Origin of the sequence: uncultured Campylobacter sp. (assembly GCF_938045345.1) — a bacterium.
Taxonomy (GTDB): Bacteria; Campylobacterota; Campylobacteria; order Campylobacterales; family Campylobacteraceae; genus Campylobacter_B.
Genome location: NZ_CALIMS010000005.1, coordinates 56,593 through 114,263 on the forward strand (window position 1 = coordinate 56,593; position 57,671 = coordinate 114,263).

Here is a 57,671-nt window from a genome sequence, read left to right on the forward strand (position 1 = left end):
CGCTGCTACTAGCGCGGTGCACGAGGATAGAATAAATGGATTTGAGCTAAAGCCTTTTTATCCGCTTGCTAAAGGCGCAGCGGTAGCAAGCTTTGCCGATCATCGGATATTTTTTATGAACGACGAACAAGTAAGCGAGTCATGGCATATGGGGCTCGATCTAGCAAGCGTTGCAAACGCCGATATCAAAGAGAGCAACTATGGCAAGGTGGTTTTCGCGCAGGAAAACGGAATTTTCGGATTAAATTTAGGAATTTACTACGGCTTTGGATTGTACGGCATCTACGGACACTGCTCGGCGACGCAGCTAAGTGTGGGCAGCGACGTAAAGCCGGGCGACATTCTAGCACAGACGGGCTCAAGCGGCTTTGCTTTCGGAGATCATCTTCATTTTGGTATCGTAGTTCAGGGCGTGGACGTAAGGCCCGAGGAGTGGATGGATCCTAAGTGGATGAAAGATAACATTACCGATGTCTTAGAATTGTCCAAAAAAGTAATAGAAAAAGGTAAGTAAATTTTAAAATTTTCGCTATAATGCGCGGATTAATGAAAACGAGGATAGAAATGAGACAGACAACGATAGCTAAGAAAGTCCATAACGTCGGCATCGGGCTACACAAAGGTGAGCCTATCAGACTTACGTTAGAGCCTTTAGAGGCGGGCAGTGGAATCGTATTTTATAGAAGTGATCTCGGTATTAGTTTTAAAGCCGAGCCGAAAAACGTCATAAATACGCAAATGGCGACCGTCGTAGGAAATGAGAAGGGCTATATATCAACAATAGAGCATCTAATGAGCGCCATTAATGCCTATGGTATCGATAATATCCGTATCATCGTCGATGCTAATGAAATTCCTGTAATGGACGGAAGTTCGGCGAGCTTTTGTATGCTTTTGGACGAAGCGGGGGTAAGAGAGCTTGACGCGAATAAAAAAGCTCTCATCATCAAGCGAGCTGTGGAGATTCGCGAGGGAGATAAGCTCGTGCGCTTAAGCCCTAGCAAGAGTCCGAAATTTGATTATACGATTAAATTTAGCCATCCGCTCATCGGCACTCAGCACCATGTTTTTGAATTTAGCAAAAAAGCCTATCTTAAAGAAATTTCGCGGGCGCGCACGTTTGGATTTTTAAAAGACGTGCAAGCGCTTCGCTCCATGGGGTTAGCTCTAGGCGGCAGCTTAGAAAATGCCGTCGTAATCGATGAGAACAAAATTTTAAATCCCGAGGGTTTGCGTTTTGAAAACGAGTTCGTTCGCCATAAAATTTTAGACGCGATCGGCGATCTTGCGCTCGTAGGTGCTCCGATTTTGGGCGATTATATGGCGTTTGCGGGAAGCCACGATCTAAATCATAAGCTCACTTTGGCAGTCCTTGCCGATGCGAAAAATTTCGAGCTAGTAGATCTTACCGCCGAGGTTGTGCGCGTATATCAAAAAGTCTTTGCTTAAGGCTGCAAAATCAAAGAGGTTGAAATTCTAATTGTTGCTCTTAGCGCTCCGTGCCTGCTCGGTGTGTATGAAAACGGCGCTAAGATAGCGGAATTTACGAGCGCTGAAGGTGAAAAAGCCGATAACTTCCTGATCGCTAAATTTAGCGAAATTTTAAAAGATTACAAAATCAAAGATCTCATCTACGCAAATACCCCGGGCAGCTTCATGGGTATGAAGGTGAGCTACGTGATCTTGCGCACGCTTAGTATCGCTCTCGATGTGCCGCTATACGCGATCAGAGGCTTTGAGCTAAGCGGCTTTGGGCCGATCAGAGCGAACAAAAACTTCAGCTACGTTTACGAACGCGGCGAAATCAGGATGAAAAAATGCGCCCCCGCCACGTTATCTTTGCCGCAGGATTTATCGGTTTTAAATAAAAGCGATGATATACTTCCAAATTACATCATAGAAGCGGTTTAGGAGAGAGCTTGATTATAAGAATTCCTGCGACGAGCGCAAATTTAGGTCCCGGTTTCGACGCACTCGGCCTTAGCCTAGGGCTATTTAACGAAGTAGAGATTACCGAGCAGAAGTTTTTTTGCGTATCGCTTAGCGGCGAGGGCAGCGACAGAGCGTGGCTAAAAAAGGGCAACGCTTTTTTGAATATTTTCAATGAAATTTACAGAAAACTAGGCGGCGGGCAAGAGTTAAATTTTAAATTCGCCTTTCACAACAACATCCCGTTTTCGCGCGGGCTGGGCAGTAGCTCGGCCGTGATCGTAGGCGCTATCGCAAGCGCTTATAAAATTTGCGGCTTTGAGATCGATCGCGCTAAAATTTTAAACGCGGCGCTGGAATATGAAAATCACCCCGATAATATTGCGCCCGCAACGCTCGGCGGCTTTGTCAGCAGCGTCGTGGACGGCAAGACGGTTCGCACGCAAAAATGCGAAATTTCGCAAGATCTGCAAGCCGTCGTCGTTATCCCCGATACGCCGATGCCTACGAATGAATCGCGGGGCAAGCTGCCTAAGAGTTTTTCGATCAAAGATTGCGTTAGCAACCTCTCGCACGCGGCGTTTCTAACCGCTTGCTTTATGCGACGCGACTACGACAGCTTGCGCTACGCCTGTATCGATAAGATGCACGAGCAGATGCGCATGGGCGCGCTTCCGCAGCTTTTTGGGGTGCGCGAGATCGCCTATGATAACGGCGCGCTTATGAGCTCGCTCTCCGGTAGCGGCTCAAGCTTTTTAAATTTAGCTTACAGATCCGACGCTGCGAAGCTTAAAGCCTGCCTTAGCGAAAATTTTAAAAACTTCCGCGTCGAAATTTTAGAGATTGACAACGGCGGCTTTAATATTGACTAAGAAAAATAAAGATATAATCGCATGAGCGAACCGATTAGGATGTGCGTTATTTGCAAGGGGCGCTTCGCCAAACGCGAGCTCCACGCCTTTTTGCAAAATTTTAAAAATATAAGCTCAAACAGACAATTTTATATTTGCGACGGTTGCATAAATCAAAAAGAGAAAATTTCAAAATATCTATCTAAATTTGCGTCTAGTGCAGATTTGGGACATATCAAGGAGAGGGTTTTAAATGGGTGTTCTGATTAAAGATATCGCGGACGAGCTTGGATACGCAAGCAAAGAGATAATCGAAAAAGCGCAGGAGATGGGCTTTAAAAAGGTAAAAACCGCGTCGAATAAAGTAAGCGAGGAAGAAGCTGCCGCTATTTACGATTATATCCAGACGGGAATTTTGCCGGGGAAAAAGTCAAAGCCCGCAAAGAAAAGCTCCGAAAAAGCGCAAGAAGACGAGAATAAGCCCGCTAAAAAACAGAGTGAAACTAAAAAAACCGCTAAAAAAGAGAGCCCTAAAAAGGCGGAAAGCTTAAAAGCTTCCGAATCCAAAGAGTCTGCGCAGAGTGCCAAAGAGCCTAGCAAAGAAAAAGCGCGGACGCAAGAGCTCGAGGTAAAAACCGAAAAAGCCCAAAATCAAAAAGAAGAAATTTCCTCCGCCCCGCAAGATAAAGAGGATAAGCAAAACACCGCTTCAAAGCCTGCTCCGGTGCAGATAAACAGCGGCGATAGCATCGCTAGCGAGAGCTTGCAAAAGCGCCGCGGTCTAGTCATAGTCAAAAAGAAAAAGGAAGTTCAAGCTCCGGCGGCACAAGATAGAACCGAGCCTAGGCGCGAAAAGATGAGCGCGAGCTTGGAGGCGATCTTCTCAAACGCTGAACTAAATTTGAAAAAGAAAAAGATCGAAAAGAAAAAAGCTCCCGCTGCCAAAAAAGAGGACGCCCTTAAAATTGACATCATTCCTGATCACGAGATGGCGGATATCGTAATCGAGGACGAAGACGTCGTGGTAATGCCCGATTTCACCGTCAAACCGATCCAAACCGAAAACCGCACCAAAAGTAAAAACCAACCTAATATTTATCGCGCCTCGCAAAATCAAATTTTTAGCAGCGAAGGCGGTATAAGTCGCGGCGGTCGCAAAAAGCATAAAAAAGCCCCTCGCGAGCAGGGTAGCGAAATCGTAAGCTCTGTAAATATCCCAAAAGAGATCCGCGTCTATGAGTTTGCCGATAAGATCAAAAAGCAGCCTAGCGAGATCATCGGCAAACTATTTGCGCTAGGGATGATGACGACGAAAAACGACTTTTTGGACGAGGACGCGATAGAAATTTTAGCAAGCGAATTCGGTATCGAAGTAAATATCATCGATGAGGCGCAGGAGTTTGACTATATCAAGGCTTACGAGGACAGCGAAGGCGAAGAAAATTTAATCGCTAGAGCGCCCGTCATCACCATTATGGGACACGTCGATCACGGCAAAACGAGCCTGCTTGATTACATCCGAAACTCTCGCGTAGCAAGCGGCGAAGCGGGCGGCATCACGCAGCACGTAGGCGCGTATATGGTCGAGAAAAACGGCAGAAAGATTACCTTTATAGACACTCCGGGTCACGAGGCCTTTACTTCGATGCGCGCGCGCGGAGCCGAGGTTACCGATATCGTAATCATCGTAGTGGCCGCAGACGACGGCGTCAAGCCTCAGACTAAGGAGGCCATAGCTCACGCCAAGGCGGCAAACGTGCCGATCATCATCGCGATAAATAAAATGGACAAGCCTAATGCTAATCCAGATCTCGTAAAAACTGGGCTTGCAGAGCTTGACATCATGCCTACCGAGTGGGGCGGCAGCTACGAGTTCGTGCCGATCTCCGCAAAGACGGGCGACGGGATCGAAAATTTATTAGAGATCGTGCTTTTGCAAGCCGATCTTTTGGAGCTCAAAGCAGATCCTAGCAAGCAGGCTAAAGCAACCATCATCGAAAGCTCCCTGCAGAAGGGTCGCGGCGCCGTTGCCACCGTCATCGTGCAAAACGGCACCCTGCACGTAGGAGACACCGTCGTAGCGGGTATCGCATACGGTAAGGTGCGCGCGCTTAACGACGATAAGGGCAGGGCGCTAAAGCAAATTTTACCGGGCGAATGCGGCGTCATCATAGGTCTTAGCGAGGTTCCGGGCGCGGGCGAGACGCTGATCGGCGTTTCAAGCGATAAGGAAGCGCGCGAGTACGCGAGTAAAATTTACGAGCATCAGCGCCAAAAAGAGCTTAGCAAATCGACCAAGGTCACCATCGACGAGTTAAGCGCTAAGATCGCCGAAGGCTCGCTAAAGAGCCTCCCTGTTATTGTCAAGGCCGACGTCGCTGGCTCACTGGAAGCTATCAAAGCAAGCCTTGAGAAGCTTCGCAACGACGAGGTCAAGGTCGATATCATCCACAGCGGCATCGGCGGTATCACGCAAAACGACATCGCCTTAGCAAGCGCTAGCGAAAACTGCGTGATCTTGGGCTTCAACGTCCGTCCTACGGGCGAGATCAAAGAGCTTGCCAAAGAGCGCGGCGCGCAGATTAAGACCTACAACGTCATCTATAATCTCATCGACGATATCAAGGCGCTTTTGGGCGGCCTTATGAGCCCGATCATCAGCGAGGAAGCCTTGGGCCAGGCCGAGATCCGCCAGGTCATCAACGTGCCTAAGATCGGGCAGATCGCGGGCTGCATGGTTACCGACGGGCTCATCGCTCGCGGCGCGAATATCCGCGTCATCAGAGAGGGCGTCATCGTTTTCGAGGGCAATGTCAGCTCGCTCAAGCGCTTCAAAGACGACGCCAAGGAGGTCGCCAAAGGCTTCGAGTGCGGCGTAGGCATCGAGGGCTACGACGATATGCGCGTGGGCGATTTTATCGAAAGCTACAAGCAAAAAGAGGAGCAGGCTACGATAGACTAATGCTCGCGAAATTCCGCGTGGGCATTGGCTTCGTTTGCACGGCTTGCGGTTAAATTTTAAGCCTCGATCGCGCCTTGAAATTTTATGCTCGTAGAATTTGGGCACGAAATTTCGTCTTTTAAATTTAATGGTATAACGCGCGAGCAAAGCTTTAAATTTTATCTGTTTCTACGCGAGGCTTTGCCGCGCAGCGCCAGTTTTGAAATTTTAATGTTTTAAATTTTTCTTGCGGCGCGGCTTTGCGATCAAATTTTATTTGACGCCGCTTGCTGATCGCGGTTTTTCCGCGCGACTTAAATTTTAAATTTAACTGCGAAGCGCCGACTGAAATTTTAAAAGCAAAATTTCAAAGACTAGCTCGCGCCTTTAAAATTTTAAAGCGGCAAAATTTAGATCTCGCGCGGTATCGAAGCGTTTTTAAAATTTAAGATAAATTTCGAATTGGTGCAGTGCGGGTAAAACAGCAGCGCGGCGGTGATATAGCGTGCCGTGGCGAGCAGAATACGGCGTAGAATAGCACCGCGTCTTGGCGCGGAAATATTTCTGCGGTAGTGGTACGGTTATGCGACGAGCTTCCGTACGCGAGCCATGAAATTCTCGCGCGATCTGCGTTTGAAATTTAAGCGCAAAGTGTCGAGTTAAAATTTCAAAGCCGAGATTGCGTATTTTGAAATTTAAAAGCGAAATTTTAAAAAGTGCGGCGTCGCTTGCAATACCGGCGCGCAGCAAACCGCTTAGAATTTAAATAGACGTTCCGACGCATCGCAAGCTGCGTCAAATTTAAACAGACCGCGTCGCTGCAGGACGGATATTTCGCAACGCCGAAGCGAAATAGAATTCCGCATCGTCATGCCCAAGCGAAATAAAATTTCTCGTCGCTGAAAGACGCGAGATAAAATTCTGCGTTGTCGTCGCGAGACGGATGCCCCGCTGCGACAAAGCAATAAAATTCCGTCATCGCAAGACGCAAAATAAAATTCCATCGCCGCGCAGTCTGCGGCGATTTAAGATAGCGAGGTAAAGATGAATCCGACCGAACTCAGAAGACTGCGCACGCAAAGCGTGCTAAAGCAGCTCATCCCCGAAGCGCTCGCGAGCCTTGAGGACGAGCTTTTGCGCGGGCTGTGCGTCACCGACGTGGAGTGTAAGCGCGGGCGCTACGACGCGTTTGTCTATCTGGATAAAAACGCCTTCGACGAGCGCGAGCAGGAATTTGTGCTCGAAAAACTAGACCGCGTGGCGAGATATTTGCAAAACTTCTGCGCCGAGGCGGAGGGCTGGTACCGCTGCCCCGCGTTTCACTTCAAATTCGACGACTGCTTGGAGTATCAAAACAAAATGGACGATCTTTTTGACAAAATAGAGGAGGAGCTGCGCAAAAATGGTTGATTTAGAGGCTTTGGCGCGCGAGTGTGGCGTGCAGCTTTACGACGTGGAGATGGTGAGCGAAAACGGCAGAACGATCTACCGCATCAGCATCACAAAAGCGGGCGGCGTGGGCCTAGACGACTGCGGGCGGCTATCGCGGCTGCTTTCGCCGATTTTCGACGTGGAGCCGCCGCTTGAGGGCGAGTGGACGCTGGAGGTCGGCTCGCCCGGGCTTGAGCGCAAGCTAAGCAAGCCGCAGCATTTCGCAAACTCCGTGGGCGAGCTGGTGCGCCTAAGCCGCACGGACGGGCAGAAGCTAAGCGGCGAGGTGCTAGACTGCGAAGGCGGCGTGCTTAGGCTGCGCACGGACGACGGCGAGGTGAGCGTGCGACTTGACGAGATCAAAAAGGCGCGAACCTACGTGCAGTGGTAGCGGCGCGGATTTTAAAGCTCTGCGCGCAGATTTAAAATTTTGCGAATGAGGCTTTAAAATTTACTGCGCGGGATTTATGAGTTTGAAATTTCAGCTTTAAATTTTGAGGTTTAAATTTTAAAATCGCTTTTGAAATTTACAGCTCCCGGTTGCTTTTGGCAGTTTCTTGTTGCTCTTGATCTCTCGCGGCGCTCGGCGCAGAATTTTAAAATTCCGGTGCCGCTTGCCTGTTTTGAAATTTTATCTTACGCCGATAAAAGGTAATTTTTCACGCTACCGGGCGGCGCTTTGAAATTTCACACTGCGCCGCTAAAAGATAATTTTTGCGTGACCTTCGCGCGTTGCTTAGGAATTTTACGTCGCGCTAAAAGTCGGCTAAATTTAAAATTTACGCGCTGTTTTGACGCGGTAAAATTTCAAACCTTTTGCTGCAAAGCAGAATTTTAAATTTTACGCTTTGTCGTAAATTTGGATTTTACCGCCCGCGACAAATACTGCGCCCGCGAGTTTTACAGCGCCTGTGCTACGAATCGCACCACGATGTTTGTTTACTAGCACGGCTCATCGTAATTTTACTAAGCAATCACGGCGGAGTGGGACAATTTAAATTTTTTTGGATCTTTTATGAACGACGAATTTTACATGGATTTGGCGCTGCGGGCTGCGTGGCGCTATCAGGTCTTGACGCTACCCAACCCCGCTGTGGGCTGCGCGCTGCTGGATAAGAGCGGCAGAGTTCTTGGCATAGGCGCGCACAAAAAGGCGGGCTTTTTGCATGCCGAGGCAAATGCCGTTTTCGCCGCGCTGTGCGATCTGGACGCAAATTTCGCGCAGGATTTCGCTAGCGAATACGCTCGTAAATTCGGCGTTAAATTTCAAAACACAAAAGCCCTAAAAAGCGCGCTTTTGCAGCCAAGCTTTACTTATGATTTCATCTTAAACCGCCACGGCGGGCTTTTGCGCGGCGCGTGCGCCTACGTCACGCTTGAGCCCTGCGCGCACCGCGGCAAGACCCCATCTTGCGCCGAGCTTTTGGCGGAGCTTGGGCTGTCGCGCGTGGTAATCGGCGCGCGCGATACGAACGCGCAGGCTGCGGGCGGCGCGGAAATTTTACGCCGCGGGGGCATAGAGGTGGAATTTGACGTTTGCCATGCCGCGGCGACGGAGCTTGCGGAGCCGTTTTATTTGGCGCGCGAGAGCGGCTTTTGCTTCATCAAAATCAACGCCACACTAAACGGCGCGGTGCATGGGCGGATCGGCAGCGAGAAGCAGCGCGCGTTCGTGCACGAGCTGCGCGGCGTGTGCGATTACGTAGGCGTGGGTGGGCAGACCGTGCGCGCCGACAGGCCGACGCTGGACGTGCGTGCGGCTAAATTTGACGAAATTAGCGCTTTGACAAGTAGCGCCGATATGCTGGCGCTAGACGTGCGCGTTGCGCCGCAAAACCTAAAGCCGCGCGCGCCCGATGTTTGGATATACTCGCGCCGAGAGCTTTCGGATTTTGATGCGAGCATTCCGCTTTTCGGCGTCGCGGATCGCAAGGTGGAGGTGTCGCGCTCGCTGCCTGCGGGCGCGAAAATCACGATGATAGAAGCGGGTGCGAGTTCGTTTGACGAGTTCGCGCAGTTTGCGAGCCACGCGCTTATTTTTTACAGCGCGCAGATGAGGGACGCGGGAAATTTTAGAGCAAATACCGCGCTATGGCCGCTTTTCATTTCTCGCGCGGGCGATCCGCACCTGGAAGCGAACGAATTCTACGGCTGGTTTAAAATTTTAAAATAAAAATCACAAAAGCTTCGCTATTATCGGTATAAGAATCAGCAGCGCTATTATTATTATAATGACCAATAGCGCCTTGTCTATGTTGTATTTTCTTGCCGTAGATTTTGTCGTTGGGCTGCAATTTTGCAAGAAAGCCCCGAGCCTGTATCTGCTGATATGAAATAACCAAGCGGTCCAAATCGGCCCGAGAGATAGACACATCGTTGCAAATGCAATTTCCGATTTATTTAATATCATTATGCCGATGATCATAAATAAAGATAGCAGACTAACGATAATTACGCCTATCGTCGCAAAGGCGATGAAAAATATAAAATTTAGCTTGCAATCGATGCCTAAAATGCGAAAGTCGATAATTTTATCAGCGATATAAAATGCTGAAATTATCGTTAGGATAGCTTTTACGATCTCGGCGCCCAAGGAAGCGTAAGGCAATAGCGATGCGCCAAAAACCGCATTCGATATGATGCTTACGTGAGATAAAGTAAAGCCGAGCGAGAACGAGAATATGCCCGTCAGTAAGATGCCTAAAAGCAATTTGTAGAAATATATTTTCATACGCAATCCTTAAAATTCTGCGAAATTATACGCAATAGCGGCTTAAAATTTTAATCGCAAATTTAGCGTAAGCTTTGAAATTTTTCACGTATGCCGCAAGCAACAACGCAGAGCGAGTATAAAAAACAGATATATGCCGCAAGCGGGACAAAAGCGACAAACCCCGAAGCATAAACTAGAGAGGTTAGCACATATGTCGCATTTGCCAGCGCAGGTATGCTATAAGTCCAAAGTTCGGGCTTTTCAAAAGGGGTGTAGATATTATTTAAATACAAAGCTAAATTTACGACAAGCAGCAGAAAAAATATATAGTTCTTTTTCATAAAAGGAAAAGTGGCGCAAACCAAGACTACTATCAAATTTAATGCGATAAGAAAACCTATGTAATTAATATCTATAAAGACGCAAAGTAAGCCTAAAATCGCGATTAATATATCTCTTTTCATAACCGATTGCCGTCCTTTTTAATTCTTGCAATTATAGTGCATAGGTTTAAATTTTGATAAAAAATATTTCGTGCTTAAAATTCCGTCGCGCCGTGCGTGTAATTCACGCCTATTAATTTAGCGCAGACGGACGAAATTTAAACGGGGCGCTTGGCTTTATCTGGATGCAAAAAAGATAAGACCCAACCAAGTTGCAGATATAATAAGCAGCAAGATAGGGAATAGCTTTTTATCGATCTCCCCGCTTCTTTTTCGGCTGATGATTTGTAAAAATTTACCGAGCTCGTAATCGCTTTTGCGAAATAAATATACCGTTGAGCAGATGCCCATGAATAATGCCGCGGCGGATAAAATTGCCATTAGTTTTTTATCTAAATCCATACCATATATCATAAAACCAAATATCGCGATAAGAATAATGGCGGTAAGAGCTAAAATTCCTATCGTCGCAAAGGCGATGAAAAATATAACATTAAGTTTGCGATCGATGCCTTTGACATAAAAATCGCTCAAACTGCTACTGATATAGAAGGAAAATAACTCAAGAATTACCGTCGTAAAAGGCAGACGAATATCGCCCGGGAATAAAAAATATCCCTTCAAAAGGTCTATTATATTAACATCTAAAAGTTTTGAGAGGTGCAATGAAGCAACGTAAAATGAAATCAAAAAAACTGCCAAAAAGACATTGCCTAAAAGAAACTTGTAAATTAGGTATTTTATGTTTTTGCGCACCTTGGCTCCCTGAAATTTCGCGAGATTATACGTCAAATTTGCTTTTAATCGGCTCAAATCGGCAGGAAAATTTAATGAGTTGAATTTAGCCAAAATTTTGAGCGTAGTTTAAATTTGCAGCTCGATTTACAGCTCAATTCGCGGCACGGAATTTTAAAATTTAGAAGCGCGGTATGCTGGCTAAATTTAAAAATGTAGCGCGCGCTGTGTCATCTCCGCGCTATTAAAATAGAAGATGTTTAGCTAAATTTAAACCATTCCAAGTTTCTGCCAAATTTCGCCGTAATTGCTAGACTGCCGTTCTCGTCAAATTTAAAATTCCGCAAATGTTCATAGTGTGCTTTGAATGGGCTACGCCGCGGCTGTGTAAATTTTAAACTTTCTGCGGTTTTGCAAGCACGGCGCCTGATTTTGAAATGGCGTCCGCGGGGCGAAATTTTAAAATTTCACCACGCGTAGGGATTTAAAATTTCATAACGAGCGCAAAATTTTAAAATTTGAAACCTCAAAATTCTAAAATTCCGAAATCTCGCGGCGCGGACAAATTTAAAATTTAAAACTCAAGCCAAATTTTAAATTTCAAACCGAGCGGAATTTCAAATCCCAAGTTAATGACTATGTCCCAAATGCCCGCCCGCGTCGTTTGATCTTACTTCGCAGATTAGCTCGTCAGCGCATTCGTTCTCGCTGCTTTCAAGCTGCAGCGTCGTGTGCGTGATGCCTAGATGCTCCATTTCGTGCGATATTTCGGCCATGATCCGCTCCGCTTCGCGCACGCGCAGCTCGCCGCTGACCACGATATGAGCCGTGAGAGCGTTTGCGCCGCTTGTTATGCTCCAGACGTGCAGGTCGTGCACCGAAAGCACGCCGTCCACGCCTCTGATCTGCGCGACGAGCGCATCCAGGCTCACGCCTTTTGGTGAGCCCTCCATTAGGATGTTTAGGCTGTCTTTTAGCACGCTCCAGCCGCTTTTTACAATGAGCACGGCCACGAGTAGGCTAGCTGCCGCGTCCGCCCAGCCCCAGCCAAAGCACATCATTGCCAAAGCCGCCGCAATCGCGCCCACTGAGCCCGCAGCGTCGCCCAGCACGTGTAGGTAGGCGCCGCGCATATTGACGTTTTCTCTCACGTCGCCGCCGCGTAGCATGTATAGCGCCACGACGATGTTTACAGCAAGTCCCAGCGTGCTGATGGCGAGCATGCCCGTGGTGGCTACTTCTGGCGGGTTTTGCAGGCGCCGCGCCGCCTCGATGACGATAAAAACGGCGATGACGATGAGCGTGACGGCATTTATCGTCGCGGCTAAAATTTCGATCCGCCTGTAGCCGAAGGTCTTTTGCAGATTGCCCTTGCGTTCGCCAAATTTAAACGCAAATAGCGAAAGTCCGAGCGCCGCGGCGTCTGATAGCATATGTCCGGCGTCGGAGAGTAGGGCGAGCGAGTTCGTCGCGAAGCCGCCCGCGACCTCGACCAGCATATAAGCGAATATTATAAGGAAAGAATTTCTCAAAACGGTTTTATTTGACGTGTGTAAATGCGCGCAGTGGGCGTGATTTTCGTGCATTTTGACCTCGTTTTTCGGCAAATTTTAGTTAAATTATACCCAAAAAAGCGCCTAAATTTTATCTATATCGCCTTCTAGTCCGGCATCTACGCGCTTGCCGATGTCTTTTTAGTTTGCTAACTCCTCTATCAGCCTCGGCGCGTCATCAAGACTGATCGCAAACGTCCAAAGATAGGTGAGCACCGAGTAGATGTGGCCCGCGTTTGCCTGCTTGCTTGATAGCAAAAATATCGCCAAGCTAAAAATCGCCGCCGCACTCGTACCGATGATAAAAAAGCTCATCGCCTCTCTGTTTGAGATGCGGATGCGAAGCTTTGAAAGCACGTCGTAGTGGCGCTTTAGCGTGCGCTCATCGCCTGTGCTTATGCGTCCTGCCTCGCGCTCTAGCTGGTTGTTTAGCTTGAGATACAAGCGGTCGTTTTTGGCGATGTATTTGGGTAGCAAAACTCCAAAAACCGCGAGCAGGGCAAAAACTGCCAAACCCACGTAGAACTCGATAAATAAAAAGCATGATCGCCGAGCCAAAAATCGAGACGACCGAGGTAAAAAACACGGGAAAATGCTGCTCAAAAAAGTCCACGAATTCGCGAGATAAATTTGCTCTTGCGATTACGGCGCTTTCGTCTTTTGCGGCTCTTTTTTCGTTCATTATCACGCTTACGACAAGTCCTGCATATATCCTAGTAAACACCTGCGTATCCACGCGCCGCCTAATCGAGCCAAGCCCCCAGCCCACGAATACCATGCACGAGTAGCTAAGTGCCAAAAGCGTGTCGCCCGCTACGATGGCGTTTATGGCGATGCCGGCTAGTACGGGATAGATGAGAAATAGCCCGTTTTCCGCCAAAACCAGGCTAAACGTCAAGAACAGCTTTTTAAAATTTTTCTTTGCGATGAGCGTTAGCGTCTTAAATGCGCTATTTTGCATAAAATTCCTTTGTTTAAAATCGCGCGGATTTTAGCTGATTTTAAATTTTGCGTCAAATTTTGGAATTTTTGCTGTAACTCTTGACATTACAACAAAATTTTATTATACTTCGCTCATCAGTTGTAATTTATAGCATTACAACAAAAAATTTAAGGAGATAAAGATGTCAAACTACAAGATCGTTTCAACGAAAAATGCGCCGAGAGTGGAGCTGAAAGAAGCTCTAGGCTTAAGCGGCTGCGAGCTCTCTATCAACGAATTTCCTGCAAACGCGAGCGTGCCGTTCGTGCATTCGCACAAGCAAAACGAGGAGCTTTACTTGGTGTTAAAAGGCGACGGCACGCTATTCATCGACGGCGAGGAGACGGCGGTGGGCGAGGGCGACGCTATCCGCATCGATCCCGCGGGCAAGAGATGCTTCAAGGCGGGTGCGCAGGGGATGAAATTTATCTGTATCCAAACTAAACGCGGTAGCTTGGAGCAGTACACTAACGGCGACGGCGTGATAAACGACGATGTAAAGCCAAGCTGGCTGTAAATTTCGCGAGACAAGCGCGCAGCAAAGCGCAGGTGTAAAATTTAAACTGCGTAGCGCGGCAAAACGACGCCCTGCGTGGCGGGCACACCGGCTGCGACGGCGATAGACAGTCGCATGAGAAAATGCATTAGTCGCTATGGCAAGTGAATTGGCTTGCAGCGGCGATAAGCGGCTGCGCAAGCAAACAAAATCTAAATTTAAAAGGATATAAAATGAAAAAAGTAGCAATCATCGGAGCAAACGGAAAATCAGGTAGCGCGCTAGTCGCGGAGGCGCTAAGGCAGGGCTATGACGTAACGGGCTTCGCGCGAAACAAAGAGTATAAAAACGGCGCCATCAAGCTCGTGCACAAGGACGTTTTTGAGCTTAGCAAAGCCGATTTGGCGGGCTTTGACGTCGTCATCAGCGCGATCGCTGCATGGACGCCGCAGACCTTCCCGCTTCACGCGAAAATGACGTAGCACATCGCGGAGCTGCTAAGCGGCACGCAGACTAGACTGCTCGTCATCGGCGGCGCGGGCGTGTTATACACAGACGCTTCGCGCAAGACGCGCCTGATGGATACTCCAAGCTTTCCGACTGAGTATATGGGCGTAGCCGAGGCGACTGCGGCGAGCTACGAGGTGCTAAAAGCGAGTAAAAATTTGATCTGGACCTACGTGATCCCTGCCGCGGAATACGACGCAAACGCCGCTCGCACAGGCTCATACATCCTCGGAGGCGATGAGCTGATCCTAAACGGTAAAGGCAAAAGCTACATCGGTTACACAGACCTCGCGCTCGCCGTAATAGACGAGATCAAGGCGTAAAAATTTATCGGCAAGCCGTTTACGGCGGTCGGCGAATAATGTGGCGTTGCCGCGTGTAAATTTTAAACTGCGCGACGGACAAAACGTGGACGCAAATTTTAACTACGTGGTGGGCAAAACGCGGACAAAAATTTTAACTACGTGGTGGGCAAAACGCGGACAAAAATTTTAACTACGTGGCCCGGTAAAATTCTAACGTAAATTTAAAATTTAGCGAAAAAGTAAGTTAGAGCTTTGAATTAAAATTTAGAGCTAGGACAGAGCCTATATTTGAATTAAAATTTAGAGCTAGAGCGAGCTACGGCTTGAAATTAAATTTAGTGGCGGAGCCACTCAAGCTAAAATTTAAAATTTAACGGTGACGGTAGCGGCGACCGCACGGTTATTAATGATGGCTGCGATTGCGTTGCAGAACATCGGTAGCCATTGTATTCGAATAATAGCGGCGATGGCGATAGTAGCGGATTGTATTCACGACAATAGCAGTAGTGATAATGAACGCGGTAGCGGCTGCAATGATAGTAGGCGACAGCGGCACGGGCGGCGGCATTAGCGGTAGCCGTAATACAGCGGGCGGCAGTGAGAATATAAGCGGCGACTGCAATAACAGCCGTAAAGATAATGAGCGATGGTAGCGTAGCGGCAAGCAGCAATAGCGATCTGCTGTAAATATAATGAATGGTAGTAGCGACGGCGACAATGTCGGTAAAGATAATGTAATGGTGGGCGACTACGGACAGCGGTAGCGGCTGCAACGGTGGCAGTGACGAGGTTGGGATGGTCGCGCTATCGGTATCGGCGGCGCGCGGCTCGCTATGTCGCGGATAAAATTTAGGTGCGATTAAAATTAATATATAAATTTTAAAAAATCGACTAGCGGATAAAATTTCGGAACGATTAAAATTTAATATCCGAATTTTAGGAAATCATTTAGCGAGTAAAATTTAGACACGATTAAATTTAAGATCAGAATTTTAAGAAAATCGCCTAGCGGATTAAATTTTAGCGCGATCTGAAATTTAGCGGTCGAGTTTAAGGAAAATTTCGCTTAAATTCTAAAACTCAGATCCAAATCAAGGAGCGAAATGCAAGTAGGTATAAAATTTTCACTCGCGGTTCACATCATGCTTTGCGTCGCGTATTTTCGCGAGGAGAAGGTCACGGGCGATTTCGTCGCCGCAAGCTCGGGGATAAACCCCGCCATCGCGCGCAAGCTGATCTCGCAGCTAAAAAATGCAGCCTTGGTGCTCACGACCGCGGGCGTGGGCGGCATCACGCTGGCTCGCGACGCGCGGCTCATCACGCTTTTAGACATTTACGAGGCGGTGAGCGAGGAGGACGCGATGTTTCGCCTGCACAAAGGCTCGCCTAGCGCCTGCCCCGTGGGCGGCAAGATCGAGGCGGTACTCGCGCCGCGCTTTGCTCGCATTCAGAATGATTTTAAAAAATCTCTATCCAGCGTGAGCTTGGCGGATCTGCTGAGCGATTTGGGATAGAGCTATTAAAATTTTAAATACGCATTTATCTTCTAAATTTGCTCAAATTTCAAGGCTTGCGGGCTAAATTTATATAAATTTTACCCGCCCGCCATGTAAAATTTCGATTTAATTTGATTTAAGATATAATCCTCCTAATTAATTCTAAGGGGAAATTTTGAAATATCTAAAAGCCATATTGCAATTCATTGCAGTTTTTGCTTGCCTTATTTTGTATCTATTCGTAAGCGGAAGAGTAGGACTTCATAAATCTCAATCTCACTACACTATTACGATAGGCTCCGATACTACTAAAGAAGCGGGACTTGATAAGTATGTAAGCGAAGCGGAGATGCAAAGTTTTGCATTTAGACATTGGGATATAGATTATAATTCAAACCCGAAAAACGTATTTAAAGAACCCGCCATAGACGTAGAGCTAAAAAGGCTTTTAAAAAGCAAGCAAACTGATGAAATTTTAAAATTTATGAAAGATAACAATCTAACCGTCGAGCATACTATGCACGGAGGGGTAACGCCAGTGATGTATTCTAGCTTTTGGAATGATACAAATACCACTCAAGAGCTTATAAAGCTAGGTGCGGATATACATAAAAAAGACGAATACAAACTATCCGCTATGGCTTATGCGATAGAAAATAATGCTACTAAAACGGTAAGACTGCTTTTAGACAACGGGGTTAAATTTGAAGAGGCGGAGGTCGTTAGAAATAGGCTGCTTCCGCCGAATTATAACCATATAAAATCCCTACAAATAAGTGACGATGGAAATTTTACGTTGATTTATGAGACCGACTACCCTATGATTAGTATAGGAGAGCCGAATTATTTCTTTTCATATCTTACGAATACGAATATGTATGAGATAGCAAAGATGGCATTAGAAAGCGGCTACAAGCCATATATTTGGAAATTTCAAAACTCTACGGTGGGTCTAAGGTACGGAAACGATATCAAGAAGGTCGTGCCTGAGGGAATATTAAATGATAAAGCGGAACCGACGGATGGATTTGATATTACCGAATATGATTTTTCATTATATGATACATTTCCGGGCACTCCAAATTACGAACCGATTTTAAAGCTGCTTATGCAGTATAACGTAGGCGGACAACCGAGTCCGGAATTTCTAAAACGAAAATATGATGATTGCCACAGACGCTATATATATAATTTATGTAGTTATTCTGAAATAAACTACGATGCAACTTATTATATACCTAAAAGTGAAATTTCGCTTATAACGACGGTATATCGCAAATATTGCAAAGATAGAAATTCTACATTTAAAGATGTTTATGAATATACGAAATTTGCAAGCGAGCTAAATGAAATGGAAGCGGTATCCATCCATATGTATACTATAGATAAAAATGGTCGTAAGCTTGATCAGCCGTATAAAGATAATTTAAAAAAGCTAGATAAATATATAGACGATATCTCATCCGATGAGATAAAAAATGCAAGAAAAGAATGTCATCAAAACTAAATATTAAGGAGAATAAAATGACGGAGCAAGAGTTAAATCAACATACTCAAAGTTAGCTTTTTGATATAAAGTCAACCCGCAAGCTCGGGCTTAAATTTAAACTAGCCCGAGCCAAAACTACAATTTTATCTTCCTAACTTCCAGCTCGCCGCCAAAAAAGTTCGCGTAGTAAAGCAGGTCTTTTTCGACCTCAAGCCCCGCTAGGTAGCGCAGAGCGAGGTTCGCCTCAAAGCTCGCCGCAAACATCACGATCGCAGCCGTTATGCCCGCAGGCGTCGCGTTTAGGCTCGGGAAAAATTTAAAATCCGCATTCTGCACGAAGCAGACTTGGCACTGCCAGCTATCCACCGACGCAAACACCCACGGCACACCTATTTGCTTGGCAAAGGCATCGATCTGCGCGCGCGTGGCGAGATTATCGGTAGCGTCCAAAATCAGATCAAATTTCTCGCCCGCGCCTATCGCGCTAGCAAAAAATTCCTCTGCGTGGCTCCTATGCACCTCGACGCTCACGCCGTCGTAGCGAGCCTCCGTGCGGCTTTTAAAAACGTCCGCTTTAAATTTGCTCTCGTCTTCGAGCGTAAATAAAATTTGCCTGTGGATGTTGTGAAGCGCCACTGTGTCGAAATCCACGACGCTGATCCGCCCGATACCGCTTGCGCCCAGAGCGTAAGAAAGGCTGCTTCCAAGCCCGCCCGCGCCGATGATTAAGATGCGCTTATCCGCAAGCGCGCGCTGCGTCTGCTCGCCCCAAAGCTGGATCTGTCTGTGAAAATAGTTCATAAAAGCCCCCTGCCGACTAGATTTTTGCGGAATTTCCACAGCCCGCGCGCCACAGCGATCTCGTCTGCGTCCACTTCGCACATCAGCACGCCCTCTTCGTTTTTCAGCTCGTTTGCGATCTCACCGCCGGGGGTTACGACGAAGCTCTCGCCGTAAAATTTAAATTCGCTCTCGCCGAATTTCGCCTCGCCGATGCGGTTGGCGCGGATGACGTAGAGCGAGTTCGTAAACGCGCGCATCTTCAAAAGCTCGCGCCAGCGCCCGCCACTTTCGAAGGTCGAGGCGCACGGCACGAGCACGCAACCGATGTTTTTCTGCATAAAATAGCGCCAAAATACGTCAAAATGTGCCTCATAGCCGAAGCAGACGCCGAATTTTACGCCGCCCTCGCTAAAGATCATCGGCGAAATTTTACCGATTTTGCGGCTTTTACGGTTGGCGAAAAAACCCTCCTCGTCCCAGTGCGGATAATCCATCAGTATATTTTGATCGTAAAATTTCACCTCCGAGGGCGAAAATTTCGCGCAGGATTTCACCCAGATGGGCTCGTTTTCGCTCGCGCAAAAGATCTCTTCTTCACTCGCATCTTTTTGGCTTTCGGATTTTAAATTTGAAGCATTCGAATTACTCGGGATTGAAGCGCTTGAATTTAAACCGTCTGCGGAATTTGCGGCTTTGAAATTTAAAGATTTTGCGCCGCAGGAGCTTAAGCCGCCTTTGGAACTCTGCTCGCTTGCGGAATTTAAAGCGCCTTTAGAATTTGAACCATCGTTGGAATTTAAAGCGCTCTTAGAATTTAGCTCGCCCTTGCAACCGGGCTTGCTTTTAAGGCTTAAAGAATTTTCGCTGCCGTGCACGCTCTTTTGAGCCGCGCCGCCGAAGATGCCCGCTTGCCTCAAAATCGCGCCGCTAGCGGCTCTGATTATCGGCGCTACGATATGCAGGTCGTATTTGGTAGCCAGCCGCGCCATCAGCTCCTGCTTATGCTCGCTCTGTTCGCACGCGATAGAGCGGGGCATCTTTTTAAGCTCGCTAAAGAAGGAATTTAGCTCATATTCGCCCAGCAACACGATCCGCGCGCCGTTATCCTTGGCGACCTTCATATAGTAATCGATCCGATTTTCGCTCATCGAAAGCGTCGGTAGTTGCAAAACGCATACGTTTATCATCGCCGCCTCCTAAGCCTGCTCGGGCGCGTTTATTTCGGCGACCTCGAGTTTGGCGTTTTCTAAAATTTCCTTCGCCTCCTTTAGCAGCGCGACGCCCTGTTTATACAGCTTCACGCTCTCCTCTAGGCTCAGATCTTTGTCGTTGAGGCTTTTTAAAAGCGCGTTAATTTTTTCCATTTTTTCCTCAAAACTCATCCAAAATCCTTTTTATGATGTAATCAAATTTTTCTATCTCGACCAAGAACGCGTCGTGTCCGTAGTCGCTGTCGATCTGCGCGTAGCTCGTGCGATCCTTTTTCCCTAGATCGCTCATCGCATCGTAAATTTCTTTCATTAGCCCCGGCGGAAAGAGCACGTCGCCTTTGAAAGAGATGAGGTGTAGGCGCGATCTGATCTGCGCGCAGGCGTTTTTGAGATTACCGTAGTGGCGCGTGCAATCAAATATATTCATCATCTTAGCGATGTAGAGATAGCACAGCGGATCGAACCTGCGCGCGAAATTTTCGCCGTTGTATTCAAGGTAGCGATCCACCTGAAAGCGTCCGTTAATCTCGTAAAGACCGTCAGTTTCAACGTAGTTGCGCCCGAATTTATCCTGCATCGAGCTTGGGCTTAAAAAACTTATATGCCCCGCCATGCGCCCCACCGCCATGCCGTCAAGCCCGCGCTCGGCGATCAGATTTTTATCGTAGTTGCCGTTTTTAAAATTTGGATCGCGCAAGATGGCCTCGGTCGCGATCTTATTAAACGCGATCGCCCAAGGCTGCGTGGCGTAGGTGCTTGCGAGTACGAAAATTTCATCCGCAAATTCCGGATATTCGATCGCATAGCACAGCGCCTGCATGCCGCCCAGACTGCCGCCGATAACGGCGCGGGCGCGGGCGATACCGAGGCGCTTTAAAAGCATCATCTGCGCGCGCACGACGTCTGAAACGACCACTACCGGAAAGCGCAAGCGGTACTCGCGGCCGCTGCTTTCATCGACGTCGAGCGGGCAGGTGGAGCCGAAAGGCGAAGCCAGGATATTTATGCAGATGACGAAAAATTTCGTCGTATCGACCGCTTTATGATCGCCGATGAGCCCGTCCCACCAGCCGGGTTTAACGTCGCCCTCGTAAAGTCCTGCGGCGTGCGCGGAACCCGTTAAGGCGTGGCAGATGACGATAACGTTGGATTTGTCCGGATTTAGCTCGCCGTAGGTTTCATAGGCGAGCTTGAAGTTAGAAAAGACGCGACCGCTCTCCAGATAAAGCGGCTCGTCGAAATTTTGAATTTTGCTTTGAAGGATCACTGATTTACTCGGTAATTCGGCGCTTCCTGCGTGATGATGACGTCGTGGACGTGGCTTTCTTTAAGACCTGCGCTCGTGATCTCGACGAATTCCGCCTTTTGCTGAAAGGTAGCGATATCCTTGCTGCCGCAGTATCCCATCGAGCTTCGCAAGCCGCCTAGCAGCTGAAAGATCACGTCTTTTAGCATGCCCGCGTAAGGCACGCGCCCCTCGACCCCCTCGGGTACGAGCTTTTCTTTTGCGGTGCCGTCTTGAAAGTAGCGATCCGAGCTTCCCTTCTGCATCGCCGCCAAAGAGCCCATACCGCGGTAGGTTTTGTACTGGCGGCCCTGAAACGTAATGAGCTCGCCCGGAGTTTCGTAGCAGCCCGCAAGCAGGCTTCCCATCATCACCGAGCTTGCGCCCGCGGCTAGGGCTTTGGCGATGTCGCCCGAGTATTTGATGCCGCCGTCTGCGATGATCGGAATTCCAAATTTAGCCGCCTCGATCGCGCAATCGTTAATCGCGGTAAATTGCGGCACGCCCACGCCCGCTACGATGCGCGTAGTGCAGATCGAACCCGGGCCGATGCCTACTTTAATCGCGTCTGCTCCTGCGTTTGCGATATCTTTTATGCTGGCGGGGTTTGCGACGTTTCCGACCACTACGTCCACGTCAAAATTTCGCTTCAGCTCCTTCAGCGTGTCGATAATACCTTTGGAGTGTCCGTGCGCGGAGTCCATCACAAGCGCATCTACGCCCGCCTTGACGAGAGCTTCGGCTCTTTGCAGATGGCCTACGCTAATCGCCGCGGCGACGCGAAGGCGGCCGAATTTGTCTTTATTGGCGCTTGGATATTCGATGCGCTTTTTGAGGTCTTTAATCGTAATAAGCCCCTCTAAGTGGCCGTTTGCGTCGATTATCGGAAGCTTTTCTACCTTATTGTTTCTAAAAATTTTCTCCGCATCATCAAGCGTGCAACCTTTTGGGGCGGTAATTAGCGGAGCTTTGGTCATCTTTTCGCCCACAAGCGCGGCGGTGTCGGTTTCAAAGCGCAGATCGCGATTGGTCAAAATCCCAATCAGCACGCTGTTGTCGTCGATGACGGGAATGCCGCTAATATGGTACTCGCTCATCAGATCGAGAGCGTCTTTGATCGTGGCGTCCGCCTTGATCGAGATAGGATCGATGATGACGCCGCTTTCGCTCTTTTTTACGCGGCGAACCATCTTGGCTTGCGAGTCCTCGTCCATATTTTTATGGATCACGCCGATGCCGCCGAGGCGTGCCATCATTATCGCGGTGCGGTACTCGGTGACTGTATCCATCGCAGCACTCACAAGAGGGGTATTTAGCGTGATATTTTTCGTAAAACTCGTGCTGATATCGACCTCTTTGGGTAAAATTTCAGAGTATTGCGGTACCAACAAAACATCCTCGAAGGTCAGAGCCTTTTTGACGATCTTCATACTTATCCTTTCACGATTTTTTCTAAACTCAAGCCGCCGTCCAGCACCGTTTGTTCGTCGTAGGCGCGCCCGATGAGCTGCGCGCTGATATTAAGAGCCTCTTTGTTTTTCGCTACCGGCACGGAGATCGCGGGAAGCCCCGCTAAATTTACGCCGATGGTGTAGATGTCGCTAAGATACGCGCGAAGCGGATCACTAAGCTCGCCGAATTTATACGCCACTCCCGGCGCGATCGGCATAAAGATCAAATCAGCGTCTTTTAAAATTTCCTCATATTCACTTTTGATGAAGGCCCTTGCCTTCTGTGCCTTGATGTAATACGCGTCGTAGTAGCCGCTGCTTAGCACGAAGGTGCCTAGAAGCATGCGGCGCTTGACCTCGTCGCCGAAGCCTTCGCCGCGAGTGTTGGCGTAGAGCTCTTTTAAATTTAGAGCTTTCGCGCGGTTTCCGTAGCGCACGCCGTCGTAGCGACTTAAATTTGCGCTAGCCTCGGCGGTTGCGATGATGTAGTAGGTCGCGATGTCGTATTTGGAGCTACAAAGATCGCGGTAAACGATCTCGTGCCCGAATGATTTTAGCTTTTCTATAGTTAAATTTAAAGCCTCTTTGACCTGCTGCGAGGCCTCGTCGATATAATTTTTTATAACGGCGATCTTAAGCTTGCGATCCGCGTTTAGCTTATCCGCGGTACTTTCGTAAGCGCCCGCGTAGCTCGTGCTGTCCATCTCGTCGCGGCCTGCGATGATGTCGTATAAAATCGCCGCGTCCTCGACGCTGCGCGTGATCGGTCCTATCTGATCGAGGCTACTCGAATACGCCGCGAGCCCGTAGCGGCTGACCCTGCCGTAGCTCGGCTTAAAGCCTACGCAGCCGCAAAATGCCGCCGGCTGGCGGATAGAGCCGCCCGTATCGCTTCCGAGTGCGGCTACAGCGATATTTGCCGCTACGGCAGCCGCGCTTCCGCCGCTACTGCCGCCAGGTACGCGCGAGTGATCGGTCGGATTGAGAGTTTTGCCGTAGAATGAGCTCTCAGTCGTGCTTCCCATCGCAAACTCATCCATATTCGTCCGCCCAAACGGCGCTAGGCCGCGCTTCCGTAGCTTTTTGATCACCGTCGCATCGTATGGCGCTACGTAGCCTTGCAAAATTTTACTCGCCGAGGTGACGCTCCAATCTTTTACCTGAATGTTATCTTTGATTGCGATCGGCACGCCCTCGCCGCTGATGTTTAAAGCCTCGCCCGTGAGCTGCTCGACGTAGGCGCCGAGCTCTTTGGTTTTTAAAATTTTATCCTTTAGCTCCGCTCTAAGCGCCGAAATTTCATCCGCGCTCAGCTTCAGAGCCTCTTTCAAACTTATCATCTGCCATCCTTAAATTTATTCACGAAATAGATCCCCACGCCCGTTGCTACGCAGATCAGCGCGATCGTAAAAAATACGAAGCCGAGACTTATGGGGCTAGCGAGCATGCATGACCTTCGCGCAGCGCGGGCAGAGCTCATCAGGCTCTTTTGCGTTAAATTTCCAGCATCTCGGGCATTTGTGCTTCGATGATTTTACGAGGCGGAAAATTTCGTCGTTTATCTTAAACTCCGCCAGAGCCGGCCCGCTTTGCAGAGTGTCCACGTCGCTTACCATGAACCAATCCGCTACGCCTAGAATGTCGTTTGATAAAATTTCGTTCGAACTCGTCTGTAAAACCAGCTCGAGCGTCGATTTAATGATCTTGTCTTTTTTCAGCGCGTCGATGAGCTCGAAAAATTTCTCCCTTGATTTGATCAAAATTTCGTCAAATTCTAGAAAATCGTCAAATTCTATCGGCTTATATGTCAGATCGAAAACGTCTTCTTTGCCCTCTTTAATGATTTGCGGCGCAAATTCCATCACTTCGTCGATCGTGTAGGTTAGCGTAGGCGCGATCAGAGGCAGTAGCGCTCGCGTAATCAGAGCGATTGCGCTTTGCGCGCTTCTGCGACGCGGCTCGTCGGGTGCGTCGCAGTAGAGCCTATCTTTGCAGATATCAAGATAAATTCCGCTCAGATCGGCGCTTAAGAAATTTAGTAAGGCGTTGAAGCCCTTTGAAAAATCGTAGTTTCTAAACGCCGCTTCCGCGCCCGCAAAGGCGTTTGCCGCGCGCGTTAGGATCCAGCGATCAAGCCGCGTAAAATTACTCGTCTCGATCTCGCCCAGATCGCTGGTGCTTGCGAGCAGAAATCTTATCGTATTTCGGATCTTGCGGTACTGCTCGCTTACCTGTTTAAGGATATTGTCGCTGATCTTCAGATCGGTCGAATAATCGCTCATCGCGACCCAAAGGCGCAAAATTTCCACGCCGTGGCTCTTTGCGACCTCTTGTGGATAGACGACGTTTCCGACGGATTTGCTCATCTTCTGGCCCTTCTCATCGACGGTAAATCCGTGCGTGAGGATGCTTTTGTACGGCGCGCATTCGTTGATCGCGCAGCTTAGAAGCAGAGAGCTTTGAAACCAGCCGCGGTGTTGGTCGCTGCCCTCAAGATACATATCCGCAGGGAATTTGCCCGCATCGTAGGCGCCGCTTTGCAGCACCGCCTTCCACGTAGAACCGCTATCGAACCAAACGTCTAAGATGTCCATCACCTTTTCTAAATTTTCAGGCTTATAGCCGCTGTCCTGCGGCAAGAGCTCCGAAATTTCCATCTGCCACCAAGCATCCGCGCCCTTAGCCTTAAAAATTTCGTAGATATTATTTAAAATTTTTTCATCAAAGATCGGCTCTTTGGTGCTTTTATCACGGAAAAACGCGATCGGCACGCCCCAATCCCTTTGGCGCGAGATACACCAATCGGGGCGGTTCTCTATCATCGAGCTTAGGCGGTTGATGCCGCTTTGCGGGTAAAATTTAACCTTGCCGATCTCTTCAAGGGCTACTTGGCGCAGCGTCTTGCCGCTGAGCTTGGGCTCGTCCATCGCGATAAACCACTGCTTCGTCGCGCGGTAGATCACCGGCTTGTGCGTGCGCCAGCAGTGCGGATAGGAGTGGACGAATTTGCCGGATTTGATAAGTGCGGGGCCTAGAAGCTCTAAAATTTTCTCGTTTGCTTTGAAAATATGCATCCCCACGAGCTCATCTACGACGTCTGCGCGGAAGAGTTTTTTGGTTTTAAGCGTCTCGTCGAAACAGCCGCCCTCATCCACGGGCATAATCACCTCGATGCCGTATTTAAGCCCTACGAAATAATCGTCCTCGCCGTGCCCGGGAGCCGTATGCACGAGCCCGGTGCCGCCGTCCATTAAAACGTGCTCGCCGAGGATAAACTTTGAAGCTCTATCGTTTAGCGGATTGATCGCGTTTAAGCCCTCAAGCTCGGTAGCCTTAAATTCTTTTACGATCTCGCCTTTCGTGATGCCCAGGCTTACGAGGCTTTCGACCAAAGGTTTTGCAAAGATTAAATTTTCGCTCGTCAGCGCATAAATTTCATTCGGGTTTAAAGATATCGCGCCGTTTGCGGGCAGCGTCCAAGGCGTGGTCGTCCAGATGACTGCTTTGGCGCCTTTTGCGCCGATTTTGGCGTTCGCTTCACTGCTTAGATCGAACGCCACGAAGATCGAATAGTCCTCTTTGTCTTTGTATTCGACCTCGGCTTCTGCGAGCGCGCTTTTTGCTGCCCAGCTCCAAAACACCGGCTTACTTCGCTCGATTAGAATTCCTTTTTTCGCGATCTGGCAGAGCGCTTTGTAAATTTCAGCTTCAAACTCAAATTTTAGCGTCAGATACGGATCGTTCCAGTCGCCCAAAATCCCCATATCTTTAAATTCATTGCGCTGCACGTCGATGAACTCTTTGGCGTGCTGTCTGCAAAGCTCGCGGATCTGCACTTTTGAAAGCGATTTTTTCCGCTCGCCTAGCTTGATCTCTACTTGCTGCTCGATCGGTAGGCCGTGGCAGTCCCAGCCCGGCACGTAGCGGATATCCTCGCCGAAGAAATAATGGGTTTTGGTGATGATGTCTTTTAAAATTTTATTCAGCGCATGGCCGATGTGGAGGTGTCCGTTAGCGTACGGCGGGCCGTCGTGGATATTGAAGCTGACGCTTGCGCCCTTGCGCCTAGCTTTCATCTTTTCGTAAATTTTACGCTCGTCATACCATGCCTTAAACCGCGCAGGTTCGTTTTGCGGCAACGCGCCTCGCATCGCAAAGTCTGTCGTAGGAAGAAAGAGAGTATCTTTGTAGTCCATATTTGTACCTTTTCGTGTCTTAAAAAATTTGTGAAGTTTATCCAAAACGCCATTAAAAAGCTCTGAAAGAGCAGTCTGCGTTTATGCTATAATGTGCGAAAATTTAATGAGGGTCTTTATGAAAAATATCATCCTTGTAATCGGCGAGGAGATCCGCTACGACGTGGCTTTGATGAGTTATATTTCTCGCAGCTACGAACGAGTTTTTGGGCGGATCGACGATCTGAAATTCTTAAGCGAAAACGATAAGGTTTTGCTCTTCGCGCTTGAAAAGATGATCGATTCGTACGATTTTATCACGATCTTTGCGGCAAACTCCGCCTACGCGGTCGTCGGTAAAATTTTATCGACGCTCTCTTTCGATTCGCTCGAGCTGAAAAACGGAGAAACCCTAGCGCCCTCGATGGCGCGCGCAGTGGCGAAAAACAGCTTCTTGCTAAACGTCAGAGGCTGCTCGGTAAACGTGATCAAGGCGCTTTGCTTGCAAAGCCTGCCGCCGATCCTTCAAGACGCGCCGAGCGCGGGCGAGAGCTTTTATCTATTCGATTGCGAATACGAAAGCGTAAAGCAGCGCCTAGAAAGCCTCGCGATCAGTTATAAAATTTCGCTTACGATCAGCAGGCCCTGCTCCTTTTTGCTGCTCGTGCGCGCCAGTGCGATGAAATTCGGAGCGCTGGACGCGTTTTTACAAAGCGTCGGCAAGTATTATGAGAGCTGCTACATCGAAGGCGGCGATTTTATGGGCTTTGTGGTTGATAGACTGCGCGAGATAGGCGCTAAGATCACCTTCGCCGAAAGCTGCACCGCAGGACTCATCGCCGCAAAATTCGGTGCGGTCGCGGGCGTGAGCGACGTTTTTGACGGCTCGCTCGTAAGCTACGCCAACGAGATAAAAAATCTCTGGCTCAATGTAGGCGAAAATACGCTCGCTCGCTACGGCGCGGTCAGCGCGCAGACCGTGGGCGAGATGCTGGAGGGCGCGCTACAAAGCAGCGGGGCGAGCTTCGCTCTTGCAGTAAGCGGTATCGCGGGCCCCGGCGGCGGAAGCGCGCAAAAGCCCGTGGGAACGGTCTTTATCGGTGCGAAGGAACAGGGCGGCAAACAGATCGTCGGGGAATTTCATCTAAAAGGCGATCGAAACTATATCCGCGAACAAAGCGCCGATATCGCTATCTGCTTGCTTTTGAAGCTTAGAAGCGATCTGTTTTTCGGGCGGCTTCCGAGCGCGCCTGCGAGAGATGAAATTTAAAGGAGCGGATTTTGAAAAGACGAATTTTGAAAGGGTGCGGACGGGATTTGGCGCAGAATTTTATCAGAGCTAGCGGCGAGCAAGGCTTTGGACGGCCGCGAAATTTTGTTTTAGCCGGCAGCGGGCAAAATTTTATCTCGGCGCAGGACGGACTAAATTTTATCTCGGCGGGTCGCGCTAGAAATTTTAGCTTTATAAGCGCGGCGCGAAATTTTACTTTGGCGCTAGCCGCGATATGTATTTTAAGCGGCTGCGATGGCGGATCGGACGGGCAAAATCGTGAGCAAAGCGCACGCTCGGGGCAGAATTTTAGCGCGGGTAATCAAGGGCAAAATTTTAATAAAAGCGTGGATGGCTCGGGGCAAAATTCCGCTCAAAGCTCCACACAAAATTCCATGCCGCAGGGCTTTGAGAGCAAGCAAAAATCCGATCTGAACTCCACTATAGACGAGCTTGCAAACGATGCTAAAGTTTTGGGCGAGGCCTTGCAAAATTTGCAGAAAAAGGCGCCCGAAGCGCTGAACGATTTTGCCGCTCGCAACGCGGACAGGACCAAGGATCTGCTAAAGCAAGGCGAGGCGGCGGCGCGCGAGGCGGGCAAAAATCTTGATAAAATGGGCGAAAGCCTGCAAGGCATCATCAAGGACGCAAACGAAAGTATCGGTAAGGTCTTGGAGGGCTTTGGCGTCGCGCCACAGCAGGAGCCGCGCGGCGGGCGTTCGCAGAAGCGCGATGATAATTCTGAGCTTGAAGAGACGACCGACAGGCAAAGCTTTAGAATTTAAGCGACGCTAAATTTTACTCAAATTTTTCGTTGCGATCGCCACCTGCGAGGAAGCAGCAAGTCTTCGCAGGAGCGTAACGAGCCTGCACGAAAGCGTGACGGACACTCATAAGAGCGCGATGAGCACCCGCAACCCGATGACGGGAGCGGCGGACAAAGCTTTAGAATTTAAGCGGCGCTAAATTTTGCTTCAATTTGTTTGTTGTGGCGAATGCTTGCAGAGAAGCGATGCTAAATTTTATTAAAATTTCTCCTGCGCGGCGGCTTCGTTAAAATTTTACTCGCGCGAGCCTCCGCAATGGAATATGAATATTTGCAAAGAAGTAGTAAACCTCCGCAAAACGCGACGAGTGCCCCCAGGGCGAGCATTTCTAAAATAAAGCGCGAGTAGTGAATGAAGTTTGGAATTCAAAGCTCGCGCTCTTTGAAGTTGCTGTAAAGATAAGCGGGTGGCGGCCAGTAAAGCTTTAGAATTTAAGGCTGCTTGTGATAAAACGAGAAAAATTTTACGAAGTAGGGCTATAATGCGCCCCGCAATTTCAAATTTAAAGGATAGAAATGAAAACTCTCATTATTTTGGCTCATCCAAATATCGCAAACTCGCTCGTAAACCGCCACTGGAGGGATGCTGTGCTAGCCCATCCCGATAAGTTCGAGCTTCACGATCTTTACGCGCTTTATGCGGATTTTAAAATCGATGTGGAAAAGGAGCAAAAACTGCTCGAAAGCCACGATAAAATCGTGCTTCAGTTTCCGTTTCGTTTTTCAAACTGCACGCCGCTTCTTAAGCAGTGGTTTGAGGATGTTTTTACGCGCGGCTGGGCTTATGGCGGAGAGGATGGCGGCAAACTTAAGGGCAAAAAATTCGCGCTTGCGATCTCGCTTGGCGCGACTGAGGCAAACTACTCTAAAAATGGCATCGTGGGCTTTAGCGTGGATGAGGTGCTAGCGCCATTTAAAGCTACGTTTAATTTCGTCGGCGCGATTGCGCTACCAAATTTCGTCTCATACGGCTTTACTTACGATAAAAGCGAGCAAGCCGTAGAAAATAGTGCAAAAAATTATATAAAGTATTTAAATAAGCTTTAAATTCTTCGTTTTTCTAGCCGCCCGCCGCGCGTAAAGCTTTAAAATTTTATGTAAGTGGCGTGGCTGATTTTTTAAAATTTTCGCTCAAAAAGCTCAAATTTAATCTCAAAATTTTTAAATTTTACTCTAAAATTCCGCTCGCGCTTCGTATGATCTAAAAATGAAATTTCAAGCAAAATTTCGCGTCTAAATTTGAGCCCCGCTCTTAAATTTTAAAATTTTATCAGAGATTTTTTTATACAATTACGGCTGAAATTCGGCCCAAAAAAGGAGAGGGAATGTATAAGCTAAAGCATCTTCTTAGCGCGCAGGATCTGAGCCGCGAGGACATCTACGACTTCATCGATCTGGCGCGCGAGTTTAAAGCGCTCAACCGTAGCGATATCAAAAAATCCGACTCGCTTCGCGGTAAGACGGTCATCAACGCGTTTTTTGAAAACTCCACCCGCACCCGCACGAGCTTTGAGATCGCAGCCAAGCGCCTGGGCGCGGACAGCGTAAATTTCACCGCTGCGGACAGCAGCACAAAAAAGGGCGAGACGCTGATCGACACCATCAGAAATATGCAGGCGATGCGCACGGATATCTTCGTGCTGCGCCACAGCTGCTCGGGCGCGGCGAAATTTGTCGCGGCCAACTGCGACGCATCGATCGTAAATGCAGGCGACGGGTTGAACGAGCACCCAAGCCAGGCGCTACTGGATCTTTTTACGATAAGCGAGCATAAGGGCAGGATCGAGAATTTAAACGTCGCGATCATCGGCGATATATTTCGCTCGCGCGTAGCTAGAAGCGACATCTGGGCGATGCGAAAGCTCGGCATAAACGTGCGGCTCTTCGGCCCTCCGATGATGCTGCGCGACTGCGACGCGTTCGGCTGCCCGATATGCAAAAGCGTAGAGGAGGCGATCGAGGGCGCCGACGTCATCATTATGCTAAGAATTCAGCTCGAGCGGCAAGACGGCGAGCCGAGCTTCCCGAGCGTGCGCGAGTACTCGAAATTTTTCGGACTTACCGCTAAGAGGATGCAGGCGGCGAAAGAGGGCGTCATGATAATGCACCCGGGCCCGATCAACCGCGGCGTGGAGATCAACTCCGACGTAGCCGACGATCCGCGCTATAGCTGCGTCTTAGATCAGGTAGAAAACGGCGAGGCGATGCGAATGGCGATACTTCATACGATAAATTTAAATAGGAGCGCACGATGAAAATTTTGATAAAAAACGGCACGATCGTTAATTGGGGCGGCAGCGAGGAAGCGAACGTCCTGATCGAGGGCGATAAAATTTCAAAGATCACGCGCGAGTGCCCCGCCGCAGACTGCGTCATAGACGCTGCGGGCAAGCTCGTGATGCCGGGACTCATCGATATGCACGTGCATTTTAGAGACCCGGGGCTCGAATACAAAGACGACGTCATCAGCGGCAGCGAAACCGCGGTCGCAGGCGGCGTGACGACCTGCCTCCCGATGGCGAATACCAAGCCCGTGAACGACAACTCCAGCATCACTCGGGCGATGATCGCCAAGGCTAAACAGCGCGGGCTTATCGATCTACTGCCCATAGGCGCGATCTCGCAGGACTGCAAGGGCGCAAAGATCGTCGAGATGGGCGATATGCTGGAAGCCGGCTGCGTGGCCTTCAGCGACGACGGACTGCCCGTGACCGACAGCTCTGTGATGCGACAGGCGCTCGAATACTCCGCTCACTTCGGCTCATTCGTGATAAATCACAGCGAGGATTGCTCGCTTTGTCACGGCGGCGTGATGAACGAGGGTAAGGTCAGCGCGATCCTCGGTCTAAAGGGGATGGCGAGCGAAAAAGAGGAGATTATGATCGCGCGCGATCTGCTGCTTGCCAAAAAGACGGGCGGCCACATCCACATCGCGCACGTAAGCTCGGCGTGGTCGCTCAAGCTCATAAAGCAGGCTAAGAGCGAGGGTATCCGCGTCACCTGCGAGGCTACGCCGCACCACTTCACCTTCGACGAGCGCGAGCTGATGGGATACGATACGAATTTTAAAATGTCGCCGCCGCTGCGAACTCAAAGCGACGTGCAGGCGATCAGAGAGGCGCTTAAAAGCGGTCTAATCGACGCTATCGTGACCGATCACGCTCCGCACAACACCGACGATAAATTCGTCGAATTCGACCACGCGCCGTTTGGAATTTTAGGACTTCAAACCCTCGTGCCGCTTACGCTTCGGCTCGTAAACGAAGGCGTCATCAGCCTTGAAGACATGGTGCGCCTCTGCTCGTTTAACCCGGCTAAAATTCTAAATTTAAAAGACAAGGGCGAGATTAAAGAGGGCTTTTTGGCCGACGTCGCGATCATCGATCCGCAGATTTCCTACGTATACGACGAGGCGCTAAATAAGTCCAAATCGCGCAACTCGCCGCTTTTCGGCAAGCAGCTTACGGGCGCTGCGGTATGCACGATCAAAAGCGGCCGCGTGGTCTATGAGTTTCCAAACGTCGTAGCGTAGGGCGCTCGCGGCGTAGAGCTTGCGAGCGGCGGCTTGGCGAGCGCAGCTTGCTGACGGGCGGCATTCGTAGCGCAAATGGCGCTATTGCTTAATTTTAAATTTAGCTAGTTTGGACGCAACGGCTTGCTTTTAAAATTTTGCGGTACGATCGGTTTATTTTAAATTTGGCGGTAGCGTAGGCGCGGCATCACTTTTAAAATTTCATAGCGCGAGCGCAGTTGGAATTTCTTTAAAGTAGTTTGCCATTTTTAAAGTGCGCGTAAATTTAACACGCATCGCCTTGCTCATGCCGCTCGTAGATTTTGCCTTCGGAATTTTATCCGTGTCCGTGTGAGCTGCCATAAATTTATAACGGCGCCTTTTTCAATGCGGTGGCTACTTTTAAAATTTTATGTTAGCGGCGGTTGAGAATTCTATCTTTGCGCAGATTTGTTTTTACTTCACGCGCAAATTTTATTGTGATTAAATTTGTCGCTAAGGCGCAAAATTTTAAAATTTTGCCGCCGCTAGCTTTTGGCGCGGAGCATAAATAATCCGCCGCATGAACGGGAGCGATCGAAATTTAAAGGATATCTATGAGCGGCGAAATATATCTCTCGTGCGCGCTGTGCGTCGCGCTAAAATCAGCTCTGCGCGGCAATCCTGAGCGGCCGTCGCAAGATCAAAAATATATAAAATATTTAAATTTTGAGTTTGCAAAGGAGCATTTCCGCACCACAGAGGGCGCGAGCCGCGCAGCGCAGGACGGCGTAAACGACGCAAGTAAAGCTGCGGAGCAAAAAGATGCATACGGTGCAGTGCAGAAAGATGCTTGGCACCAAAATAGTAATGGATGAGGAGCAAAAAGATGCATACGGTGCAGTGCAGAGCAGTGCGACGGACAAAGCCGCCGAGAACGGCGGTGTAGCGGAGCAAAAGCGCGCGAACAGCAAAGAAGCGGCAAATGAAAAAGCGGCGAGAAAAAAAGGCGCAGACGAAAGCACGGGCTCGTCGTTTCTGCAAAAGGCGCATAAATTTTTTACCGAGCAAGTCGCGCAAAAAGGGCGCGAGGACGAGCCGATCTCCGCACGGCGGCGTTGGATAGAGCAGTGCTTAAAGCTCGGTCTGAAGGACGCGGGGCTTAGTATTCCAACTTTCGCAAAAAATAGAGCGCTTTTGGGCTTTTCGGGGATGACCGTAAACGGCATCGTTTGCCGCTTTGAGGACTTTAACGGCGTTTTTACGCCTGATTGGAAATACGATCGCGACAAAAAAGGCTTGGCGCGTGAAATACGTCGAGCGTCTTTGGCGCGGGATGCCGCGAGATGCGCTAAGCGCGCACGATAATAGCGCAGAATTCGGGAATGTTTTAGTGCAGATCAGGGATTTTGCGAGCAAGATAGGCTGCGAAAACTTCGCGCAGACGTTTGATAATGCGCTTAAGACGCTGCGGGGCGAAGTCGCCGCGAGCGAGTATTACGCCGTTTCGTTTGCAGCGCTGCCGCAGCCGAGCTTGAGGGCGTTTGCCGCGGCGGGGATCGCCGATGTATTCGGTGCAATGGGCTCTTGGAATGACGAGCCGCCGTCTATGGCGCAAGAAATGGGGCTTGGGGACGAATATGACCACCTCTCGGACGAGCTCTTGGCGCAGAAAAACTTAGCGATTTTGTTTGCGATAAATGGCTGGTAGGGCTTTGGCACGGAGTAAGAAAGTTCGTGCCTATTTTTAGGCAATTATAAAACCTTCTTTTTTAGCATTTTCATAAAGTTCGTATAAAATCTTAGATTGCTTTACGGATGGAAGAGCTATATATCCATTCACAACTTTTTCTAAAATATTCATTTGCTTCATAGGTATTTGGTGCCTTATTTCATCTTTTTCATAATATTTTAAAATCTTATCCCAATCTTTAAATTTGACGACAAACGATTGAACTTCTATTTCATCGTCAAGTTTCTTATCTTTCCTGGCTTCTTTTTTTATATATTTTTCTTCTTCTGCGTTACTTAGATTTTCATCGTCGAATTCTAAGTTTAATTCGATATTTTTTATATTATCCCAACATAATTTTTTCTTGCACCATTGGCCTATATTTGCATTACCTTCTGGTGGGTTAGTTATACTAGTATAAATTTTGCTGGCAACTATAGAGATTATATTTTCTAAATTATTGGATATTTTTTGCTCATCCCATATCCTAGAGAAATTTAAAAATAATCTATTTTTTTCCAAATAATACGATAAGTACGATAGGGTATAGGCAACGCATTGTGCCCTATAACCACCATTATACCAAGTGGCGTAAGAAACAAGCTTTTCAACTTGTTTAAACATTATAATTCTAGATACCGCTTCTTTAAAATAGTTACTCGTTATACAAAGCTCATCTTTTTCTAACACTTGAGTAATATATGTTGCGAAAGCCATAAAGCTATATTGTGCGCCTTTTGATACAATATCGGGAGACCGCAACCAAGCAATCTCGCTTTTAGCTAAAAATGTCTTATCTATAAGTTGAGACTTGGGGTTTTCTATTTGAAATTTCTTTTTATCTGCGCCACTTAAATATGCTTGCTCGTTTAAATATTCACCCCTTACCCTCTCATAAAACCAATGAGTTCTCACTTGTGCTCCATCAACAGCTGGTGCCAAATTTCTTCTTGAGCATTCTTTAAAATCTTTATGAAAAGGGCTATTTGAAAAGAAATCCGATTGATTTATCTTGTTTTGAGTGTTTGCATATTCGCTAACCTTTGAAACAAATTCATCTTGTTTTTCAGTGTCAGCAACTACGGATAGTTTCATCTGAACATAAATTTTTGATACATCTAGCTTTGCATTTTTACTTGAGGCGTATATGGCTGATACAGTCTGGCCTCCATTGACAATCTGAAAATTTGATATTTTTACGATTTTACCATCTTGCAAAACTACATCATTAGCGGTTGCAGTTATGCCGTTATTGTATGCAAAAAACATCTCCGGTCTATATTCTATAGTGTTTCGCAATCCCTTATTTACGTTGCCACGAAATTGCAAAAAAGTTCTAACGTTTTGCTCTAAAAGTCTGGAGCCAAATGCATCATAAATTTCAACTATTGTCTTGCCGTCTATTACGCTTAAATAAGATCTATAGTCTTTCGTCGGCGTATCCACTACAAGCGCTGGTAAATCAACCTCAATGTCAAAGTTATTTTTTGAGTTGTTTTTAGTATAAATTTTATATAAAAACTCAATATCTATGATGCGATACTCCGCATCAATACCATATAGTACTTTATTTGGGATACTTGCTAAATTTTTAGTAATTTTTCCATTTGTAATAATAATAAGGCGGATTTTTTTTAGTTCATTTTTAATTAAATACGAATATATATTATAGGCCATTGAGTAATGCTCAAAACCCTCTTCCATAGTATCATAAAGTTTTTCACAACTCCTTAAGAAAAAATTTTCCAGCTTTTTAAATTTTGATTCTATCTGTGCTTTTATAAGAGTTTGTATATCATCGCTTTGAAAAAGACAATGCACTAGAAGGCTAAGCTTGCCACGCTCTACATCAAAGTCATATCCACTTACCTCCATATCTCTTTTATTGTATTCAGCAATCATGTAGTCTTGTGATAGCTCTCCTTCGTCAACAAGAGAGTCACAGACCGACTCAAAAAATGCTTCTTGTTTGCTTATACCTCGACTTTGAGCTTGACTCACGATATCCTGCATAAAATCTTGATGAAAGTCATCTAAACTAACCATTTTTCGCCTTTAAAGTTTTATTCTCTCCAATAAAAATTCATTGCATTTTAATAAATCTACCGTATATTTTACGTTATGAATTCTGGAATCTATATCTATAGGAGTAATTTTTGGAAATTTATTATCTACATTAAAAAATAAAATTTTATCTATTTTAAATTTTAATAGTTCTACTTGGAAATTTGCTTTATAGCCATACGAAAAAAGCTTTTTATAAAATGATTCTACATCAGCTATCTTTACTTCTATACTTTTTATGATGTCCTCAACACTAAGTCCTTGAAAATTTATAGATAAAGAGTATACTGCGAGATATAATTTTTCTTTACTTGTATAAAGTTGATAAGCAGATGAAATTGTAACATGTGGTGATTTTGAAGCTTTATACGTTTTAATCTCAACAGCGCAGTCATTAAATAAAAAATCTTGTTTATCAAAATCTGCCCCAACCCAAGAACTTAACGCCTCTTCAAAACCAACTTGTTTAGCTGCAATATTATTTAAAAAACTAAGTTCACCAAATAGCCCCATTTGCCTTTCTGTTCCAAAATTATCATCATTTGAAACAAAAAATTTTTTCCATTTTAGGAGTCTTGTTTCTATATTGTCTAAAACGCTTTCGTCATTATTGCAAGTATTTAAAAGAGAAATAATATCGTTGCAAACCAATACAAATAGTTGCCAATTGGAATTATCATTTAGCGCTATATAAAATTTGGTAGCATCTTTAAAATCTTTTCTTAGTGTATTTAAACCAATAAATTTCATACTCTTTTTACTAATTTTTATACAAAAATCTAGTTCAATACCAAAAGTATATCTTCCATCCAAATCAACTATCCAAAAAATATCATACCTATTGTCACCATCAACCCTTCTTCTGGTATTGTTTTTCATATCATTCCAAGGATTAATCATCTTGCTCTTCTAATTCATCAAATTTCAAAAGCATCTCTTCTTGGTATACTTTATTGATTAAATATTTAATAGTTTGAGAGCTACTACAAACACTATCATTAGGAAAACAAACGCCATATGCTGGTAGTATATTGCAACCAAAGCCGATTTGATTGTTTTTAGTGTCTAGTATATGCAACATTAAAATTGGATTTTTCAAATTTTTTCTTAAAAATGAAGACCTGTCACCCCTTTTTTCTTTCTTGCTTTGTTCGTAAATTTTATCATCTATCAATGCTTTTTCAGGATCTCCTGCCGATAGTTTTCTATTTCCGAGTTCTATATAATCCCCTCTATCTTGCAATTTTGAACGCTCTTCCATGCTTATCTCAAATTTTTCTAAAAGCTCTCCCTTTCCACCATAAAGAACAACATCCCACGTTGTATTCTTATCTTCCAGATACGTCCTTATAAATTCTAACTGCATATGTGCTTTTATAACACTAAAGCTATTTATAAAATCTAATATTTTCATTTTATCTATATTTTTATATATAGTGGCACTTCCTTTTTTACTACCTCGACCAAGGAATTCTATAAACTTTTTTAAAATGTTTAAATTTTTATCATGTAGTTGTGGATTTTTAGCAAATCTTACCGTTTCTATTAGCTTTCCACTTAAATCCAATGAAATACATTTTTCTTCTGCATTTTTCATCTTATTTTTAGCTGTAATTTGAAGTTGGCTGTTTGGATCTTGTCTGACAGCTAATCCAAAATTATAAGGAGTTAGACCATCTTCTGCCATCTCTTTAAATTTATACATAAGCTCATTCGTAGCCTCAATAATAAATTTAAAATAGTTTTGAATATCTTCTGGCATATAAATTTTACATAAATCCTCATAACCCTGTCTATACCCAAACCATCTACCCATCTGCATAAGCGTATCATAGAATATAGTACTTCTTATAAAATAACTAACACTGAGTCCTTCTAAAGTAAAGCCACGTGACAGGCTAAGTCCTCCGACTGCAATGACATTTATTCTTTCGCTAGTATTATAGTTAAGCGGCTTCTTGCTATTTTGGTAAACCGCTATTACTTGAATACTATTTGCGATTTCGGATAATTTTTTTGAAATCTCTAACCATGAGAATTCTATATCAAATTTTGTCTCAAAAATATTCTTTAAGTTTAGTATCAAGCTACTTTGTTTTACTGAATTTGGAAGTAAAATAAAAGCATTAATATCATTTTTTAACGCTTTTAAATATTCATCTATCAAACATTCAATTTTTTCGTGCACATCAGAAAAGCGACTAATATTAACGAGCATACTATTGTTTTTAACTTGTCCTCTTAAATCCCTTATCGCAACATTTAGTATAAATACATTTATAGCCTCAAATAAGCTTTTTGGCAATTCAGATATAAGGATATCTTTTTTGTGCTTTAAAGGAATTTTTTCATCATAATCATTAATATCTACTAAATAATTATCAGGTTTATCTATAAAAATCTCTTCAGCGCCAAAATAATTAGTTGGTGCATCAAGGGCATATATAAAATCTCTTGGAAATAAATCTTTAGAAATCTGCTCGTTCATGTTTTTAATTTTTACGCTTTGCTCATCTTCTATCGTATGATCTATAAAAATATTTGCATAAGGCGTGGCAGTATATGCAACATAAGAGCTTTTTTCGAAAAGCTCCAAAAGAGCCCTTAATTCTTTATTTATAGTGGTTGGATTACCCTCCTCTTTTGTATTTATGGAGGCGTAGTCAGACTCGTCGTCTATCAATAACATGGCATGTTTTGAAATTTTATTGCTATAATGAGATTTAATCCATGATATGACATTAGAAAGAGTATTTGCATTTTTTTTGATAACCAAAAGTACAGGCGTATTGATATTATCAAAATTTACACCTTGTGAGTTTTTATGTGCGTCTATTGTATTAAAATCGCCTGTTTCTGTAGTTAAGCTAATAGGTTGCATTCTATTTGCATTAGGCAAATCATCAAGCCCAACCCCGACTACTTTTGAGTCGTTTTTACCAACAAAAGCCTCATTTATACGAATTTGAGTCTGGTTTCTAAGATTATTTTTATCTCCAGCAACAATAACTATAAATTTATAACCAATATCGGCAGCCTTACATATCAAGGAAGCATAGTTTGAAGTTTTGCCAGACTGAACATGCCCTACAACCATACCGTATACACTAAATTTATTCTCTCTCGGATCTCCAATTTGATTCATTATCATATCAGTATCATCATCTACAGTCTTGATAACTTGCGGAGGCAATAAGCCTTTATAAAATTTTTCCAATCTATCCCAGTAAAAATTGCTATTATTGACTTTTGTGTTTATACTATACCAAGACGTATTGCGTCGCTTTTGTTCATCGCCTTTTATTACCAAACCTATGCTCATCTTGACATTAAAATATTTTTCTAAGTTCTCTTTTAATATTTTATAATCATTGCTTGAGAAATTACCTTCTTTGTTAAATATAGCAATTTTAATGTTAGACTCAATAATTTTTTTTACCTTAGAAACCTCATTGTCAATATCTTCGGTTTGTAGAATCCCATTTTGATTAGAGTACTTGTCAGTTAAATTCCTTTTTGAAAAATTAAAAACTTCTTCATAGAAACTACATTCCATTCAACAACTCCTTGTGCTTTTTAAAAATCTCTATTTTTTTTATTTCATCTTCGCTAAATCCTACATTTTTTAGATATTTCAGTATTTTAACCACTTCCGTATTTGAAATAATATCTTCTTGTCTAAAATTATGTGGGTTTTGCTGTACCTGTACCTGTATAGCTTCTAATGGTATACATGCCTCAAGTGACTTTAGGTATAACTGGAATAGCTCTCTCGTTTGCAAATCCAATAAATCTAATAATTTTTTATGCATTGGATTTTCTTTATTTATTACAAAATAAATTTTGCTATCTTCGCAAACTAGATTCCAAAATCTAGTAATATTTTTGTCGTTTATTTTTCGACCACGAGTAGAAAAAGGTTTTACTCCGTCTTTTATAGAGTATAAAGCAACTCTTTTGAGCGTATCTTTCAAGCCGGCAACTGGATTTGCGATAGACTTTTTTACATCAATATTCCACAACTCGTCTTGATCATTTGAAATTTCAATCTTTATACGAACAAGCTTTGTTGTATCGCTAGATTTAAGAATACCCCACCATTTACCGTAAACAAGTAGCCTATGGGCTCTGTATAGATAAAAACCTTGAGATTTTATATAGCCTTCTCTTCCACTATATTTTTCCCATTCCAATAAAGTCACTTTTGAATGATGCGGTAAGATAAATGGAGTAATTTTTATTTCTTTTTCATTGTATTTGATTATTTCTGTAGATTTCATAAAGGTTGCATCATGTGTTGGATTAAACGGATTAAAAGGTATTAACAAATTATTGTTGATTGATATTTTTATTTTTCTTGCACCGTCAGCCCCCTCTAGAAATTGGTGAAAGACCAAGGATAAATGCTCTCTTAGTATTTCTAAGCATTCTGAAATTTGCTCAATTTTGTCCATATCTTCCCATATGACAAGAGTAGAGTTATCGTTTTTATAAAAATCTTTAAAAATTTCAAGATTTTTATATTCGCTCAACTCAGGTGTCAAAAGTAGCCATTTATCTCTTTTAGAGATATAGTCCAAATCCCATTGTTTAATATTTATCTGATTACATTTCTTTGATATAACAGTAAGTTTTTTACATTGAGAAAATGAAGCCGTTTTAAGACCTAAACCAAATTTACCAAGCGCGATATCATTTCTTCTCTCGTCTGGATTTTTCGATGATAGCCTCATAGCTTCTACTAGTTCATCTTTGTCCATTCCTGCACCATTATCTAGAATACAAAAAAACGGTTCAGGATGTTGTATGGCATAGATTTTTATATCATTTGCACCGGCAGATATGCTGTTATCAATAATATCTGCAACAGCCACCTCAAAAGTATACCCTATGTCACGAAGCGATCTAACAAAATTTGCGACATTCGGATTAATTTCTATCGGATCCATCCAACACCGCTACAATCTCTTTTGCGATTTTTTCAACCATCGGCACAACAACAGAATTTCCAGCTTGTTTATACAACTGTGCTCTTGATATGTTTGATGGAAGCATAAAATCTCGCGGAAATCCTTGCAAATTAAAGCATTCTTTTGGGGTTAATCTTCTTATTATACCATTATTTAATATTATTGGGATATTATGTCCACCAGCACCCATATTTGCAGTCAAGGTAGGGCAAACATTTGATTTATTGGAGCGAACATAATAACGCCTATATTGATAAACAATGTTTTCATCTGTCACACTTTCTACTACTCTACGATGGATTTTATTGCTTTTGTCATTATAAATATCAGATTGAATAACGCACGAATCATCTAGGAAGGATTTTATATTTCTGGGGGTCTTGCTTGTTTCTTTTGGTATTTGAAATCTAGCGGATAATAAATTCTCTTGTTTTGTTTCTAGTATATTTTCTTTTATAGGCTTTTCAAATGAATAGTCGCTTTCATCTTTAAAGCCTACGATATATATTCTTTCCCTCCCTTGTGGTATGTCTGTATACTTTGCAACATTTAGTACAAATGGTATAAAAGAATATCCAGTCTTTTTTATTTCATCTTTAATGATTTTAAAAGTTTTTCCGTTATTATGTGTTGCAAGAGTTTTGACATTTTCTAAAAAATAGGCTTTTGGCCTCAACTCTTTTAATAGTCTCGATACTTCAAAAAAAAGCTTTCCTCGCCCATCTTCAAACCCTTTTCCGTGCCCAGCTTGCGAAAATGGTTGGCAAGGAAATCCTGCAGTAAGTATATCTATACTAGATAGATTTTTATTATTTAATTTTTTAACGTCTCCTTCGATAAGATTTATGCTCTTATGATTTAATCTATAAGTCATACAGGCATTCTTGTCAATTTCATTTGCCCAAATAACATCACAATTTGAATTCTTAAATGCTTGACATATACCACCAACGCCAGCAAACAAACTTCCTACTCTATAACTCACAGATACCTTCTTATTTTTTAAGATTTTATAATAACGCTCATTAAATTTTGCTGATTTTATTTTTAAATTTTAGATCGTTGCTTTATATAATTACAAACAATTTAATTATATTTCGAAGTATGCTTAAAAAGCTATTCAAGTTAAGGTTTCAAATTTCATTCTTAAAATTTAAAGGTAAATCGCGTAAATCTTACCGCTGAGCGCGACACAGTTTTTTTAAATTTAGCGCGCCGTCCTGCGCGTAGCGCGGTTAAAGCTTTTGGCTCGAAATCGCTTTAAATTTATCGCAAGCAAGACGGCGCCGCTTGCTAAATTGAACAAAGCCTGCTTTTACGGGCAAGGGGCTTATGCCTGCGGGCTCCGTGCAGTTTGAAATTAATATGTTAAGACTGAATTAAATGGCGCACGTAAAATTTCATGATTGAATTTTGCCGAGCTTGCTACGTTAAGCGATAATTTTTGAAATTTAAAATTCCACTCGCGGAATTTCAAAAAATTTTCCCGCAGATCGCATATCCCCACAGCGCGGCGTTAAGAAATAGGCTCATCATCACGGCCGTGCTTGCGGTGTCTTTGGCGCCTTTGGCTAGCGGGTGGATTTCGCTCGTGGTAAGATCGACCGCGCGCTCGATGGCTGAGTTTACGCACTCGGTTGTGAGCGTAAAGACCGCGCCGAAGATCAAAAATAGATTTAGCACCGCGCCGAAATTCCAAAAAAATAGCGACAGCAGAAGCGGGACGAACACGCAAAGCTCGAGTTTGAAGCTACGCTCGCTGCGCAGCATCTCGGCAAGACCCGCCATCGCGTAGCCCCAGTTGGCAAAAAATCGGTATTTGGGCTGATTGCGCATAATTTTCCTTTAAATTTAGTCAAAATTTCGTATAATCATACCAAAATTTTCAGGCCAAAGGCTAAATTTGAAACTGATTAGTTGGAATGTAAACGGACTGCGCGCAGTACTCGGCAAAGACGGCTTCGCGTGGCTTGCGGAGCAAAACCCCGATTTTTTGGGCTTGCAAGAGATCAAGGTGAGCGAAAAGGACGCTCCGAAAGGGCTTTACGAGCTCGGATTTTCTCAGATCGATCTAAATTCCGCCGCTCGTGCGGGATATTCGGGCGTGGCGAGCCTAGCAAAATTTAAAAGCGAGACGAGCAAGGCGCTGTTTTTCCCCGACGACGAGGGGCGCGTGCTGCAGCACCGCTTTGGCGACGTCGTGCTTTTTAATATCTACTTTCCCAACGGCCAAAAGGACGAGGCGCGGCTAGCCTATAAGATGGAATTTTACGCGAAATTCTTAGCCTATGCGCGCAGCCTCGCGGAGCAGGGGCTCGGGGTGATATTTTGCGGCGACGTGAATACCGCGCACCGCGAGATCGATCTTGCAAACCCCAAAGCAAACTCCAAAACCTCGGGCTTTTTGCCGATCGAGCGGGCGTGGCTCGATGAGGTGGAGGCGGCGGGCTTTGTCGATACCTTTCGTGCCGTGCGCGGCGAGCTGCGGGACGCCTACTCGTGGTGGAGCTACCGCTTTAACGCGCGCGCCAAAAACGTAGGCTGGCGGATCGATTATTTTTTCATCTCGGCAAATTTGCGCTCGCGGCTAAAGGATGCTTTCATCCTAAGCGACGTGATGGGCAGCGACCACTGCCCCGTGGGCATCGAGATCGAAATTTAGTCGGGGGAAATTTCTCGGTGCGAGATTTGATCTTGTGCGGCTTGTGGGCAAGGTGCGCATAGCGCGCGAGCTAATGCGCGGATTTAAAGAGGCGGTGCGTAAACGCTGCGCAATAAAATTTTAAATTTAAGGAGAGAAAATGTTGAGCGATATCGAAATAGCAAATGCGGCGAGGCCGGATAAAATTTCAAACGTTGCGAAAAATTTGGGGCTTAGCGAGGATGAGATCGAGCTGTACGGCCACTACAAAGCCAAGCTAAACATCAAGCCGCGCTCGCGTGCTTCGAAGCTTATCTTGGTCACGGCGACCAATCCGACGCCGTTTGGCGAGGGCAAGACGACGACATCCATCGGTCTAGCCGACGCGCTAAAACGTCTAGGCAAAAGCGTCTGTCTTGCGCTGCGCGAGCCGTCGCTGGGGCCAGTTTTCGGTATCAAAGGCGGGGCCGCGGGCGGCGGATATTCGCAGCTGGTGCCGATGGATGATCTAAATTTGCACTTCAACGGCGATTTTCATGCGATCACCTCCGCGAACAATCTCATTTCGGCGGTCATCGACAACTCGCTGTATCAAGAAAACCCGCTAAAGATCGATAAAATTCTATGGAAGCGCTGCATGGATATGAACGACCGCGCGCTGCGCCACATCACCGTAGGTCAGGGCGGGCGCACCGACGGAGTAGAGCGTGAGGACGGCTTTAATATCACTGCAGCTAGCGAGATAATGGCGGTTCTGTGCCTCTCGAACGATCTTGCCGAGCTTAAGGAAAACATCGCAAACATAATGGTCGCCTACGATACGCAGGGAGAGCCAATATACGTGCGCGATCTGGGCTGCGCGGATGCCGTGGCGATCCTGCTAAAAGACGCGATGAAGCCAAATCTCATCCAAAGCCTTGAGCACACGCCCGCGCTCGTGCACGGAGGACCCTTCGCAAATATCGCGCACGGCTGCAACTCCATAATGGCGAGCAAGCTTGCGCTCTCGCTAGCAGATTACGCCGTAACGGAGGCGGGCTTCGGAAGCGAGCTCGGGGCTGAAAAATTTATCGACATCAAGTGCCGCCGCGCGGGCATCGCTCCGGATGCCGCGGTGCTGGTTAGCACGATCCGCTCGCTTAAATACAACGGCGGCGCGGATAAAGAAAGTATCACGAGCCCTGATCTTGCCGCGCTTCAAAAAGGCATCGTAAATTTAGGCGGGCATATTGAAATTTTACAAAACTTCGGGCTAAATCCGGTCGTGGCGCTTAATCGCTTTAGCTTCGATAGCGACGAGGAGATCGCCTTCGTGTGCGAGTACTGCAAGCAGCGCGGCGTGCAGATGGCGATTTGCGAAAATTTCGCCAAAGGAGGCGAGGGCGCGCTTGAGCTAGCCCGCCTCGTAGTAGATGAGTGCGAGCGCGCCAAGGAGCTGAAATTCGCCTACGAGCTTAGCGACGATACGGCGAGTAAGATCGAAAAGATCGCTACTAAAATTTACGGCGCAAGTGAGGTCGTTTTTGAGCCGGAAGCGCAAAAGGCGCTACAGCACATCAAGGCTTTGGGACTTGAGCGGCTAAACGTTTGCATAGCTAAAACGCAGTATAGCTTCAGCGACGATGCCAAGGCGCTTGGGCGTGCACGCGGCTTTAAGCTCAGCGTCAAGGACCTTCAGATCCGCACGGGAGCGGGCTTCATCGTCGCCGTCTGCGGCAAGATAATGCTGATGCCAGGGCTACCGAAGGTTCCTAACGCGCTAAATATGAGGATCACGGACGAAGGCGTTATAAGCGGACTGGCGTGAAATTTTATTTTCGGCGCCCGAAGCCAAAGCCGAAAATTCCGCGCTTGGGCGGTAAAATTTAGCTGCGAGCTTCGGCGGCGATAAATTTTTCCCTCAAGCTTCGGTAGCGATAAATCTTGCCTTCAAGCTGCGGCGAGTTTATCGCGCCCCGGTTTTAGTGCGCTAGGTTTTGATTAATCGAGTTTCGGCGCGCCGGGCTCGGCCTGCAAAATTTCATTAAATTTCGCGCAAGATTTACGCAGAAATTCGGCGCGAAACTTGCGCGGGTTTGCATTTGAAATTTCGCCCGCAAAATTCCGTGCAAAACCGGGCGCGAGATCTTAAACCGAGCCGCTCGCGAGTTTGCGAGATCATCGCGGCAAGATTTAAAATTTCATAATGCATAAGCTCGCCGTGAAATTCAAAATTTCACGCGGCTGCGCACAGTGTCATGTGTCGCTACGAGATTCTAAATTTCATGTCGAGCGCACCGTGAAATTAATCTGTCGGTCGCGCAGCAGATCGCCGCACGATCTAAAATTCGCGCTTGCGCCGCGACATGCACCGCCGTGAGTTAAATTATGCGGCAGGCGAGCTAAATTTTACGCTCGTACGATCAGTCATGTTGGCGGAGGTTTGCGGCGCCCAGATTAAATTTTACATACCGTCGTGTAGCGCCTGCAGTGGGCACGGATGCTTGATCCGTTCTGCTTGCAAATGCAGGAGTGTTATAACCGCGCGACATCGTAGAGCTGAATTTTACGAGTCGCTGCATCACGGCAATGAAATTTTGCGCCGTGCTGCTAGCTGCGACTAAATTTGCGCGACGACTATATGCCGCTGCGCGCTTGTAAATTAAATTGCACTTTATGCGCCCGCCGTCTGATTGGCGTGTGATTGAAATTTGCGCGCCGCTGCTTGTCATAAATTTAGATCGCTGCACGCCGCGCCATAGCTGTCGTGAAATTTTAAATTACATGCCGTGCGTACGAGCTCGCCGTGAAATCTAAAATTTCACGCGGCCGCGAAATTTGCTGTGCGTTATGCCGTATCGCGCATCGTCGCGAGCCAAATTATGTGTCGCTGCGGAATTAAAGTCTTGCATACCCGCTGCTACCGCTCGGGCGCCGTATGCCTGGCGGCTCTGTTTTGCGATCCGTTCACGCCGTATTTGTTGCGGTTAGTTATGTACGTCGCCGCGCCGCAGTGCGAAATTCCACGTCTAGCTCTATTTTAGAGCTTTGATTTGTAGCGAGATTTTACGGCGCGCAATGGCGCTAAATTCCATCCTGCGTGAGATTTTGGAATTTTAAAATTCCCTTTCGCGGTATAATTATATGAAATGCTAAAATTTGCGGGATCTTAATAAAGGAATTTTAAAATTTATGCGGCGCGGCTTTGTGGCGTGCCTGTAAGAAAGGAGCGATCATGGACAAGCTGGATAAAGAGGAGCTTGCAGAGGCGTTTGTTGCTAGACTCAAAGCTTTAGCGCGTAGCGGCAGCGCCGGTCTGCGTGAGCTTGATCGCGAGTTTTACGGATTTAGCGTGAGGCTTGGCGTGCGTTACGACTTCGCCGGCAAGTTTAGCGTCTCGCAGATAAGCGGCGGCGAGCGCGCACAGCTGCATTTCGCAGATATCGCGCAGTTTGAGGCTCATGCGCGCGAGTGCTTACGCGCGGCGAGCGCGGATGCGGAGCTAAGCGAGGCCTTTATGCTACGCCTGCGTGCAGATCCCCAAAAAGCCGCTATGAATGCGGATCAAATCATAAAATTTCACGATTTTAAGCCCTTTAGCGTTCAGCTGCGTTGTGAGCATTGCGGCGGATCTGGTAGGAGACGCTGCAAAGGCTGCGAAGGCGCAGGCAAGGCGCCGTGCGCTAACTGCGGCGGGCGCGGGCGCTTAATCTGCCCCGATTGCAAGGGCGCCGGTGGCTATAGCCGCGCGGCATTAAGCTCTATGGACGCTCATGCGCGCGGCCTTTCTGGAGGCGACTCTGCAGGCTCTGCGCCAAATTCTATGGGCTATCGCTTCATTCCCTGCGCTAGTTGTGGCGGTAGCGGCTCGCGCATTTGTCCCACTTGCGGCGGCGCAGGCAGATTGCGCTGCGAAAAGTGCGGCGGTGCGGGCGATTTTCACTGCGATCACTGCGATGGGCGCGGGTATTTCACTCGCACCGGCAAAGTATCCGTTCATGCCCGCCCGAGCGTCAGTATAGGCGCTAGCTCGCAGGTTTTTGGGCGCGAGCTGCTGGAGTTTTTATGCAGCAAGGGCGTAGGTTTTGCGGCGCGCAGACTTTTGTTTCGTCTAAGCTCGCTGCGAGCGGCGCAGGGCGGCTGCGAAGCGGTATTTAGCGCGGAGGAGGAGTTTTTGCGCTTGAGTTTTGCCGTCTGCGGCAAGGCTTACGATGCGGCGTGCTTTGGTGGCGCGACATTCGTAAGACCTAATTTTTTGGACGAAGTTTTTGCGCCGGAGCTTGCGGCGGCACGCAGCGCGCCCGCCAGGCTAGGGCAGAACGATGCGCAAAGCCTTTTTACGCTGTTTCGCGCAAAGCCTGTGCTGGATGTGACGATGCGTCTAGCTAGTGCTAAGTTGCGCGGCGAGACGCTAAATCTCGAGCAGTTGCGTGGCGCGGATGGACATTTTAACTTTGCAAATTTTGCCCGCAGCGCGGCTGATCGCGACGCTTTGAGCCTTGCAAAAGACGCTTCGCGCAAAGAAAATCTCGAGGGCGGCGCGAGCGTAAAATTTGCGGGCACGAAATTCGCGAGCGCTTCGGCAAATTCTATGGGCACGGAAGATAATCGCTTGGGGTTGCGCGGAGAGCAAGGCAGGTTCGCAGGAGGAGTGAGCGGCGGCATAAAATTTACAGGGGCGGATCTTTCGGAAAGCGGAGAGAATTCTGCCAGCGATTTTGATGCTAGGCAGCAAAGCGACGAAGCTCGCGCGCAGAATGGATCTAATTTTGCAGGCTCGCAAGAGGGCTTAAGCGGCACTTCTGATCGCACTGCGGAGGGTCTTTATGAATTACGCGGCGAGCGAGATTACCGAGATTTAAGTGTCTTGAATGCTCAAAATTCCACAAATTCCATAGACTCCGCCGCAATAAATTCCGAAAATCTAGCCGCTGCAAAATTTAAAAATCGCACGAATACGCAAGATCCTGCGTCAAATTCTAAAATTTCGCCCTTTGCACGATTAAAGAAATTCTTTTTCCCACGTTCTTTGCGCGAGGATTGCGCGCAGAGTTTCGCCGCGGCGATTATGCGCGTTTGCGAGGGCTTTATTTCGCAGCAATGCGCTCGCGATTTGGGCGGAGCGATGGCTGGGGCGCTTGGCGTGCTAAGTCCGCGATATGACCGCGCGGTGTGGTGCATAGGCGGAGGCGCGCTCATCGCAGCGGCTGCGCTGGCGTGCGAGGGCTGCTTCGAGATGATCTTTGCGGAGCATTATTTTTGGGCACTCGCGTGCGGCGTGGCAATCGCTGCTGTGGGGCTGTTAGGCGGAGGAGTGCTGTGGCCGGCAAGCGCAGTGCGGTGCGCTGTAAAAGCTCGTAAAATTCCGCGAGAGTATCGCTGCGGCAGAGGCGGCGGGGCGTTTGCTCGCTTTTGTAAAGCTCTGCTCTGCGCCGTTTTAGCTAGCGCAATCTACGGAGGTGCGGCAAATACGGGCTACGTGCCGAAAACCGGCGCAGCAGGGCTGCTGCGAGGGTGGATGCCTACATTTTTTGAGGACAAAAATTCCGCTTCTGCGAGTGATGGCATAAATTCTGCAGACGAAAATTCTACGAGCACAAGCTCTAGCGGCTCTGAAAGCCCTGCTTCAAATTCCGCTTCCGGGGCGACTAAGGATTCCGCTGCGATGCAAAAGGATAAAATTTTATATATCCAAAAAAGCATCGGAGCCAAGCAGGATGGGATTTTTGGCGCACGCACGCTAAAAAAGGCGAGAGAGGTTTTGGATCAAAATCTAAGCGGCGTCGATGAAATTTACGAAGCTCTAAAAAGCAAAGAGCAGGCGAGAACGAACCCGAACCCTAGCGATCAAACTGCGCCTTAACGATAAACCCGCGACTTAGGCTTGGCGAGCAATCTTAAAAACCACAAAGGACGAAAATGAAAAATAAAATTTTAATTCTAGCGCTCGCTGCGGCGCTTTCCGCAAATTTCGTGCTTGCCGAAAATTTTGAAATCACTGCAGACGATATAAGCTGGGCTACGAAATCCTGCGATAAGGGCGATGTGAAGGCGTGCGGGGCGTTGGCGCAGGTTTACAATTATGGCTGGGGCGTGCCGCAAGATCTGCTAAAGGCTGCGCCGTTATACGTCAAAGCTTGCAAAGGCGGCGATGTGGAGTCGTGCGTAAATTTAGGCATTTTGTATCAAAGCGGAGAGGGGATGCCGCGCGATGAGGCAAAGGCGGCGGAGCTGTTTGACAAAGCCTGCGATGACGGGCATGCGATAGGCTGCAGTAACGCAGGCTCTGCGTATATCAGAGGCAGAGGCGTGCGCAAAGACGCTATAAAGGGCGTAGGTTACTATGTGCGCGGTTGCGACATGGATATCGTGGACAGCTGGCTTGCGTGCTTAAATTTAGCGCGTCTTTACGAGGGCAGTGATAATGTTAAAGCCGTGCAGTACTACAAAAAAGCTTGCGAGCTGGGCGGCAAGGATAGGTTTATGAGCTCGGTAGCGGAGCATGAAAGGGCATGGCAAAGCTCATGCGAAAGCTACGAAAGGCTTAAATAGCCGCGAAAATCTATGCTTTGAAGCAGACCCTCGCGCTCGCCGTGGCTACGGAGCAAGAACCCTAGCGGATTTCGCATAAATAGCGCAAATCTAAACATCAAGTATCCTGTAGAAGCGGAAGCATAACGGCGTAAGTTCTTAGCGCGCTCGTATTTTAGGAGACAAAATCATGACTACGATAGCGCTAATCCGCCACGTTACGCTGCTGATCGATCGCGGCGTGTGCGACGCCGCAGAAGCGGCACGGCGCGTAATCCTGTACGATACTACGCAAAGCTTAGCTTTGTGGCAAACCGATAAATTTAAAAATAGCGCCGCATACGAAAAGCTCGCCCGTATAAGCCGAGTATGCTCATCGCCACTGCCGCGCGCCGCGCTTACGGCGCAAAAGCTATTCCCGCAGCGGGACATAGAGTATTTGGAGGCTTTGCGCGAGTTTAATCTACGAATATTCCCCGTGCCGCTAATAAAAATGCCGTTTGATTACTGGCTCGAGCTCTCGCGCCTGCTGTGGCTGTGCGGCATGAACCCTAGCGGCGCAAGCGCGAAAGCAGAACGGCGGCGCGCGCTTGATCTGGTGCCGTCGCTGCTGGAAGCGGACACGGCGGTGATCGCGCACGGCTTTGTGCTGCGCGTCATACGCCATAGCGCGCGGCGGGCGGGCTATCGCCTGATATACCGCTTTTGCGAAGGCTGCTTTTGCGTAGAAATTTGGCAGCGCGCCGCGTAAAGATACAGCTCTGCGCGAAAATTTGAAATTTTGCGTTTTGTAAATTTTAAATTTAATGCGCCGTTTGGCAGCTATCGCGAGACGGCGAAATTTTATAATGTAATGGGCGTTGCTTTTTGAATACGGATAGCCCGCCGCCGCGAAGTAAAATTTAAACCATACGGCGCGAGCTAAATTTAGCGCCTCTTTCCGCTTGCTTGGCGCGCAGGCTGTGTTTACGACGCCCAAAATAGAGCGGTCTCGGTTGTGCGCTTGCGTTTTAGAGTGAGAGATTGCGTCGGTTAATTCCGCGCGCAGTATTCGGTAAAGCTCGCTCGCGCAAGGGATAAAATTTTGCGCGAGCAGAGCGATCTAGCTCAATCCGCACGCTTTAAATTTAGCCATGCTCTACCGAAGCTAAAATCTCTCTTCGCTGCGCATTTAAAATTTACCGCTTATCGCAGTCTATCCCGCTTCACAAACTCGTAGTAGCCGCATTTTTAAATTTGCCTGCTCATTGCAGCTTACCTCTGCATAGCACGGGGATCTTTTCTACGACCTCGCCGCCGCTAACGAGGTAGGCGAACTCGTGTAAATTTACGACGGGGCAGATGTGGTTTGGATAAATTTCGAGCCGATCGCCCACGCGCACGGCGTCTCGTAGCGCTCTGTCGTAGATGATCGCGTGCTCGTCGTAAACGCCATTTATCCACACCTCCGTACCCTTTATGCGTCCGAGCCCAGGCGTGGCGGTGAAGCCCTCGGTGCGCCTTTGCTGCGTAAGCCCCTTGGCACCGACGTCGGTGATGATGCGATTCGCCGTAGGTCTGCTGATGACGGTCGTAAGGATGCTTGCGGCGTTCATCGAATAATCGCCGTACGCCTGCGCCTGCGAGGCGTCCATAAAGATATATGTGCCCGGGCGGATCTCGGTGACGCCCTTTAAAATTTCAAAATCGTTGATGAGTGAGGGCGTCGAGCCGATACTAACGACGCTTGCGGGCAGAGCTAGCTCGCGCGCGATATCCGCAAACTCTAGCGTGCGGCGCTGTGCGGCTAGGTGGATGCGCTCGCATTCGCTCTTATCGGCGGCCTTGTAGGAGTGGCCGTCGTGGGAGAACACGCCGTGGAATTCTATATTTTTACAGCCTTTTAGAAATTTTATAAACGTCGCGAAATCCTGCTTTTCCACGAAGCCCGAGCGGTTTTCGCCCACTTCGATCTCGGCAAGCACGCAGGCCTTCGTGCCGCTGCGCTCAAAGGCGCGCTCTATCAGGCTCGCCTGCTCTATGCTATCGACGCCGAAGCTTAAGTTTATCCCCGCGCGCAAAAGCGCGATGATGCGCTGAAATTTCAGCTCGCCCACGATCTCGTTTGCAATAAATATATCTTTCAGCCCGTTTGCCGCCATGATCTCGGCCTCGCCCGTTTTGGCGACCGTGATGCCCGCAGCGCCGATGCTCTCTTGTAGCTTCGCGAAATAGGGCATTTTGTGCGTTTTGGTGTGCGGACGCAGGCTCACGCCCGCGGCATCCGCGTAGTTTTGCATCTTTTGCAGGTTGCGAAGCACGATCTCGCGATCAATCAGCAGCGCCGGCGTGTCGATCTCTGATATCCTCATAAGCTTCCTCCTAGTTAAATTTACGAAATTTTAATGCGTCCGCGCTTTAGTAGCTGCGCCCGTTTTGCGGTGGTGAAATTTTAAAATTTAGCGCGGCTTGCAAAGGGTAAAATTTACCTGTCGCTCGCGAATAGCGGAATTTACGCGTTTCTCGCGAAAAATGGAATTTGCGCGCCGTAAATTTGTCGCTGCTTGCGAAACAATGGCTTACTCACTGCAAATCGGCGCCCTTCGCGAAGCGCCTGAATTTAGACTATAAAATTTTGTTTACGCGTATTAAATTTAGCTTCTCTTGCAAAATTGCAAAATTAGCGCATCAAATTTAAGGATGCCTTCGCGAAGCGTTTAAATTTAGCGAGTAGATTTGCGTTTCCGCGCCGCACAGAGCAGCACCGGTAAAAGCAATACCGCGTGCCGCATGAAAAAGTCAAAATAAAATTCTAAAGTGCGCCGAGTAAAAATCAATATGCGCGCCGTACCGCTATATTCGCGGAGTTCTCGGCTCCGCTTCACGCCGTTTTATTCCTCGCGTGCCTGTTTTTATTGCGGCGCATATTCGCGTTAAATTTTTCGGCGAGCGACCCAGCGGACTAGCCGTTTTGCGCTGCTGTCTCTGTTTTCGCGCCGCCGCCCGCATTTTTTTGATAAATCTCGTTTGCACCGCTGCCAGTGTTTTTTACTAAAGCTCGTTTTGTGCCGCACGATGCACATCGCTGCCTATTTTAGTGCCGCCGCTCGTTTTAGTAGCGACACTTCATTTCTGGTGCGCCTCGCCTCGAGATTTGCTATTTTTTGTCCTGAAGCACCTTGTCGCGCCATTTCGAGTTTGCTTTGTTGTCGGTCGCTACGTCTTTGGATATCTCGGCCGCCGCTTCGAAATTTTTACTCACGCCCTCTTTGGAATTCTCGTATTTTAGAGCGTTTTCGCTTCTGATGCCGATGCTGCGTGCTTCGCTTGCGGCGTCGATATTAGCGCCCAAAAAGATAAACTCCCAGTCGTATTTCTCCTGCTTGTCGCTAATCATCTTCTTAATCTGCGCTTTGGAGTATTCGCGGCTTGAGTTTTCCATCCCGTCGGTGATGATGACGAAAAGCACGCGATTGTTTTTGGCATAGATGTCGGGCACGCGCTCGATACGCGCTATCGTGCTGCCGACGGCGTCAAGTAGCGCGGTGTTGCCGCCGGCGTAGTACTCTTTGGACGTTAGGTTTTCGACCTTCTTAAGCGGCGTGCGGTCATGGATGACGTTAAATTTCGTATCGAAAAGCACGGTCGTGACGCTGGCGTCGATGCCCTCTTTGCGCTCCTTTTCTATCATCGAGTTAAATCCGCCGATCGTGTCGCTCTCAAGCCCGCTCATCGAGCCTGATTTGTCTAAGATCAGCACCAATTCCAGGTGATTTACGCCGTCTTTATGATTGGGCGGTGTGGCAAGCTCTACACTTTTGGCAAACAATATGCCCGCAAGCGCGGCTACAAGAAGGATGATTTTTTTCATAGGGGCTCCTTTGTTAAAATTTCGTTATTTTACTATTGTATCGCTTAATCAATGAAATTTTATCGCTAAAGCTTCGCCGCACGCCTTTGCTGGGTAAATTTTAATACGAATTTTGTTGCGGAATTTTAACGTATCCTTGCGAGAGACGCCGCAAAATTCCGCGTGATATAGAATTATGCGTGGCGCAGAATTTCGCTGTGGAATTTTAAAGGAGTAGAATTTTATGCAGCATGGAATTTTGCGTGCAAATTTTATGCAGCACGGAATTTTATAACGCCGCAAAATCAAGCGCCTGCGGATCTGCTCCGTTTTGCGCTGAGGTAGCTTCCGATCTCGCTTATCAAAACGCCTGCGAGGATGAGCGCCGCGCCTAAAATTTGCATCGCGCTTAGCCTCTCGCCGCCCACGAATACGCCCATAATGCCCGCCGTCACGGGCTCGAGCGTGAAAAACAGAGCGGTTTTTACGGGCGTCGTGTATTTTTGCATCAAAGCCTGCGCAAAAAAGCCAAAAACCGTTCCCAGTAGGCAGATCACCGCCATCGCGACGAAAAAGCTTTTATCCATCACCGGCACGATGCTGACCCTCTCAAAAAAGATCGCCGCAAAGCAGCAAAGCACGCTTAAGCAGAGGATCTGTACGTAGGCGATGCCCGCTACGTCGCAGCTTTGCACGAAGCGGTTGGTTAGCACGATGTGAAACGAATACGCGCACGCGCAGACTAGCGCCAGCGCTTCGCCCTTGCCGAGGCCTAGCTGCGTGTCGCCGATGAGATAGAGCCCAGCGATCGCAAGCGCGATGCCCGCGTAGGCGTAGGAGTAAATTTTATGCCTAAACAGCGCCGCGGCGATGAAGGGTACGAGCGCGACGTTTAGGCCGATGATGAAGGCTACGGAGGAGCTTTGCGCAAATTTAAAGGCGAAGGTCTGCGACGTAAAACCCGCGAATAAAAACAGGCTAAGTACCGCGCCGTGCTTGATCTCGCGCGAAGTGATGGCTTTGAGCTTCGGGAAAAATATCGCGCCTGCGATGATGCTCGCGGCGAAAAAGCGCCAAAATAGCAGCACGAAGACGTTGTTGCTCGCAAGCGCCTGCGATGTGGGCAGATACCCGAGCCCAAAAGTGATCGCCACGAAGAGCATTCCGACGTCGGCTCTAAATTCCAAACTTTTATTCATCTATGTCCTTTTTGAAAATTTAAAGTCGTAATTTTACGAAATTTTAGGTAAAAAATAGGCTAAATTTTGGCGGAGCGATTTAGAATTTCGGATTTTAAAATCGCGAGTTAAATTTTAAGCGTCCAGCTCGTCTTTTTTGAGCTTGCGTCCGGCTCGTCTTTTTGGGCTTACGGGCGCTTGCGTTGGGCTCGTTTTTTTTGGGCTTGCGCGCACTTGTTCGCACACTCGTTGCCGCCGCTTCGTTACGCGTAAATTTTATGGCTACTACTCGCGCGATCATTACGCTGCTTTGCTACGGCTTTTCATAATTTTATAGCTACTACTCGCGCGTGGATAAATTTAAAATTTAATCGTCCGCGCCCTCTTTGTCGTTTTTTAGAATTTCTATGTTTGCGCGCTCATTCGCGCCTTTTAAGCTTATGGTTTTTTGAGCGCGGATTTAAGGGGAACTCTTGTCTCTTTTGATTTCATCATATTATAGCGCCTCTTTCTTATCTCTGCTTCGATAAATTTTATATCTTGCTGTGCGTATGGGAACGAGAGCGTGAAATTTTTTCCGCTTTGCCCGTCTTCTACTATCAAAATCGGCATCTCGCCCCTCATTCCTTTCTCCGTAAGGGCGTTTTCTATATCGATCTTTGTGCTAAATTTAAACGACAAAAATCTCCACTCTTTCCTTACGGTGCGGCTGTCTATGATGACGCCCTTTTCAGATAACGGCAGTATGGCAATTAGCATCATTGCAAGACCCATCACGATCACGAGTGCGGTTTCTGCGCCGCCTCTTTGCATATGCCCGCCTACGCATAAAGGGTCGTTTGCATCAAAGCATGCAACTTTACCTCCGCCTCTTGTTGTTTTTATCCAAGGCTCATCAAATGCTACCAGCGAACCCCAGGATAAAAATAGCACGATAAGCATAGTTTTTGCTATGGGGCTAGGAGGTATGAGCCAGGCGCCCTTTTGCACGGTTTTATAAGAGGCTTTGCTTTTAAAAACCATGCTTTTTAAAATAGCAAGCCCAAACAGTAAAAGATTTATGCCGAATATCAAATATAAAAATATCATGCCGCCGCCTTAAATTTAGATATTTTTAACGTTAAATTAAGCCCAGGCATCTTGCTCGGCTGCTTTAGCTTTTGAAATTTCAGCGAGCTTTTCTAATATAAAATTTTGCAAAAAATCTATATCCTTTTGTGCATACAAATATCCCGCCCCGAATTTAACGCCGCTAATTTTGCCTCGTATGCTGATTATTTTTTACGCCTCTTATAAACCATGTGGCGTAGTTCATCTCATCAAAGTATATCTTTTCCGTATGCCTAAACGGCAGAACCTCCCATTCTTTGCAGATGCCGCTTTTATCTATTCTGATTCCTTTTTGAATTAGCACGATAAATGAAAAAATTATGGCGCAGACAGATATGATTTTGCCGAGTATTAGTCTAGGCTCGCTTATTTGCAGATATCCATCCACACATCTGGGATCGCCTTCTTCGAAGCATCTTAAATTTATGCCTGCCGCTTTGTATTCCTGCGAACAAATTTTATCGTGGGTGTAAAAGCAGGGTATCGGCTCACCGTTATGTTTTGCTACGTGCGAGCTGGATAGAGTGACTACGCCGAAGCTTAGGAATATTATAAACATCTGCATTTTTAAAAGCGGATCGGCGGAGATAAACAGAGTTCCGTGATCTACGGTTTTGAATGATCTGTTTTTATCAAGCAATGAAACAAGAAGGCAAAAGCCTATCGTAACATAAAGGATTATCGAAGCAAACTCGACTACACTTTGCGACATAATAATGACCTTGTTTTTTGGATTACGCAAGCTCGCGTCTTTGGCAATTTTAGCGCAAAATTTCTAAATTTACGAGATTCTAAGCGCGCTTTTTATAAATCGCGCTTAGAATTTTACCTCACCGGCGTCATCTTGCCGCGCGAAAGTCGGATTAAATTTTTGGCTTTGAGAACCTAAAGCGCGCGGTTTATGACGTTGCGCGAGGTACATAGGCGCTCTTGTGATATCATAACACGCCTTAAAATTTCGCGGTCTAAATCTTAATGATAATTATCTAAATATTTAAAATTGCACAATATAATTGCGAACCTCAATCAAATAAAGATTAAATTTATCTCGCAAGGATCTGCAATGAGCTTGCTTCTTAAGCGCAACAAAATTTTATTTAACATCCATCTGATTTTATCGATCGTTTTTTCTATACCGCTGCTTATCGTTGGCACTACGGGCGCGATTTTGTCGTATCAGCACGAGCTTGAGGCGCTAATAAACGCGGACTCTAAAAAGGTCGAAAAAACGGGCGAAATGCAAAGCGTAGAGAAAATTCTGCAAAGCTTTAGCGA

Annotated in this window: 56 protein-coding genes (2 of these 56 only partly in view); 30 read left to right on the forward strand and 26 right to left on the reverse strand. The window is 47.0% G+C overall.

Going from position 1 to position 57,671, the window contains the following annotated elements:
- From Q0144_RS01260 to ribD, 9 genes are all read left to right on the forward strand, one after another.
- Positions 1 to 514: the end of a M23 family metallopeptidase gene (locus tag Q0144_RS01260; protein ID WP_298061053.1), read on the forward strand. Its footprint begins 866 nt before the window's first position; only the last 514 of its 1,380 coding nucleotides appear in the window; its start codon lies off the left edge, out of view; it ends in the stop codon at positions 512 to 514.
- A 50-nt stretch (positions 515 to 564) separates the two neighbouring features.
- Complete coding sequence (gene lpxC, locus Q0144_RS01265) at positions 565 to 1,449, forward strand: UDP-3-O-acyl-N-acetylglucosamine deacetylase (protein WP_298061055.1); 885 nt, start codon at positions 565 to 567, stop codon at positions 1,447 to 1,449.
- A gap of 63 nt (positions 1,450 to 1,512) precedes the next feature.
- The gene (locus tag Q0144_RS01270; RefSeq protein WP_298061056.1) at positions 1,513 to 1,911 is read left to right on the forward strand and encodes a glycoprotease; all 399 of its coding nucleotides are present in this window, start codon (positions 1,513 to 1,515) and stop codon (positions 1,909 to 1,911) included.
- Between the two features lie 8 nt (positions 1,912 to 1,919).
- Positions 1,920 to 2,801, forward strand: a complete 882-nt coding sequence (gene thrB, locus Q0144_RS01275; protein WP_298061057.1) for a homoserine kinase — start codon at positions 1,920 to 1,922, stop codon at positions 2,799 to 2,801.
- A gap of 21 nt (positions 2,802 to 2,822) precedes the next feature.
- Positions 2,823 to 3,050, forward strand: coding sequence for a hypothetical protein (locus tag Q0144_RS01280; RefSeq protein WP_040304108.1), 228 nt, complete (start codon positions 2,823 to 2,825; stop codon positions 3,048 to 3,050).
- On the forward strand, positions 3,034 to 5,742 hold the full coding sequence (gene infB / locus Q0144_RS01285; protein WP_298061059.1) for a translation initiation factor IF-2: 2,709 nt from the start codon (positions 3,034 to 3,036) through the stop codon (positions 5,740 to 5,742). Before Q0144_RS01280 ends, infB begins: the two co-directional genes overlap by 17 nt.
- 1,023 nt (positions 5,743 to 6,765) lie before the next feature.
- A complete protein-coding gene (gene rbfA, locus Q0144_RS01290) occupies positions 6,766 to 7,131 on the forward strand; it encodes a 30S ribosome-binding factor RbfA (protein ID WP_298061061.1) in 366 nt (121 codons plus the stop codon).
- Entirely contained in the window at positions 7,124 to 7,543 is a 420-nt protein-coding gene (locus Q0144_RS01295) for a ribosome maturation factor RimP (RefSeq protein ID WP_298061063.1), read from the forward strand. The genes rbfA and Q0144_RS01295 overlap by 8 nt, the downstream gene beginning before the upstream one ends.
- A 624-nt stretch (positions 7,544 to 8,167) precedes the next feature.
- Positions 8,168 to 9,325 carry a bifunctional diaminohydroxyphosphoribosylaminopyrimidine deaminase/5-amino-6-(5-phosphoribosylamino)uracil reductase RibD gene (gene ribD / locus Q0144_RS01300; protein ID WP_298061065.1) on the forward strand — a complete coding sequence of 386 codons (1,158 nt, stop codon included), beginning with the start codon at positions 8,168 to 8,170 and terminating at the stop codon, positions 9,323 to 9,325.
- A gap of 3 nt (positions 9,326 to 9,328) precedes the next feature.
- On the opposite strand, the gene Q0144_RS01305 is transcribed toward ribD, so the two are convergent.
- From Q0144_RS01305 to Q0144_RS01330, 6 genes are all read right to left on the reverse strand, one after another.
- Entirely contained in the window at positions 9,329 to 9,883 is a 555-nt protein-coding gene (locus tag Q0144_RS01305) for a hypothetical protein (protein ID WP_298061067.1), read from the reverse strand.
- Positions 9,884 to 9,945: 62 nt separating this feature from the next.
- Entirely contained in the window at positions 9,946 to 10,329 is a 384-nt protein-coding gene (locus Q0144_RS01310; protein ID WP_298061069.1) for a transporter, read from the reverse strand.
- Between the two features lie 156 nt (positions 10,330 to 10,485).
- On the reverse strand, positions 10,486 to 10,842 hold the full coding sequence (locus Q0144_RS01315) for a hypothetical protein (RefSeq protein WP_298061071.1): 357 nt from the start codon (positions 10,840 to 10,842) through the stop codon (positions 10,486 to 10,488).
- Positions 10,843 to 11,672: 830 nt separating this feature from the next.
- Positions 11,673 to 12,629, reverse strand: a complete 957-nt coding sequence (locus Q0144_RS01320; protein ID WP_298061074.1) for a cation diffusion facilitator family transporter — start codon at positions 12,627 to 12,629, stop codon at positions 11,673 to 11,675.
- Positions 12,630 to 12,737: 108 nt separating this feature from the next.
- Positions 12,738 to 13,073, reverse strand: coding sequence for an ABC transporter six-transmembrane domain-containing protein (locus Q0144_RS01325; RefSeq protein WP_298061076.1), 336 nt, complete (start codon positions 13,071 to 13,073; stop codon positions 12,738 to 12,740).
- Positions 12,979 to 13,557, reverse strand: a complete 579-nt coding sequence (locus Q0144_RS01330) for an ABC transporter six-transmembrane domain-containing protein (RefSeq protein ID WP_298061078.1) — start codon at positions 13,555 to 13,557, stop codon at positions 12,979 to 12,981. Before Q0144_RS01330 ends, Q0144_RS01325 begins: the two co-directional genes overlap by 95 nt.
- Before the next feature lie 163 nt (positions 13,558 to 13,720).
- On the opposite strand from Q0144_RS01330, the gene Q0144_RS01335 reads away from it, so the two are divergent.
- From Q0144_RS01335 to Q0144_RS01365, 7 genes are all read left to right on the forward strand, one after another.
- Positions 13,721 to 14,095 (forward strand): cupin domain-containing protein, encoded by a 375-nt coding sequence (locus tag Q0144_RS01335; protein WP_298061080.1) that lies wholly within the window; start codon positions 13,721 to 13,723, stop codon positions 14,093 to 14,095.
- Positions 14,096 to 14,307: 212 nt separating this feature from the next.
- The gene (locus Q0144_RS01340) at positions 14,308 to 14,556 is read left to right on the forward strand and encodes an NAD(P)H-binding protein (protein WP_298061082.1); all 249 of its coding nucleotides are present in this window, start codon (positions 14,308 to 14,310) and stop codon (positions 14,554 to 14,556) included.
- Positions 14,557 to 14,616: 60 nt separating this feature from the next.
- Positions 14,617 to 14,904: a hypothetical protein gene (locus Q0144_RS01345; protein WP_298061084.1), complete on the forward strand. Its 288-nt coding sequence runs from the start codon at positions 14,617 to 14,619 to the stop codon at positions 14,902 to 14,904.
- 40 nt (positions 14,905 to 14,944) lie between these two features.
- Entirely contained in the window at positions 14,945 to 15,076 is a 132-nt protein-coding gene (locus Q0144_RS01350; protein WP_298061086.1) for a hypothetical protein, read from the forward strand.
- A gap of 322 nt (positions 15,077 to 15,398) precedes the next feature.
- The gene (locus Q0144_RS01355; RefSeq protein WP_297995205.1) at positions 15,399 to 15,539 is read left to right on the forward strand and encodes a hypothetical protein; all 141 of its coding nucleotides are present in this window, start codon (positions 15,399 to 15,401) and stop codon (positions 15,537 to 15,539) included.
- Between the two features lie 450 nt (positions 15,540 to 15,989).
- Entirely contained in the window at positions 15,990 to 16,400 is a 411-nt protein-coding gene (locus tag Q0144_RS01360) for an Rrf2 family transcriptional regulator (protein ID WP_005872369.1), read from the forward strand.
- 157 nt (positions 16,401 to 16,557) lie between these two features.
- Positions 16,558 to 17,889 (forward strand): ankyrin repeat domain-containing protein, encoded by a 1,332-nt coding sequence (locus tag Q0144_RS01365; protein WP_298061087.1) that lies wholly within the window; start codon positions 16,558 to 16,560, stop codon positions 17,887 to 17,889.
- A 117-nt stretch (positions 17,890 to 18,006) separates the two neighbouring features.
- On the opposite strand, the gene Q0144_RS01370 is transcribed toward Q0144_RS01365, so the two are convergent.
- From Q0144_RS01370 to ileS, 7 genes are all read right to left on the reverse strand, one after another.
- The gene (locus Q0144_RS01370) at positions 18,007 to 18,672 is read right to left on the reverse strand and encodes a ThiF family adenylyltransferase (RefSeq protein WP_298061089.1); all 666 of its coding nucleotides are present in this window, start codon (positions 18,670 to 18,672) and stop codon (positions 18,007 to 18,009) included.
- The gene (locus Q0144_RS01375; protein ID WP_298061091.1) at positions 18,669 to 19,841 is read right to left on the reverse strand and encodes a carbon-nitrogen hydrolase family protein; all 1,173 of its coding nucleotides are present in this window, start codon (positions 19,839 to 19,841) and stop codon (positions 18,669 to 18,671) included. The genes Q0144_RS01370 and Q0144_RS01375 overlap by 4 nt, the downstream gene beginning before the upstream one ends.
- A gap of 9 nt (positions 19,842 to 19,850) precedes the next feature.
- Positions 19,851 to 20,036, reverse strand: coding sequence for an exodeoxyribonuclease VII small subunit (xseB, locus tag Q0144_RS01380; RefSeq protein WP_005872361.1), 186 nt, complete (start codon positions 20,034 to 20,036; stop codon positions 19,851 to 19,853).
- Entirely contained in the window at positions 20,026 to 21,132 is a 1,107-nt protein-coding gene (locus Q0144_RS01385; RefSeq protein WP_298061093.1) for a homoserine O-acetyltransferase, read from the reverse strand. Before Q0144_RS01385 ends, xseB begins: the two co-directional genes overlap by 11 nt.
- Positions 21,129 to 22,580, reverse strand: a complete 1,452-nt coding sequence (guaB, locus tag Q0144_RS01390; protein ID WP_297945915.1) for an IMP dehydrogenase — start codon at positions 22,578 to 22,580, stop codon at positions 21,129 to 21,131. The genes Q0144_RS01385 and guaB overlap by 4 nt, the downstream gene beginning before the upstream one ends.
- A 2-nt stretch (positions 22,581 to 22,582) precedes the next feature.
- Positions 22,583 to 23,941, reverse strand: a complete 1,359-nt coding sequence (gene gatA, locus Q0144_RS01395; protein ID WP_297945912.1) for an Asp-tRNA(Asn)/Glu-tRNA(Gln) amidotransferase subunit GatA — start codon at positions 23,939 to 23,941, stop codon at positions 22,583 to 22,585.
- A gap of 96 nt (positions 23,942 to 24,037) precedes the next feature.
- Positions 24,038 to 26,797, reverse strand: coding sequence for an isoleucine--tRNA ligase (ileS, locus tag Q0144_RS01400; protein ID WP_298061094.1), 2,760 nt, complete (start codon positions 26,795 to 26,797; stop codon positions 24,038 to 24,040).
- Between the two features lie 118 nt (positions 26,798 to 26,915).
- On the opposite strand from ileS, the gene Q0144_RS01405 reads away from it, so the two are divergent.
- From Q0144_RS01405 to Q0144_RS01425, 5 genes are all read left to right on the forward strand, one after another.
- Positions 26,916 to 28,046: a CinA family protein gene (locus Q0144_RS01405; protein WP_298061095.1), complete on the forward strand. Its 1,131-nt coding sequence runs from the start codon at positions 26,916 to 26,918 to the stop codon at positions 28,044 to 28,046.
- Between the two features lie 11 nt (positions 28,047 to 28,057).
- The gene (locus tag Q0144_RS01410; RefSeq protein ID WP_298061096.1) at positions 28,058 to 28,831 is read left to right on the forward strand and encodes a hypothetical protein; all 774 of its coding nucleotides are present in this window, start codon (positions 28,058 to 28,060) and stop codon (positions 28,829 to 28,831) included.
- A gap of 557 nt (positions 28,832 to 29,388) precedes the next feature.
- Complete coding sequence (locus tag Q0144_RS01415; RefSeq protein WP_005872351.1) at positions 29,389 to 29,919, forward strand: NAD(P)H-dependent oxidoreductase; 531 nt, start codon at positions 29,389 to 29,391, stop codon at positions 29,917 to 29,919.
- 278 nt (positions 29,920 to 30,197) lie between these two features.
- The gene (locus Q0144_RS01420; RefSeq protein WP_298061098.1) at positions 30,198 to 31,127 is read left to right on the forward strand and encodes an aspartate carbamoyltransferase catalytic subunit; all 930 of its coding nucleotides are present in this window, start codon (positions 30,198 to 30,200) and stop codon (positions 31,125 to 31,127) included.
- Entirely contained in the window at positions 31,124 to 32,404 is a 1,281-nt protein-coding gene (locus Q0144_RS01425; protein WP_298061100.1) for a dihydroorotase, read from the forward strand. The genes Q0144_RS01420 and Q0144_RS01425 overlap by 4 nt, the downstream gene beginning before the upstream one ends.
- 201 nt (positions 32,405 to 32,605) lie before the next feature.
- Here the strand turns inward: Q0144_RS01425 and Q0144_RS01430 are convergent, their stop codons facing one another.
- Complete coding sequence (locus tag Q0144_RS01430; RefSeq protein WP_298061101.1) at positions 32,606 to 32,746, reverse strand: hypothetical protein; 141 nt, start codon at positions 32,744 to 32,746, stop codon at positions 32,606 to 32,608.
- 233 nt (positions 32,747 to 32,979) lie between these two features.
- Here Q0144_RS01430 and Q0144_RS01435 point away from each other — a divergent pair, with 233 nt between their 5' ends.
- From Q0144_RS01435 to Q0144_RS01445, 3 genes are read left to right on the forward strand one after another with little or no spacing between them, the layout of a single operon-like run.
- Positions 32,980 to 33,240, forward strand: a complete 261-nt coding sequence (locus Q0144_RS01435; protein WP_298061103.1) for a hypothetical protein — start codon at positions 32,980 to 32,982, stop codon at positions 33,238 to 33,240.
- Complete coding sequence (locus Q0144_RS01440; protein WP_298061104.1) at positions 33,212 to 33,730, forward strand: hypothetical protein; 519 nt, start codon at positions 33,212 to 33,214, stop codon at positions 33,728 to 33,730. Before Q0144_RS01435 ends, Q0144_RS01440 begins: the two co-directional genes overlap by 29 nt.
- Complete coding sequence (locus Q0144_RS01445) at positions 33,669 to 34,073, forward strand: hypothetical protein (RefSeq protein ID WP_298061105.1); 405 nt, start codon at positions 33,669 to 33,671, stop codon at positions 34,071 to 34,073. Before Q0144_RS01440 ends, Q0144_RS01445 begins: the two co-directional genes overlap by 62 nt.
- Positions 34,074 to 34,109: 36 nt before the next feature.
- Here the strand turns inward: Q0144_RS01445 and Q0144_RS01450 are convergent, their stop codons facing one another.
- The 6 genes from Q0144_RS01450 to Q0144_RS01475 all read right to left on the reverse strand — a co-directional run bounded on the left by Q0144_RS01450 (position 34,110) and on the right by Q0144_RS01475 (position 42,964).
- Entirely contained in the window at positions 34,110 to 36,140 is a 2,031-nt protein-coding gene (locus Q0144_RS01450; protein ID WP_298061106.1) for an AIPR family protein, read from the reverse strand.
- Between the two features lie 9 nt (positions 36,141 to 36,149).
- Positions 36,150 to 37,058, reverse strand: coding sequence for a PD-(D/E)XK motif protein (locus Q0144_RS01455; RefSeq protein ID WP_298061108.1), 909 nt, complete (start codon positions 37,056 to 37,058; stop codon positions 36,150 to 36,152).
- The gene (locus Q0144_RS01460; protein ID WP_298061109.1) at positions 37,051 to 39,714 is read right to left on the reverse strand and encodes a Z1 domain-containing protein; all 2,664 of its coding nucleotides are present in this window, start codon (positions 39,712 to 39,714) and stop codon (positions 37,051 to 37,053) included. Before Q0144_RS01460 ends, Q0144_RS01455 begins: the two co-directional genes overlap by 8 nt.
- Entirely contained in the window at positions 39,704 to 41,107 is a 1,404-nt protein-coding gene (locus Q0144_RS01465; protein ID WP_298061110.1) for an ATP-binding protein, read from the reverse strand. The genes Q0144_RS01460 and Q0144_RS01465 overlap by 11 nt, the downstream gene beginning before the upstream one ends.
- Positions 41,088 to 42,113, reverse strand: coding sequence for a DNA (cytosine-5-)-methyltransferase (dcm, locus tag Q0144_RS01470; RefSeq protein ID WP_298061112.1), 1,026 nt, complete (start codon positions 42,111 to 42,113; stop codon positions 41,088 to 41,090). Before dcm ends, Q0144_RS01465 begins: the two co-directional genes overlap by 20 nt.
- 488 nt (positions 42,114 to 42,601) lie before the next feature.
- A complete protein-coding gene (locus tag Q0144_RS01475) occupies positions 42,602 to 42,964 on the reverse strand; it encodes a diacylglycerol kinase (protein WP_298061113.1) in 363 nt (120 codons plus the stop codon).
- A 67-nt stretch (positions 42,965 to 43,031) separates the two neighbouring features.
- Between Q0144_RS01475 and Q0144_RS01480 the strand changes: the two genes are divergently transcribed.
- Together Q0144_RS01480 and Q0144_RS01485 are read left to right on the forward strand one after the other, a co-directional pair.
- Positions 43,032 to 43,790: an exodeoxyribonuclease III gene (locus tag Q0144_RS01480; protein ID WP_177386736.1), complete on the forward strand. Its 759-nt coding sequence runs from the start codon at positions 43,032 to 43,034 to the stop codon at positions 43,788 to 43,790.
- 139 nt (positions 43,791 to 43,929) lie between these two features.
- Entirely contained in the window at positions 43,930 to 45,576 is a 1,647-nt protein-coding gene (locus Q0144_RS01485; protein ID WP_298061115.1) for a formate--tetrahydrofolate ligase, read from the forward strand.
- Between the two features lie 595 nt (positions 45,577 to 46,171).
- Here the strand turns inward: Q0144_RS01485 and Q0144_RS01490 are convergent.
- A complete protein-coding gene (locus tag Q0144_RS01490; RefSeq protein WP_298061117.1) occupies positions 46,172 to 46,498 on the reverse strand; it encodes a hypothetical protein in 327 nt (108 codons plus the stop codon).
- Positions 46,499 to 46,983: 485 nt separating this feature from the next.
- Here Q0144_RS01490 and Q0144_RS01495 point away from each other — a divergent pair, with 485 nt between their 5' ends.
- The 3 genes from Q0144_RS01495 to Q0144_RS01505 all read left to right on the forward strand — a co-directional run bounded on the left by Q0144_RS01495 (position 46,984) and on the right by Q0144_RS01505 (position 51,030).
- Positions 46,984 to 49,611, forward strand: a complete 2,628-nt coding sequence (locus tag Q0144_RS01495; protein ID WP_298061119.1) for a hypothetical protein — start codon at positions 46,984 to 46,986, stop codon at positions 49,609 to 49,611.
- A 56-nt stretch (positions 49,612 to 49,667) separates the two neighbouring features.
- On the forward strand, positions 49,668 to 50,300 hold the full coding sequence (locus tag Q0144_RS01500; protein WP_298061120.1) for a tetratricopeptide repeat protein: 633 nt from the start codon (positions 49,668 to 49,670) through the stop codon (positions 50,298 to 50,300).
- Between the two features lie 169 nt (positions 50,301 to 50,469).
- Positions 50,470 to 51,030, forward strand: a complete 561-nt coding sequence (locus tag Q0144_RS01505) for a histidine phosphatase family protein (RefSeq protein WP_298061122.1) — start codon at positions 50,470 to 50,472, stop codon at positions 51,028 to 51,030.
- A 493-nt stretch (positions 51,031 to 51,523) separates the two neighbouring features.
- On the opposite strand, the gene Q0144_RS01510 is transcribed toward Q0144_RS01505, so the two are convergent.
- The 5 genes from Q0144_RS01510 to Q0144_RS01530 all read right to left on the reverse strand — a co-directional run bounded on the left by Q0144_RS01510 (position 51,524) and on the right by Q0144_RS01530 (position 57,108).
- On the reverse strand, positions 51,524 to 52,630 hold the full coding sequence (locus Q0144_RS01510) for an alanine racemase (RefSeq protein ID WP_298061124.1): 1,107 nt from the start codon (positions 52,628 to 52,630) through the stop codon (positions 51,524 to 51,526).
- 785 nt (positions 52,631 to 53,415) lie between these two features.
- A complete protein-coding gene (locus Q0144_RS01515) occupies positions 53,416 to 54,129 on the reverse strand; it encodes a vWA domain-containing protein (RefSeq protein ID WP_298061125.1) in 714 nt (237 codons plus the stop codon).
- Positions 54,130 to 54,413: 284 nt separating this feature from the next.
- Positions 54,414 to 55,307: a DMT family transporter gene (locus tag Q0144_RS01520; RefSeq protein WP_298061126.1), complete on the reverse strand. Its 894-nt coding sequence runs from the start codon at positions 55,305 to 55,307 to the stop codon at positions 54,414 to 54,416.
- Positions 55,308 to 55,724: 417 nt separating this feature from the next.
- Complete coding sequence (locus tag Q0144_RS01525; protein WP_298061127.1) at positions 55,725 to 56,375, reverse strand: hypothetical protein; 651 nt, start codon at positions 56,373 to 56,375, stop codon at positions 55,725 to 55,727.
- 163 nt (positions 56,376 to 56,538) lie between these two features.
- The gene (locus Q0144_RS01530; RefSeq protein ID WP_298061128.1) at positions 56,539 to 57,108 is read right to left on the reverse strand and encodes a hypothetical protein; all 570 of its coding nucleotides are present in this window, start codon (positions 57,106 to 57,108) and stop codon (positions 56,539 to 56,541) included.
- 351 nt (positions 57,109 to 57,459) lie between these two features.
- On the opposite strand from Q0144_RS01530, the gene Q0144_RS01535 reads away from it, so the two are divergent.
- Positions 57,460 to 57,671, forward strand: the 5' portion of a protein-coding gene (locus Q0144_RS01535; RefSeq protein WP_298061129.1) for a PepSY-associated TM helix domain-containing protein. Its footprint extends 949 nt past the window's final position; 212 of the gene's 1,161 nt are visible here — the first part of the coding sequence; it begins with the start codon at positions 57,460 to 57,462; its stop codon lies beyond the right edge, outside the window.

Coding starts and splice junctions, on each gene's coding strand:
- Q0144_RS01355 (WP_297995205.1), top strand. CDS start 15,399: ATGAACGCGGTAGCGGCTGCAATGATAGTAGGCGACAGCGGCACGGGC.
- Q0144_RS01420 (WP_298061098.1), top strand. CDS start 30,198: ATGTATAAGCTAAAGCATCTTCTTAGCGCGCAGGATCTGAGCCGCGAG.
- Q0144_RS01515 (WP_298061125.1), bottom strand. CDS start 54,129: ATGAAAAAAATCATCCTTCTTGTAGCCGCGCTTGCGGGCATATTGTTT.
- lpxC (WP_298061055.1), top strand. CDS start 565: ATGAGACAGACAACGATAGCTAAGAAAGTCCATAACGTCGGCATCGGG.
- Q0144_RS01450 (WP_298061106.1), bottom strand. CDS start 36,140: ATGGTTAGTTTAGATGACTTTCATCAAGATTTTATGCAGGATATCGTG.
- Q0144_RS01465 (WP_298061110.1), bottom strand. CDS start 41,107: ATGGATCCGATAGAAATTAATCCGAATGTCGCAAATTTTGTTAGATCG.
- Q0144_RS01455 (WP_298061108.1), bottom strand. CDS start 37,058: ATGATTAATCCTTGGAATGATATGAAAAACAATACCAGAAGAAGGGTT.
- Q0144_RS01530 (WP_298061128.1), bottom strand. CDS start 57,108: ATGTCGCAAAGTGTAGTCGAGTTTGCTTCGATAATCCTTTATGTTACG.
- ileS (WP_298061094.1), bottom strand. CDS start 26,797: ATGGACTACAAAGATACTCTCTTTCTTCCTACGACAGACTTTGCGATG.
- Q0144_RS01360 (WP_005872369.1), top strand. CDS start 15,990: ATGCAAGTAGGTATAAAATTTTCACTCGCGGTTCACATCATGCTTTGC.
- gatA (WP_297945912.1), bottom strand. CDS start 23,941: ATGATAAGTTTGAAAGAGGCTCTGAAGCTGAGCGCGGATGAAATTTCG.
- Q0144_RS01305 (WP_298061067.1), bottom strand. CDS start 9,883: ATGAAAATATATTTCTACAAATTGCTTTTAGGCATCTTACTGACGGGC.
- Q0144_RS01495 (WP_298061119.1), top strand. CDS start 46,984: ATGGACAAGCTGGATAAAGAGGAGCTTGCAGAGGCGTTTGTTGCTAGA.
- Q0144_RS01310 (WP_298061069.1), bottom strand. CDS start 10,329: ATGAAAAGAGATATATTAATCGCGATTTTAGGCTTACTTTGCGTCTTT.
- ribD (WP_298061065.1), top strand. CDS start 8,168: ATGAACGACGAATTTTACATGGATTTGGCGCTGCGGGCTGCGTGGCGC.
- infB (WP_298061059.1), top strand. CDS start 3,034: ATGGGTGTTCTGATTAAAGATATCGCGGACGAGCTTGGATACGCAAGC.
- Q0144_RS01340 (WP_298061082.1), top strand. CDS start 14,308: ATGAAAAAAGTAGCAATCATCGGAGCAAACGGAAAATCAGGTAGCGCG.
- Q0144_RS01440 (WP_298061104.1), top strand. CDS start 33,212: ATGCTTGGCACCAAAATAGTAATGGATGAGGAGCAAAAAGATGCATAC.
- Q0144_RS01405 (WP_298061095.1), top strand. CDS start 26,916: ATGAAAAATATCATCCTTGTAATCGGCGAGGAGATCCGCTACGACGTG.
- Q0144_RS01460 (WP_298061109.1), bottom strand. CDS start 39,714: ATGGAATGTAGTTTCTATGAAGAAGTTTTTAATTTTTCAAAAAGGAAT.
- Q0144_RS01510 (WP_298061124.1), bottom strand. CDS start 52,630: ATGAGGATATCAGAGATCGACACGCCGGCGCTGCTGATTGATCGCGAG.
- Q0144_RS01295 (WP_298061063.1), top strand. CDS start 7,124: ATGGTTGATTTAGAGGCTTTGGCGCGCGAGTGTGGCGTGCAGCTTTAC.
- Q0144_RS01505 (WP_298061122.1), top strand. CDS start 50,470: ATGACTACGATAGCGCTAATCCGCCACGTTACGCTGCTGATCGATCGC.
- Q0144_RS01330 (WP_298061078.1), bottom strand. CDS start 13,557: ATGCAAAATAGCGCATTTAAGACGCTAACGCTCATCGCAAAGAAAAAT.
- Q0144_RS01430 (WP_298061101.1), bottom strand. CDS start 32,746: ATGGCAGCTCACACGGACACGGATAAAATTCCGAAGGCAAAATCTACG.
- Q0144_RS01500 (WP_298061120.1), top strand. CDS start 49,668: ATGAAAAATAAAATTTTAATTCTAGCGCTCGCTGCGGCGCTTTCCGCA.
- Q0144_RS01435 (WP_298061103.1), top strand. CDS start 32,980: ATGAGCGGCGAAATATATCTCTCGTGCGCGCTGTGCGTCGCGCTAAAA.
- Q0144_RS01335 (WP_298061080.1), top strand. CDS start 13,721: ATGTCAAACTACAAGATCGTTTCAACGAAAAATGCGCCGAGAGTGGAG.
- rbfA (WP_298061061.1), top strand. CDS start 6,766: ATGAATCCGACCGAACTCAGAAGACTGCGCACGCAAAGCGTGCTAAAG.
- Q0144_RS01475 (WP_298061113.1), bottom strand. CDS start 42,964: ATGCGCAATCAGCCCAAATACCGATTTTTTGCCAACTGGGGCTACGCG.
- Q0144_RS01280 (WP_040304108.1), top strand. CDS start 2,823: ATGAGCGAACCGATTAGGATGTGCGTTATTTGCAAGGGGCGCTTCGCC.
- Q0144_RS01370 (WP_298061089.1), bottom strand. CDS start 18,672: ATGAACTATTTTCACAGACAGATCCAGCTTTGGGGCGAGCAGACGCAG.
- xseB (WP_005872361.1), bottom strand. CDS start 20,036: ATGAGTTTTGAGGAAAAAATGGAAAAAATTAACGCGCTTTTAAAAAGC.
- Q0144_RS01320 (WP_298061074.1), bottom strand. CDS start 12,629: ATGCACGAAAATCACGCCCACTGCGCGCATTTACACACGTCAAATAAA.
- Q0144_RS01525 (WP_298061127.1), bottom strand. CDS start 56,375: ATGATATTTTTATATTTGATATTCGGCATAAATCTTTTACTGTTTGGG.
- guaB (WP_297945915.1), bottom strand. CDS start 22,580: ATGAAGATCGTCAAAAAGGCTCTGACCTTCGAGGATGTTTTGTTGGTA.
- Q0144_RS01425 (WP_298061100.1), top strand. CDS start 31,124: ATGAAAATTTTGATAAAAAACGGCACGATCGTTAATTGGGGCGGCAGC.
- Q0144_RS01375 (WP_298061091.1), bottom strand. CDS start 19,841: ATGATAAACGTATGCGTTTTGCAACTACCGACGCTTTCGATGAGCGAA.
- Q0144_RS01520 (WP_298061126.1), bottom strand. CDS start 55,307: ATGAATAAAAGTTTGGAATTTAGAGCCGACGTCGGAATGCTCTTCGTG.
- Q0144_RS01415 (WP_005872351.1), top strand. CDS start 29,389: ATGAAAACTCTCATTATTTTGGCTCATCCAAATATCGCAAACTCGCTC.
- Q0144_RS01485 (WP_298061115.1), top strand. CDS start 43,930: ATGTTGAGCGATATCGAAATAGCAAATGCGGCGAGGCCGGATAAAATT.